Genomic DNA, 42,660 nt, shown 5'->3' on the forward strand with positions numbered 1-42,660 from the left:
CGGGGCCTGTGTGTCGGTCCGTGAGGTGCTCTGTGAGCGGAGTGCGAGCGGGCGGCTCGGGCGCGCGCCCCCCCCCCCCCCCCCCCGGGGGGCCCCCCCCCCCCCCCCCACTCGACTTGCCCCGCGATTACTCTCACGCGCGGAACTGCCCCAGGCTGGCCTTGAGCTGCGCCGCCAGGTCATCGAGCACCTTGCTGCTGGCGGTGGTTTGCAGCACCACCTCGGCAGCCCGCTCGGCCTGGGCGTGAATGGTCTGCACCCGACCACGCACGGCCTGCGCGCCATGAGCCTGCTGCTCGGCCGCACGGGTAGCCAGGCCAATCGCCGCATGCACCTGCTCAACCGATGCCTGCACCGATTGCTGCAAGCGCGCGTTGTCGCGCAGCACCAGCAGGCCTTCGCTAGCCTGGCGCCCGGCCTGGCTGATCGCCGCCACTGCCTCTTTGGCGCCCTGCTGCAATGCGCCGATGTGCGCCTGGATATCGCCGGTCGAGCTTTGGGTCTTGCTCGCCAGTGCTCGCACCTCATCGGCCACCACGGCAAAACCGCGCCCGGTTTCCCCGGCGCGCGCCGCTTCGATGGCAGCGTTGAGCGCCAGCAGGTTGGTCTGTTCGGCAATGCCGTGAATTACCGTCAGCACCACCTCGATCTGCTCACTTTGCTGGGCCAGGCGCTCGATGACCTTGGAGCCGGTCTCGACCTGCCCGGCCAGGTCTTCGATAAGCTTGGCCACCTGGGTGGAAGTGCGGCTGTTCTCGTCGGTGGCCTGGCGAATATCCACCACTTGCTGCAGGGCCGATTGCATCGCCTGGCTTTCGGCCTGGGCCTCATCGGCCATGCTCGACAGGTCGCGCAGGCTGGCGGCGACTTCATCACGCTGCAGCTCGGCAGCAGCATCGGCGCCAGCATTGCGCTGGGTCATGGCGCCGATCTCGATGCCGGTACGCTGGGCCACTTCGCCAGCCTCACGCACAATAGGCTGCAGCTTGGCGACGAACTGGTTGACCGCCGCCGCCATGTCGCCGATCTCGTCGCGACTGTCGATGGAAACACGCTTGGTCAGATCACCCTCACCCGCCGCCAGGTCGTTCAGTGCCGCAATCAGCAGGCGCAGCTTGTTGACCACGCGCCGGCCCAGCACCACGGCGACCACCAGCAGCACGCCCAGGCCGACCAGGGCCAGCCCCACGCCGATGTTCCAGCGCAGGGTCGCGGCCGCGTCCTGAACGCTTTGCGAGGTGTTGGCCTGCATACCGGCAGCACTGCCCTGCGCTGCCTCCAGGCGCGCGCGCAAAGCCTTGTTGCTGTCGGCGGCGGCACCCACCAGGCTGTCGCCGACCAACTGATCACCGCTGGCGATCAACGCCGAGAAGCGCTTGTCCAGCGCCACCAGCTCGTGGTCGACCACGGCCGTGGAAACGCCCATCAATACCTTGCCGATCTCGACCCCGTTAGGGTTGATCGAGGCCTCGACGAAGTACACCGAAGGGTCGTTGCGCGCAGCGTCCAGTACCTTGTCCAGCGCCCGCTCGCCCTGGCCCTTTTCCAGCAGCGCCTGGTTGATCGGGTTCTGCCGGTTGAGGTAGCGGGTCAAGTGCTGACCCTGGGCGTCGTCGTACACCACGAACAGCACGCTAGGGTTGCGCTGGGCCCGGCGGGAGAACTCCGACAGGGTCGGCACGTCGTTGTCCCACATGGCCCGTGGCGCCACCGAGGCGAGCAGTTCGGCCATGTCGTTGGCCGAATCCTTGAGGTTCTTTTCCAGGGTCGCGCGCAACTGCGCCTGCTCATCCTGCAAACGCGTGGACAAACCTGCGGTCAGGCGCTGGCGGGTACTGGCGGAGAGGCTGTCGAGCCCGGAGCTGACTTCGCGCCCGGCCTGCTCGAGCTCGGCGGAAAGTTGCTGGCTGTCGGCGGCCAGACGCTTGCCCAGATCGGCCTCAAGGGCTGTGACCGTGCTCCGGGTCAGCGCGACCGCGACCAGCACTTGCACCAAAAGAGCGATACCGAGGGCAACAAAGACAGGCCGCAACAGGCGGCTTCGTAACAGTGAGAGAACGGCGGACACGAAAGAACCCTCTACTTCTGGGGCCATTAAAGTGATGGCACCACTGGAGTGATTCTTACAGCAAAGGTTGTGCCGATCAGCCGACAGAAACGACAAAGGCCCCTATCAAGGGGCCTTTGTCTTTACATCAGTCGCGAATCAGGCGAACGGATGACGCAGCACGATGGTCTCGTTGCGGTCCGGGCCGGTGGAGATGATGTCGATCGGCGCGCCGACCAGCTCTTCCACACGCTTGATGTAGGCACGGGCGTTGGCCGGCAGTTCTTCCAGGGTCTTGGCACCCAGGGTCGACTCGCTCCAGCCCGGCATTTCTTCGTACACCGGCTCCAGGCCGATGTAGCTGTCGGCGTCGGTCGGGGCATCGATGACCGCACCGTTCTCGTTCTTGTAGCCAACGCAGATACGGATGGTTTCCAGGCCGTCGAGCACGTCCAGCTTGGTCAGGCACAGGCCGGAGATGCTGTTGACGTCGATGGCGCGACGCAGGATCACGGCATCGAACCAGCCGCAACGGCGGGCGCGACCGGTGGTGGCGCCGAACTCGTGACCACGCTTGGCCAGGAAGGCACCGACGTCATCGAACAGTTCGGTCGGGAACGGGCCCGAGCCAACGCGGGTGGTGTAGGCCTTGGTGATACCGAGGATGTAGTCCAGGTACATAGGGCCAACGCCCGAACCGGTAGCGATGCCGCCAGCGGTGGTGTTGGAACTGGTCACGAACGGGTAGGTACCGTGGTCGATGTCCAGCAGCGAGCCCTGGGCGCCTTCGAACATGATGTCCTTGCCGGCGCGACGCAGGTTGTGCAGCTCGGCGGTGACGTCGAGCATCATCGGCTTGAGCAGCTCGGCGTATTCCATGCACTCGTCCAGGGTCTTCTGGAAATCGATTGCAGGTTCTTTGTAGTAATTGACCAGCACGAAGTTGTGGTAGTCCAGCAGCTCGCCGAGCTTGGCAGCGAAACGCTCGCGGTGGAACAGGTCACCGATGCGCAGGCCGCGACGGGCAACCTTGTCTTCATAGGCCGGGCCGATGCCGCGACCGGTGGTGCCGATCTTCTGCTCGCCACGGGCTTTTTCACGAGCCTGGTCGAGGGCCACGTGGTAGGACAGGATCAGCGGGCAGGAAGGGCTGATGCGCAGGCGCTCGCGCACCGGTACGCCTTTCTCTTCGAGCTTGTTGATTTCACGCAGCAGGGCGTCCGGTGCTACCACCACGCCGTTGCCGATCAGGCACTGCACGCCTTCGCGCAGCACGCCCGACGGGATCAGGTGCAGCACGGTCTTCTCACCGTCGATCACCAGGGTGTGGCCTGCGTTGTGGCCACCCTGGTAGCGCACTACGGCGGCAGCATGTTCGGTCAGCAGATCAACGATCTTGCCTTTGCCCTCATCACCCCACTGGGTGCCCAGGACTACGACATTCTTACCCATAACACTTGTCCTCATTCGCGCAAACTTGGCGCCGGCTCGTGCCGGCGGGGAATCTCAAATGGCCAGCGGCAGAACCTGCCAAAGCCCGTTTTGCTGAATCAATTGCCGATCGCAATCCGCCTCTACGGCGGCAGTCAATGGCTGCCCAGGCAAGGCCTGAACCACCCGCTGACCTTCACTGCGCAATTGGCAGACCAACTGCCAGAGTGCCGCATCGCTGCTGTCGGGCATCCAGATCCCGCCAGACGGCAATACCACCTCGGCTCGCCCCAGTGTGACCAGGGTCTTCAAATCCGTGGAGAAACCGGTGGCCGGGCGTGCCCGGCCAAAGTCCGCTCCGATGTCGTCGTAACGACCGCCCTGGGCGATCGACTGACCGACACCCGGGACGAACGCGGCAAACACTACACCGGTGTGGTAGTGGTAGCCGCGCAACTCGCCCAGGTCAAAATACAGCGGCAGCCCGGGATAACGCGTGGCCAGCCGCTCGGCGATCGCCATCAGGTCATCCAGTGCCGCCAGTACCGCAGCCGGTGCACGGCCCAGGCGCACGCGCGCCTCGGCCAGCACTTCACGGCCACCGCACAGCTCGGTGAGCGAGCGCAACATAGCGGCGAGGTCCGCTGGCAGCTTGGCAGTCAGCTCGATCACTTCGTCGACGGCCTTGCGCTGCAGGGCATCGAACAACTGCTGCTCGATTGCTCCGGACAGACCGGCGGCGCGGGCCAGGCCACGGTAGATACCGACATGACCGAGGTCCATGTGCACGTCCGGCACATCGGCCAGTTGCAGCATGGCCAGCATCAGGCTGATCACTTCGACGTCGCTGACCGGGCTGGCGTCGCCGTACAGCTCGGCACCGAGCTGGATCGGGCTGCGCGACGTCGACAGCGCCCGCGGCAAGGCGTGCAGCACGCTGCCGGCATAGCACAGGCGGCTCGGGCCTTCACGACGCAGGGTATGCGCATCGATGCGCGCAACCTGTGGAGTGATGTCGGCACGGAAACCCATCTGCCGGCCCGATTGCGGGTCGATGACCTTGAAGGTCCGCAGGTCCAGGTCCTGGCCGGCACCGGTGAGCAGCGATTCCAGGTACTCGATATGTGGGGTCACGACAAAGTCATAACCCCAGCTCTGGAACAGATCCAACACCTGCCGACGCGCGATCTCGATGCGCGCCGCCTCAGGTGGCAGTACTTCTTCGATGCCATCTGGCAGCAGCCAGCGGTCTACCGTTGCCATTACGCCATTTCCCCTATGGTCCGGGCGGCTTGCCCGCGGGCGAGCCTTGAGTGAAGCAGGTATCGGCAAACAATGGCGCGCAGCACCGATTCCAGCGCTACCGCCGTGCCTATACCCTCGAATACCTTGGGCTGCTCTGTAGACCCGAACCGGGTTTGAACCGTTCGATCTTGCAGACGCAAAAAAGCCGGGAATTTCCCGGCTGCCGCATCATACACCCGTTTTCTCGCGGGATCACCCCGCCAGGCGTTTTAGCCGCCCGGCGGGGTAGATGCTTATGGCTTGGACTTGCCCATGAAGCGGAAGAAGTCGCTGCTCGGATCGAGCACCAGCACATCGCTCTTGTCGGCAAAGCTCTCGCGGTAAGCCTTGAGGCTGCGATAGAACGCGTAGAAGTCCTGGTCCTGACCGTAAGCCTTGGCGTAAATCGACGCCGCCTGGGCATCACCGTCACCGCGGGTTTCTTCCGATTCCCGGTAGGCTTCGGCCAGCAGAACCCGGCGCTGACGATCGGCGTCGGCACGAATGCCTTCAGCCAGCTCGTTACCCTTGGCGCGGTGCTCGCGGGCTTCACGCTCACGCTCGGTGCTCATACGCTCGAACACGCTGCGGTTGACTTCCTTGGGCAGGTCGATGGCCTTGACGCGAACGTCGACCACTTCAATACCCAGCTCCTTGCTGGCCATGCGGTTCAGCGAGGCAGTGATGTCAGCCATCAGCGCGTCACGTTCACCGGAGACCACTTCGTGCAGGGTGCGTTTACCGAACTGGTCACGCAGGCCGCTTTCCAGACGGCGCGACAGACGTTCGTCGGCAATCTGCTTGAGGCCCGAGGTTGCAGTGTAGAAACGCTCGGCATCCTTGACCCGCCACTTGGCGTAGGCGTCGACCATCACCGCTTTCTTTTCCAGGGTCAGGAAGCGTTGGGTCGGGGCGTCCAGGGTCATCAGGCGGGCGTCGAACTTGCGCACCTGGTTGACGTAAGGAACCTTCACATGCAGGCCGGGCTGGACATCAGCCTGGACCACACGACCAAACTGCAGGAGTACCGCACGCTCGGTCTGGGCCACGATGTAGAAGCTGTTCCAGGCCACGATCCCCAGCACCACGGCCACGATCAGGGCGATCAGCGATTTATTGCTCATCAGCGGCTCTCCCTAGTACGCAACTGTGTTTGCTGCTGTTGCAGTTCCGCCGCACGGGTGGCCGCATCAGCGTTGGCCGAAGGCGCCGCGCTGGTGGCCGGCGCATTACGCGAACCACTGTTCTGGATCATCTTGTCGAGCGGCAGGTACAGCAGATTGCTCTGACCGTCCTTGCCGGAGACCAGGACCTTGCTGGTGTTGCTGTAGACTTCCTGCATGGTGTCCAGGTACAAGCGCTGACGGGTCACTTCAGGGGCCTTGCGGTACTCGGCGACCAGTTTGGTGAAGCGGTCGGCCTCACCCTTGGCGCGCGAGACGACTTCGTCGCGGTAACCGTTGGCGTCCTCGATGATCCGCTGGGCCTGACCACGGGCTTCTGGCACCACGCCATTGGCGTAGGACTCGGCCTGGTTGCGGGCACGCTGCTCGTCTTCACGGGCACGGATCACGTCGTCGAAGGCTTCCTGCACTTCACGCGGGGCTGCCGCGCTCTGTACGTTGACCTGGGTGACGGTGATACCGGTACGGTAGGTATCGAGGAAACGCTGCAGGCGCTCCTTGATTTCCACGGCCATCTGCTCACGACCTTCGGTCAGTACCTTGTCCATCGCGGTGGAACCCACCACGTGACGCAGGGCGCTATCGGTCGCGTGCTGCAGGCTGACTTCAGGCTGATCGACGTTCAGCACGAAATCCTGCAGGTTGGTGATCTTGTACTGCACGGTCAGCGGCACCTCGACGATGTTCTCGTCTTCGGTCAGCATCTGCCCCTGCTTGGTATAGGCACGTTCGCGGGTAACGTTCTCCATGTACTTGCGATCGATCGGCGGGAAGTAGATGTTCAGGCCCGGCCCTACGGTTTCGTAGTATTTGCCGAAGCGCAGCACGACTGCCTGCTCCTGTTCGTCGACCACGTACACGGCGCTGTACAGCCAGATAGCTGCAAGCACGGCGAGACCGATGCCGAGCAGGCCGAAGCCACCGCCCTTGCCGATGCCGCCATCACCACCGCGTTTCTTGCCACTGCCGAACATGCCGTTCAGGCTGTCCTGCAGCTTGCGGAAGGCCTCGTCGAGATCCGGTGGCCCTTTCTTGTCGCCACCACGGCGCCCGCCCCACGGATCCTGATTGTTCGAGTTGCCACCCGGCTCATTCCAAGCCATAGCGCTCTCCATCTGATAAAGCAAAGACGCGCCCACGGCGCGCCGTCCAATGCTACAGAATGCCTGTCACGGCTGCCCGACCGCGTCGCCGGGCATTTATTGCAAAGTATGTTGCTCGATGAACTCCAGCGGCTGCAAACCTTCGCGGCTGACCAGGCGGTTCAACTCCACCCGCGGCAGTCGCACAGCCAGCAGGCTGCTGCCTTCATCGTCATGCTCTTCGCTCTGCACCGCGCCCAGTTCAAAGAACTGCGCGCGCAGCCGGGCAAAACGCTGCTCAAGGCGCAAGGTACCGACAAACAGGTCATCCCCCAGCAATTCGGCGACCGCCTGCCCCACCAGCTCCAACCCCCGACCATCGCGGGCCGAGACCCAGACCCGTTGCGGCTTGCCATCGGCATCGCGCTGAATCTGCGGCTCGACGCCTTCAAGCAGGTCGAGTTTGTTATAGACCTCGAGGATCGGCAAGCCTTCTGCACCGATCTCTCCCAGTACCGCCATGACCTGCTCGATCTGCGCCATGCGCTCGGGCTCATGGGCGTCGATCACGTGCAGCAGCAGGTCGGAGTTGCTCGACTCTTCGAGCGTAGCCCGAAATGCCTCGACCAGCTTGTGCGGCAGGTGACGAATGAAGCCCACGGTGTCGGCCAGCACGATCGGCCCGAGGTCGTCGAGCTCGAGCCGGCGCAGGGTCGGGTCGAGGGTCGCGAACAACTGGTCGGCGGCGTAGACGTCCGACTGGGTCAGGGCGTTGAACAGGGTCGACTTGCCGGCGTTGGTATAGCCGACCAGCGAAACCGAGGGGATATCTGCCCGTTTACGGCCACGGCGGGCCTGCTCACGCTGGCTACGGACCTTTTCCAGGCGCGCCTTGATCTGGCGCAGGCGTACCCGCAGCAGGCGGCGGTCGGTTTCCAACTGGGTTTCACCCGGGCCGCGCAGGCCGATACCGCCTTTTTGCCGCTCAAGGTGAGTCCAGCCACGCACCAGCCGCGTGCTCATGTGCTCGAGCTGGGCCAGTTCGACCTGCAGCTTGCCTTCATGGGTACGCGCCCGCTGGGCGAAGATATCGAGAATCAGACCGGTGCGATCAAGCACGCGACACTCGAAGACTCGTTCGAGGTTACGTTCCTGACTGGGGGTGAGGGTGTGATTGAAAATCACCAAATCTACCTGTTCGGCGTTGACCAGGTCGCGTAACTCTTCGACCTTGCCGCTGCCAATCAGGTATTTGGCGGTGGGCTGATGTCGCGCCACATTGGCGAACGCGACAATATCGGCCCCAGCCGACAGTGCCAGCTCCTGAAACTCCTGCGGATCTTCGCGCGCCTCAGGGTTCTGACCTTCCAAGTGAACGAGGACTGCCCGTTCACCACCACCGTGGCGCTCAAAGAACAAAGCAGACTCCTATCAGGCGTTACCTGGCTCAGCGTCGCCTTGCTCGGATTCGGTTGCGCTAGGCAGACGGATCGGACGCACAGGGACAACTGTCGAGATGGCGTGTTTGTAAACCATCTGGCTGACGGTGTTCTTCAGCAGAATCACGAACTGGTCGAAGGATTCGATCGTGCCTTGCAGCTTGATGCCGTTAACCAGATAGATCGAAACCCCAACTTTTTCTTTTCTCAAAGTATTCAAGTAAGGGTCTTGTAGCGAATGCCCTTTTGACATATGCCGCACTCCTGTAAGGATCAATAGTAAAAAAATCAAAGAAAAACTGATGGCTCAAGCCGCCCCACCCCAAGGATAGACGGCAATTGCAAGGACTCAGCTCAATATGGAGACCGATCCAAGGTATTTCAAGGTGCGAGACAGATTGTCGCAGTCCAGGCTGTCCAGCCAGTGCAGGTCAGCCCAACTACGCAACCAGGTGAACTGCCGCTTCGCCAGTTGGCGAGTGGCAATAATGCCGCGCTCCTGCATTTCAACTGAAGTCAACTTGCCATCAAGGTGATCCCAGACCTGGCGATAACCAACCGCCCGTATAGACGGCAGCCCCGCGTGCAAGTCACTTCTGGCTCGCAGCAATCGGACCTCGTCAACGAAGCCCTGTTCCAGCATTTGCCCGAATCGTAGCGCAATCCGCTCGTGCAGTATGTGCCGATCGGTTGGCGCAATGGCCAGGCTGGCGACAGTATAGGGCAATTGTCCCGCTGCGGACGCGCCTGCGGCGCTACTTTGCGCGGATTGACGCTGACGATGTTCGGTCATCGTCAGGCCGCTGACCCGGTAAACCTCCAGCGCGCGGATCAGCCGCTGCGGGTCATTGGGATGAATACGCGCCGCCGACTCCGGGTCGACCGCCGCCAGTTGCTGGTGCAGGGCGTGCAAACCCAGGCGCTGAACCTGCTCTTCGAGCTCGGCACGCACGTGCGGGTCGGCCGCTGGCATGTCCGCCAGGCCTTCGAGCAATGCCTTGTAATAAAGCATGGTGCCGCCGACCAGCAGCGGAATCTTGCCGCGCGCGGTGATCTCGGCCATGGCCTCCAGGGCATCACGACGAAAATCGGCGGCCGAATAGCTTTCGGCCGGGTCGAGGATGTCGATCAGCCGGTGCGGATGGGCGGCGAGGATCTCTTTCGACGGCTTGGCGCTGCCGATGTCCATGCCACGGTAGACCAGCGCCGAATCGACACTGATCAGCTCGCACGGCAACACCTTGGTCAGTTCGATGGCAAGGTCGGTCTTGCCCGCCGCAGTCGGGCCCATCAGGAATATCGCGGGGGGTTTGCCGCTCATGTCATCGACCGCGCAAGAACAGTTTGTCCAGATCGTCCAGGCCCATCTGGGTCCAGGTCGGTCGGCCATGGTTACATTGACCGCTACGCTCGGTGTTTTCCATATCGCGCAACAGGCCGTTCATTTCAGCGATGGCCAGGCGCCGGTTGGCGCGGATGGCGCCGTGGCAGGCCATGGTTCCGAGCAGTTCGTTCAGGTGCGCCTGAATGCGGTCGCTGGTGCCGTACTCCATCAGGTCGGCCAGTACGTCCTGGACCAGGCGATTGGCCTCGGCCTGCTTGAGCAGCGCCGGAATCTGCCGGATCGCCAGGCTTTCCGGGCCCAGGCGCTGCAACTCGAAGCCCAGGCGCTGGAACCACTCGGCGTGCTCTTCGGCGCAATCGGCTTCGCGCTGGCTCAAGGCCAGGGATTCGGGCACCAGCAGCGGCTGGCCGCTGAGGCCTTCGCTGGCCATGGCCACCTTGAGGCGCTCGTACATGATCCGCTCATGGGCAGCATGCATGTCCACCAGCACCAGGCCGACGGCGTTTTCAGCCAGGATATAGATGCCCTTGAGCTGGGCCAGGGCATAGCCCAGCGGCGGGATGTCGCCCTGGCCTTCGGGCAAGGCTGGCGGTGCTGCCTCGGCCAGCGGCGCGAAAAATTCCCGGTACACACCCTGGGCCTCGGCCGCAGGCAATGCCTGGGTCGGCCTTGGCGTGTACTGGTATTGATAACCGGCGCCACTGCCATTGCTGCCCACGGACGGGCGCAGGCCCGGTTCAGCGGGCGGCTGCTCCAGCAGATTGGCGGCCAGGCGCATCTCGCCCTGGGGGCCGAATTCACCGGCCTGAATACCGCTCGGGCGGACGGTCTCGCTGCTGGCAGCGGGCGCGGCCAGTTGGTCTTCCGGGCGTACATCGGCCAGGGCGCGGTGCAGGGTGCCGTACAGAAAGTCATGGACCATGCGCCCGTCACGAAAGCGTACTTCGTGCTTGGTCGGGTGCACGTTGACGTCGACACCGGTAGGGTCGACCTCGAAAAACAGCACGAAAGTCGGGTGCCGGCCGTTGAACAGCACATCACGGTAGGCCTGGCGCACGGCGTGGGCGACCAGCTTGTCGCGCACCGCGCGGCCGTTGACGAAGAAGTACTGCAGATCAGCCTGGCTGCGCGAGTAGGTCGGCAACCCGACCCAGCCCCACAGGTGCAGGCCGTTGCGCTCGACCTCGATCGGCAGTGCCTGCTCGAGGAAACCCGGGCCGCAGATCGCCGCGACACGGCGAGCGCGCGCGGTATCGTCATGGGCTTCATGCAGGCTGAGGATGCTCTTACCGTTGTGGCGCAGGTGAAAACCCACATCGAAACGCGCCAGCGCCAGACGGCGGATCACTTCCTGCAGGTGATCGAATTCGGTTTTCTCGGTCTTGAGGAACTTGCGCCGTGCCGGGGTATTGAAGAACAGGTCACGCACTTCCACCGAGGTACCGACCGGATGCGCCGCCGGCTGCACCCGCGGGGCCATGTCGCGGCCTTCGGTTTCCACCTGCCAGGCCTGTTCGGCGTCGCGGGTACGCGAAGTCAGGGTCAGGCGGGCGACCGAGCTGATCGAGGCCAGGGCCTCACCGCGAAAACCCAGGCTCATGACCCGCTCAAGGTCTTCCAGGTCGCGGATCTTGCTGGTGGCATGGCGGGCCAGGGCCAGCGGCAGGTCGTCGGCGGCGATACCGCCACCGTCGTCGCGAACGCGCAGCAGCTTGACGCCGCCCTGCTCGACTTCGACGTCGATGCGCTTGGCGCCGGAGTCCAGGCTGTTTTCCAGCAGCTCCTTGATCACCGAAGCCGGGCGTTCGACGACTTCACCGGCGGCAATCTGGTTGGCCAGCCGCGGGCTGAGCAGCTCGATCCGGGCACTACTGCTCATTGCTGGGCCGCCAGTGCCGTGGTCGGGATGTTCAGGTGCTGGCCGACTTTCAGTTCATCGGTCTTCAGGCTATTGGCACTGCGCAGGCTGGCGACGCTGACCTGATAACGCACGGCGATCATCGCCAGGGTCTCGCCCGGGCGCACCGAATGCTCGCGCGGGCCCTGGGCGATCTTGCCGCTGTCACGCAACCAGGCCACATAGGTGCCCGGCGGCGGGTTCTGCTGGAAGAACTGACGTACGCCACTGTGAATCGAACGCGCCAGCGACTGCTGGTGGCTTGGGGTGGCCAGCTTGGCCGCCTCGTTGGCGTTGGAGATAAAGCCGGTTTCCACCAGGATCGACGGGATGTCCGGCGATTTCAGCACCATGAACCCGGCCTGCTCGACGCGCTGCTTGTGCAGCGGGGTGATGCGGCCCATGTTGCCCAAAACCTTCTGGCCGACGTTGAGGCTGGAGCTCAACGAAGCGGTCATCGACAGATCGAGCAGCACCCCGGCGAGCATGCGGTCCTTGTCATCGAGACTGACGTTACCGGCGCCACCGATCAGGTCGGAGCGGTTTTCGCTATCGGCCAGCCAGCGTGCGGTTTCCGAGGTAGCGCCGCGATCGGACAGGGCGAACACCGAGGCACCGAAAGCGGCCTTGGACGGCGCGGCGTCGGCGTGGATCGAGATGAACAGGTCAGCGCCCTTCTTGCGGGCAATCTCGGTGCGTTTGCGCAGCGGGATGAAGTAATCGCCGGTACGGGTCAGCTCGGCGCGGAAGCCCTTCTCGGTGTTGATCTGGCGCTGCAACTCCTTGGCGATGGCCAAGACGATGTCTTTTTCATGCTGGCCGCGCGAACCGGAGGCACCCGGGTCTTCACCGCCGTGACCGGCGTCGATGGCGATGACGATGTCACGTTTGCCATTGGGCACCGGGGTCAGCTTGATCGCCGGTTGCGCCGGCGTGACCGGTACCGCAGGGGTGGTTGCCACCGGCGGTGTGGGCGGTGGCGGCGCGGCATCGGCTTCCTGGTCGAACAGGTCGACTACCAGGCGGTTACCGTACTGGGCATTGGGCGCCAGGGTGAAGCTCTTGGGCGTCACCGACTTTTTCAGGTCGACCACCACGCGCAGGTCGGTCGGCGTACGCTGGGCCGAGCGCACGCTGGTAATCGGGGTATTGGAGGTGGACACCGACAACGGCGCAGCCAGGGTCGCGCCATTGATGTCGATCACCAGGCGGTCCGGGGCGGTCAAGGTAAACACGCTGTGCTGCACAGGACCCGAGAGGTCGAAGACCAGCCGTGTGTTATCGGGCGCTCGCCATAAACGCACACTTTTGACTTGCGTGACGGCAAGAGCGTTAACGGTCACTACCGTAAGCAGCAGTCCTACGACAGAAACCAGTGCGCGAATGCGCATACCTATCCCCATTTTCTATTTGAATTCCAAGGCCAGAGCGGCACACCAGGCTTCGCCACGTGCCCCCTGCGGCGACAGGTTGAGCGAACGACCGCCCGCCTGGGGGCTTATGGTAATGGTCAGGTCGGGCTTTGGCAAAATGCCTGCCCCTTTTTGCGGCCACTCGAACAGGCACAAGGCGTCACCTTCGAAATAATCGCGGATGCCCATGAATTCCAGCTCCTCCGGATCGACCAGGCGATAAAGGTCGAAGTGGAAGGCACGAACATCACCAATCTCGTACGGTTCAACCACAGTAAAGGTAGGACTTTTTACCGCACCTTGGTGCCCAAGGCCGCGAATAATGCCCCGCGACAGGGTGGTCTTGCCGGCCCCCAGGTCCCCTTCAAGAAAAATCACGCCGTGGCCTTTGGTCACTTCGGCAATACGCTTGCCCAAATTCACCATGGCCTCTTCATCGGCCAAAAACAGGGTTATGCCAGACACGCTGAATGTTCCTCCAATAACTGACGAATTGCCGGGACCATGTCGCTGGCGGCCAGGCCACGGCCCTGCGCGCCCAGGCGCTCGCCAGCGCAGGCATGCAGCCAGACGCCCAGGCAGGCCGCGTCCCAGGCTGACATGCCCTGGGCCAGCAAAGCACCGAGCACGCCGCTGAGCACATCGCCCAGACCGGCGCCGGCCATGACCGGATGACCGCGCGAGCATAGCGCCAACTGCCCGGCCGGATCGGCGACCAGGGTGCCGGCGCCTTTGAGCACGCATACGACCGCGTATTTGCGTGCGAGTTTGCGCGCCGCCCCGGGCCGGTCGGCCTGTACCGCTTCGGTCGATACACCGAGCAGGCGCGCAGCCTCGCCCGGGTGCGGGGTAATGATGCTGCCCTTGGGCAGCGGCAAGGGTTGGCGCGCCAGCAGGTTGAGGGCATCGGCGTCCCACACTTGAGGCAGTGGGCTGCTGGCCACCGCCGACAACAGGCTGCGCCCCCACGCCGCCTGGCCCAGGCCTGGACCTGCCACCAGCACCGAGGCCCGCTCGATCGGCGCCATCAGCTGGTTGGCCGAATGCACGCCCAGGCTCATCACCTCGGGCAGGCGGGCCATGGCCGCAGGCACATGCTCAGGCCGGCTGACCAGCGATACCAGGCCGGCGCCGCAGCGCAACGCCGCTTCGGCGCTGAGCAGCACCGCGCCGCCAGTGCCGCGATCACCACCCACCACCAGCACATGGCCGAAGTCACCCTTATGGGCGTCAGCAGAACGTGGCGCCAGGGGCGCAAGGGTGACGCTGGTGAGCCGATGGGGCTCGTTTGCGGGGTGTTTGGTCTGAGGCATGGGTCAAAGGCTCTGATGTCTGGCAGAATTATACGCACCTGAGTCCGTATTGCCTTATTCCCATGTCTGCTTCTGCCCCCGATCTACCTGCGCTGGCCCAATCGATCAAGGATTGGGGCCGAGAGCTCGGTTTTGCCCATGTCGGCATCACCGGGGTGGACCTGGGCGAGCATGAAAAACATCTGGAACGCTGGCTCGAGGCCGGCTACCACGGCGAAATGGATTACATGGGCGCCCACGGCAGCAAGCGCTCGCACCCCGATGAGCTGGTGCCCGGCACCTTGCGCGTGGTGTCGCTGCGCATGGACTACCTGCCGGGCGATACGCGCATGGCCCAGCAACTGGCGCAACCAGAAAAAGCCTACATCTCCCGCTACGCCCTGGGCCGCGACTACCACAAGCTGGTGCGCAAACGCGTGCAGCACCTGGCCGAGCGCATCCAGAAAGACATCGGCCCGTTCGGCTTCAGGGCCTTTGTCGACAGCGCCCCGGTGCTGGAAAAGGCCATTGCCGAGCAGGCTGGCCTGGGCTGGATCGGCAAGAACACCCTGCTGCTCAACCGCAAGGCCGGCAGTTACTTCTTTCTTGCCGAGCTGTTTGTCGACATGCCGCTGCCGGTCGACCCGCCGCAGGCCAGCGAACACTGCGGCCGCTGCAGCGCCTGCCTGGACATCTGCCCGACCCAGGCCTTTGTCGGCCCCTATGTGCTGGATGCCCGGCGCTGTATCTCGTACCTGACCATCGAACTGAAAAGCGCGATCCCGGAAGATCTGCGACCGTTGATCGGCAATCGGGTATTTGGCTGCGATGACTGCCAGATCGTCTGCCCATGGAACCGCTTCGCCCGACCGAGCGGTGAAAACGACTTCAAGCCCCGGCACAACCTCGACAGCGCCGGGCTTGCCGAGCTGTTCATGTGGGATGAACAGACCTTCCTCGACAACACTGAAGGCTCGCCGCTGCGCCGTGCCGGCTATGAGCGCTGGTTGCGTAATTTGGCGGTAGGGCTTGGCAATGCGCCGTCGACCATCCAGGTACTGGAGGCGCTCAAGGCGCGACAGGAGTACTCGTCGGAGCTGGTACGTGAGCATGTACAGTGGGCGCTGGCGCAGCATGCCATGAAAGCAGCGGCAAGCGCCAAGCCACAAGCGTCAAGCTGATCGCCTCGACTTGCAGCTTGTGGCTTGCCACTTGCCGCTTAAGCCTTCAATGCTCGTCGTTGTAATGAAACTTGGGCATTTCCCAGTGGAAGCGAATCGCCAGCAGGCGTAGCAGGAAGCCGCCGAACAGGGTCAGCAGAATCGCCTGCTCGCCTGGCACATTGAAGTACACGCAGCCCAGGTAAAACCAGGCCGCGGCGAACGACACACTGGCATACAGCTCCCGACGGAAGATCAGCGGAATATCGTTACAGAAGATATCCCGGAGGATCCCGCCGAACACCCCGGTGATTACCCCGCTGATCGACGCCACCAGCATGCCCTGGCCCATTTCCAGCGCGGTCATGCAGCCGATCAGGGTAAAGGCCACCAGCCCCAGGGCATCGAGCACCAGGAATAGCGAGCGCAAGTGGCGCATCAAAGGCGCGATAAAGATCGTCATCAGCGCTGCGAAACTGGTCAGCACCAGGTATTCCGGGTGCTTGACCCAGGTCAGCGGGTAATGCCCCAGCAGCACGTCGCGCACCGAACCACCGCCCAGGGCGGTGATGCAGGCGATCAGCACCACGCCGAACCAGTCCATGCCGCGGCGCCCGGCAGACAGCGCGCCAGTCATGGCTTCGGCAGTGATAGCAATGAGGTAGAGCATCAACAACATGGCGCAGATCCGTGCAAAGGGGCGCGCAGTCTAACCAGTTGCCACAGGCACCAAAAGGGGGCGCCGCGCGGATTGTCTGTACAAGCCGGCGGCGTTGCGATCAGAACTTGATGAAGTGCTGGCGATAGTGGCGCAGTTCGTTGATCGACTCGCGGATATCGTCCAGCGCCAGGTGGGTGCCGCCCTTCTTGAAGCTGTCACGCACTTCAGGGGCCCAGCGTGCTGCCAGCTCCTTGAGGGTCGAAACGTCGAGGTTGCGGTAGTGGAAGTAGTTTTCCAGGCTGCGCATGTGGCGATAGAGGAAGCGGCGGTCCTGGCAGATGCTGTTGCCGCAGATCGGCGACTTGCCCTTTGGCACCCACTGTTCCAGGAAGGCGATGGTCTGCGCCTCGGCTTCGGCCATGCTGACGCGGCTGTCCTTGACCCGCTGGGTCAGGCCGGAGGCGCCGTGGGTGCGGGTGTTCCACTCGTCCATGCGCGCCAGCACCTCGTCACTGTGGTGAATGGCGATCACCGGGCCTTCGGCCAGGGTATTGAGGTCGCTGTCGGTGACGATGGTGGCCATTTCGATAATGACGTCTTGATCCGGATCCAGACCGGTCATTTCCAGGTCGATCCAGATCAGGTTCTGTGGGTTCTGCATGATTCTGCTCCTCGGTAGGTGCGCAGTTTAGCCTAGTGGAGCGTGCTAAACTCCCCGCGGTTAAATATTGCCTCCCGAACACGGAACCTTCATGGCCAAACGCCAGCTCAATCGACGCCAGAACTGGCGCATCGAAAAAATCCAGGGTGAACGCGCTGCCCGCGCCGCCAAACGCGAACAACAGACCCTGAAGGAGCTCGAAGGCGGTGACCTCGGCCCGGAGCAAATGGGCCTGGTCATCGCTCACTTTGGCGTGCAGGTCGAAGTCGAAGCCCAGGACGGCGACGTTGCCGGCCAGGTGTTCCGTTGCCACCTGCGGGCCAACCTGCCGGCGCTGGTCACCGGCGACAAGGTAGTCTGGCGCGCCGGCAACCAGGGCATTGGCGTGATTGTCGCGCAGATGCCGCGCCATACCGAGCTGTGCCGCCCGGACAGCCGTGGCCAGCTCAAACCGGTAGCGGCCAACGTCGACCTGATCGTGATCGTCTTCGCCCCGGCGCCAGAACCCCATGCCAACCTGATCGACCGCTACCTGGTCGCGGCCGAGCATGCCGGCATCCGCCCCTTGCTGCTGCTGAACAAGGCCGACCTGATCGACGAGCAGAACGCTCCGGCGCTCAATGCATTGCTGGCAGTTTACCGCCAGCTTGGCTACCCGTTGCTGGAAGTGTCGGCGCACCACGGCAACGGCATGGAGCAACTGCAGGCCCAGCTTGACGGCCATATCAGCGTGTTCGTCGGTCAGTCCGGGGTTGGCAAGTCGTCGCTGGTCAACAGCCTGCTGCCCGAGGTTCAGACCCGCGTCGGCGATCTGTCGGAATGGTCCGGCCAGGGTACTCACACCACCACCACCGCCCGTCTTTACCACTTCCCCGGTGGTGGCGAGCTTATCGACTCCCCGGGCATCCGCGAATTTGGCCTGGGCCACGTCAGCCGCGCCGATGTCGAAGCCGGCTTTATCGAGTTCACCGACCTGCTCGGCACCTGCCGCTTTCGCGACTGCAAGCACGACCGCGAGCCGGGTTGTGCACTGCTCAAGGCCCTCGAAGACGGCCGCGTGCAGCAGCAACGGATGAACAGCTACCGCTCGATCATCGCCAGCCTGCCTCAAGACACTTACTGAAACATCTGAGGCCCGGAAAGGGGCCTCAAACGGTTCAAAGTAAGACGCATCCGTAGGATTTATTACCCAGTAAAGCAGGAAGCATCTGCTTTGCTGGTCGTACCTTGCTGTGCGAAAGACTTTCGCTGATTGTCACCTTTCAAGATTCGCCGCCATGAAGCGAATCGACCCCATGCCCTGCGTATGAAAGGAATCAACCATGACAATTCAGCTTTTGCGCATCAATGCCACTCCCTCCAGCGTGGGAGGGCACTTCTGATGCCAGTCTTTATCAGTTATCGCCACAGCGAACGCCTGGACGCCTTCATCATCAATGAACGGCTCAAGCTTGAAGGCATCAATACCCAGCTGGACCTGTTCGACAGTGAGGCCCAGCAGACCACCGACGACATCAGCGGCATCATCCGCCGCAACATCAGCCAGTGCACCCACCTGATTGCCGTGCTCGCACCGGAAACCGCCGAGGCCTGGTGGGTGCCCTTCCAGCTTGGCGCCGCCACCCTGGTCAATCGCCGGGTAGCCTTTTACCAGTGCGGCGAGGCCACGCTGCCGGGGTATCTGGAGAAGTGGCCAACCATGACCAACCGCGAACACATCGACCTCTACGTGCGCGCCTACCATGACGAGCAGACCTTCAAGCGCTCGATCGACAGCGAAGCCTGCGAGGCCAATGCCACCAACCGCTCCAACGCCGACTTCTTCCATGCCGACCTCAAGGCCAAGATCCGCCGCGGCTTTTAGCCTGTAGCGCCAAACAAAACGCCCGTGGGCATCGCTGCGCACGGGCGTTTTTTTCAGCTATCAGGCTTACTGCTTGTTTTCGTCCATCTTCAATACACCGTCTTCGAAGATGTTCAGCTTCTGGCGCAACTCCCGTGGCTGCATCGGCTCGGGCTCGGCCGCCGGGGCTGGCTCCGGGGTCGCCCCTGGAACCGGAGTCGCGGCGCCTGGCTGGCCGGCTTCGGGGGCGGCAGGCTGGGTCTGCTCGCCTTCGATGGTGCGCTGGGCCTTCTTGGTCAGGACGATGATGTCGATCCGACGGTTGACCGGGTTTAGCGGGTTTTGCCGGTCGAACAGCGACGACGAGGCATAGCCGACCACCCGCGCCACCTGGGTATCCGGGTAGCCACCGGCGACCAGCGCGCGGCGTGCGGCATTGGCGCGGTTGGCCGACAGTTCCCAGTTGCCGAAGTCGCCGGTGCCGGCGTATGGCTTGGCATCGGTATGGCCACTGATGCTGATCTTGTTCGGCACCGCCTTGATGGTGTCGGCCATGGCCAGCAGGATGTCCTCGAAGTACGGCTGCAGGCGCGCGCTGCCAAGGTCGAACATTGGCCGGTTCTCGGCATCCATGATCTGGATGCGCAGCCCGTCCTGGGTGATCTCAAAGAGGATCTGGTCCTTGAACTTCTGCAGTTGCGGGTTCTCTTCAACCTTGTTCTGCAGTTCCTGCAGGAGCAACTCGAGGCGCTCGCGCTCAACCTGCTCGGCCATGTTCTCGACCGTATTCTGGTCGATCGGGATGCTGGACTCAGGCGTTGGCTCGGACTTTTCTTCCGGGTTGATGGTTTTTTCCGGGGCGAGCTGGGGCGAACCGCCCAGGTCGATGATGTACGGCGTGCCGCTTTCGGAAAAACCGATCGGGTCCTTGAAGTAGCCGGCAATGGCGATCTTCTGCTCCGGTGTGGCCGTCGACAGCAGCCACAGCACCAGGAAGAACGCCATCATCGCCGTAGCGAAGTCGGCGAAGGCAATCTTCCAGGCGCCACCGTGGTGGCCGTCGCCAAAGCGCTTGATGCGCTTGACGATAATGGGCTGATTGTTCTCCATGGCTTAGCGACCGCGAACTGCTTGTTCCAGCTCGGCGAAGCTCGGGCGGTGGGCCGGGAACAGCACCTTGCGCCCGAATTCCACGGCCAGCGATGGCGGCATGCCCGAGGCCGAAGCCACCAGCGAGGCCTTGATCGCCTCGTAGACGTTCAGCTCTTCCTTGGCGTCATGGCGCAGCGAGGTGGCCAGCGGGCCGAAGAAGCCGTAGGCGGCGAGAATACCGAAGAAGGTACCGACCAACGCCGCACCGACGTGCAGGCCGATCGACTTCTGGTCGCCATCGCCCAGCGAGGCCATGGTCACTACGATACCCAGTACCGCGGCAACGATACCGAAGCCGGGCATGCCGTCGGCGATGCCGGTCACGGCATGGGACGGGTGCTCGAGCTCTTCCTTCATGCTCAGCAGTTCCATGTCGAACAGGCCCTCAAGCTCGTGCGGGGCCATGTTGCCGGTGGACATGATGCGCAGGTAGTCACAGATGAACGCGGTCATGCGCTCATCACCCAGTACCGCCGGGTACTTGGCGAAAATCGGGCTGGCAGCGGCGTCTTCGATATCGGCTTCGATCGCCATCATGCCTTCGCGACGGGATTTGTTGAGAATCTCGTAGACCAGGCCCAGCACCTCGATATAGAAGGTGTGGGTAAAGCGCGTGCCGAACATCTTCAGCGACTTCTTGATTACATGCATGGTCATGTAACCAGGGTTGGCCTGGAGGAACGCACCGAAAGCAGCACCACCGATGATCAGCACTTCGAAAGGCTGGATCAGGGCCGCAATCTTGCCGTGGGAAAGTACATATCCGCCGAGCACACTCGCGAATACGACGATGATGCCGATAATTTTAGCCATAGATAGAAAGCACTTACTGTCGTGGTCAGGGTCGTGAGCGGAAGTTAAAAAAACTCTTCTTCTACTTATCGGCAGAACTGCGCCAGACTATAGTCAGTCAAGGCGAAAAGCCAGTTCGGCCTACCTCCAGCATGCCTATTGAAACCATCGTGCCAAGTCAAACACCAAAAACACTCGATGCCTGGGTCAAGCTCCTCGATAGCGTGCGCCTGCCGGTTCCGCTGGCCAGCTACGAACGGGTCAAAGCCGCCATTGGCGACAGCCGCCGCTCGTTGCGCGACATCGCCGAACTGATGCAGGACAGCCCGGCGCTGGTGCTCAGCGTCATGCGCGAGGCCAACCACCACAGCAATACCGGCCTGGGCGAACCGGCCGAGAGCCTGGAGATCGCCCTCAACCGCCTGGGGCTGGCGCGTACCGCAGAGCTGCTGGAGCGCCTGCCGGCGCTGCCCGAAGCCGAAATTGCCCCGACCCTGCGTCAGCTGCAGCTGGTCAGCCAGCACGCCAGCCAGCAGGCCAACGGCCTGTTCGCCAGCCGCCTGGCGCGGCTGTGGCAGGAAATCCATTGGGGCAGCCTGCTGTTTCTGTCACCGCTTTGGCCTCTGGCGCTGACCCACCCCAAGCTCCTCGATGAGTGGGAGCTGCGTGTGGTGCACAAAGGCGAATCGGCACTGCGGGTGGAACAAGAGCTGTTCGGCGTGCGGGTCATGAGCCTGTGCAAGGCCCTGGCCGAACACTGGCGCCTGCCGGACTGGGTAACGCGCGGTTACCATTTACTTCAAGAGGAGCGCCGGCTACTGGCCCAGGCGATCCTCATCGCCCGTGACCAGGACAGCCTGCACCAGCAGCAGCGCCTGGACGATCAACCAAGCCTGCGCCGCTGGTTCAACCAGCCGGCCAATACCGTGCTGCTGGCCAACGGCCTGGCCCTGGCCTCGCAGGTTGGCTGGACCAATGCCCATGTGCAGCGCTGGCAACTGCTCACCAGCCTTTACCTGCAAACGCCGCTGGACGATGTCCAGCAACTGGTGCACCAGCAAGCGGCAATCAGCGCCCGTCATCACGCCTGCCCTGGCCTGTTCCACCCGGCCGAGGCGCTGCTGTGGCCATGGCACCAGCAACGCCTGCATCAGGGCCAGATCGCCCCGCCAACGCCTTCAGCCCAGGCCCTGGGTACCTGGCGCAAACTCTGCGGGGAGCTGCTGACCGAGCCCAGCCCGTTCAGCAATGCTATCCACCTGACGACGTTGGCTCGCGACGCGCTGGTCGCCTGCGGCCTGCAGCGGGTGATGCTGCTGATGACCGACAAGACCCTGAGCCAGCTGCGCGTCCACCAGATTGCCGGCCTGCCGGCGGAAGCCGCCAGCCTGGTGCTGCCGATTGAACAAAGCAAACTGCTGCAACGGTTGCTGAGCAAAGCGGCGCAACTGCGCCTGACCCCGGAAAACCACGCGCAGTTCTCAGCCCTGCTGCCGCCCAGCCTGCGCGCCCTGTTTCGCAGCGAACACGTGCTGCTGCGCTCGCTGTCGAGCAATGGCCGGGTGGTGATGCTGCTGGTCGCCGACCAGGGCGGCAAGCCGTTGGCGGACGTCAGCGTGCAAGCCTTCGGCAAAACCGCGCAATGCATCGAGCGGGCCCTGACCGCCTTCAGCAACCGCAGCGCCTGAGCCATGCGCTACAATCGCCCCCTCTGTTCCGCCCTGGAGACTCTGGATGACTGACTTTTCTGGCCTGCCCCTGGTTATCGAGCCGGCAGACCTGCTAACCCGCCTGGATGCGCCAGAGTTGATCCTGGTCGACCTGACCAGCCCCAACCGCTATGCCAGTGGGCATATTCCGGGGGCGCGCTTCGTCGACTTCAAGCGCACCCAGCTAGGCCAGCCTCCTGCGCCGGGCCTGTTGCCGGCCAAGGCCGACCTGGAAAAACTCTTCGCCGAGCTCGGCCATAACGCCAATGCGGTCTATGTGGTCTATGACGACGAGGGCGGCGGCTGGGCCGGGCGTTTCATCTGGTTGCTGGATGTAATCGGTCACTCCCGTTACCACTACCTCAACGGCGGTGTCCACGCGTGGCCAGCGAGCAACCTCAGCACTGAAGTACCAGACGCTGCCAGCGGCACGGTCAACCTGACCCTGCACGAAGAGCCTACGGCCACCCGCGAATACCTGCAAAGCCGCCTCGGCGCCGCCGACCTGGCGATCTGGGACGCGCGCAGCCCGGCCGAATACCGCGGCGAGAAAGTTCTCGCAGCCAAGGGCGGGCACATTCCCGGCGCAGTCAATTTCGAATGGACCGCCGGCATGGACCTGAACGATCACCAGCGCATCCGCAAGGACATGCCCGAGATCCTCGAGCAGCTGGGCATCAGCAAAGACAAGGAAGTGGTCACCCACTGCCAGACCCACCACCGATCCGGCTTTACCTACCTGGTGGCCAAGCATCTGGGCTACCCTCGGGTCAAAGCCTACGCCGGATCCTGGGGCGAATGGGGCAACCACCCCGACACCCCTGTCGAAGTTTAAGGAAACCCAATGAAATCCCGCTTGTTTATCATCAGCCAGTACCTGCTGCCCCACCACCTGCTCTCGCGCCTGGCCGGCTGCGTTGCCGAATGCCGCGTGCGCTGGTTCAAGAACGCCTTCACCAGCTGGTTCGCCAAGCGCTACCAGGTGGACATGTCCCAGGCCCTGGTCGAAGACGTTACCGCCTACGAGCACTTCAACGCCTTCTTCACCCGCGCCCTCAAGCCCGGTGCACGTCCGCTGGATGAAACCCCGGGGGCAATCCTCTGCCCGGCCGACGGTGCCGTCAGCCAGCTCGGCCCGATCGAGCACGGCCGCATCTTCCAGGCCAAGGGCCACAGCTTCAGCGCCCTCGAGCTGCTGGGTGGCGATCCGGCCAATGCCGCGCCGTTCATGGGTGGCCAGTTCGCGACCATTTACCTGTCGCCCAAGGACTACCACCGCGTGCACATGCCGCTGGCCGGCACCTTGCGCGAGATGATCTACGTACCGGGCCGGTTGTTCTCGGTCAACCAGACCACTGCCGAAAACGTTCCGGAGCTGTTCGCCCGCAACGAGCGCGTTGTCTGCCTGTTCGACACCGAGCGCGGGCCGATGGCCGTGGTACTGGTGGGTGCGATGATCGTCGCCTCGATCGAAACCGTCTGGGCCGGCCTGGTAACGCCACCCAAGCGTGAACTGAAGACGGTGCGCTACGACGAAGCCAGCCGCGCGCCGATCCACCTGGAAAAAGGCGCGGAGCTGGGCCGTTTCAAACTCGGTTCGACGGCCGTGGTGCTGTTCGGGCCAGAGCAGGTGAAATGGGCCGAAGAGCTCGGCGCCGGCTCTGCGGTGAGCATGGGCGAGCGCCTGGCACTGCCGGCACAGGCCTGAAACTGAAAAAGCCCGCAGCGATGCGGGCTTTTTTGTACTTGTGGAAGCCAGGTCCGTCAGGCGCGAGCGTCGCGATCGCGAAAACCCAGCAGGTAAAGCACACCATCGAGACCCAGGGTCGAGATCGCCTGTTTGGCCGACTGCTTGACCAGCGGCTTGGCCCGGAACGCCACGCCCAGGCCGGCGATCGCCAGCATCGGCAAGTCGTTGGCGCCATCGCCGACGGCAATGGTCTGCTCCATCTGCAGGCCTTCTTTGCGCGCCAGCTCACCCAGCAGGTCAGCCTTGCGCTGGGCGTCGACGATCGGCTCGACCGCCACGCCAGTCACCTTGCCATCGACCACTTCCAGCTCGTTGGCGAACACGTAGTCGATGCCCAGCTTGGCTTGCAGCTGCTTGGCAAAGTAGGTGAAGCCACCGGAGAGGATGGCGGTCTTGTAACCCAGGCGCTTGAGTTCGGCGAACAGCGTTTCGGCGCCTTCGGTCAGGCGCAGCGACGCACCGATCTGGTCCAGCACGCCAACGTCCAGGCCCTTGAGCAGCGCCAGGCGCTCCTTGAAGCTGGCACGGAAATCCAGCTCGCCACGCATGGCCCGCTCGGTGATTTCCGATACCTGCTCACCGACCCCGGCAGCCTTGGCCAGCTCGTCGATCACTTCGGCTTCGATCAGCGTCGAGTCCATGTCGAACACCGCCAGGCGGCGGTTGCGACGGAACAGCGAATCCTGCTGGAAGGCGATGTCGACGTTCAGCTCCTGGGCGACGCTGAGGAACTCGGCGCGCAGGGCTTGCGGATCAGCCGGCTCGCCTCGTACCGAGAACTCGATGCAGCCCTTGCTCTGCTCGGCCGGGGTGTCCAGCGCGACACGACCCGAGAGGCGATCGATATGGTCGATGTTCAGCCCGTACTTGGCGGTGATCGAGCTGACCCGCTGCAGTTGCTCGGCAGTCACCCGCCGGGTCAGCAGGGTGACGATGTGCCGGGCTTTGCCCTGGCCTTCGACCCAATTCTGGTAGTCGGCTTCGGAAACCGGGGTAAACCGCACCTGCTGGTCGAGTTCGTTACCCGCAAACTGGATGTTCTTGAGCACCGACGAGGCCTTCTCGGTATCCGGAATTTCGACCAGGATGCCAAAGGACAGGGTGTCGTGAATCACCGCCTGACCGATGTCGAGGATGTTCACTCCACCCTGGGCCAGGACGCCGGTGATGGCGGCGGTAAGACCCGGGCGGTCTTCACCGGTGATGTTAATCAGAACGATTTCGCGCAAGACGGGCTCCGACTCGTTGAAAAAAAGCGCATTCTACCGATTTTCGCTGACCATCGGGCGCAGTCGATACTTTGCCCGCCCCTGAGCGCTCGCTATACTGCGCAGCAACTTCTCCGACATAAAGAGCCGCGCTCTGTGAACCGGCCCACGCCCGTTAAGACCGACAACTTCTTCCTGCTGATCTTCCACGCCCTGCGCCAACGCCGAATACCGCTGGCGCTGCGTATCGCCTGCCATAACGTGTTTCTGGTGGCACTGGCGCTGGTGATCTACGCCTGCGTGATGGGCCTGCAGTTCAAGGAAGCCATGCATGAGCAGGCCGATGCCCTGGGGCAGAGCCTGACCACCCAGACCGCCACCTCGGCCACCGAGCTGCTGGTGTCCAACGACATCCTCAGCCTCAACGTGCTGCTGGGCAACCTGGTGAAGAACCCGCTGGTGGCCCATGCGGCGATCTACAGCGTCGACAACCGGATCCTCGCCGAAGCCGGCCAGCGCCCGAAAAACGGCCTGCTGGGTGAAGCCGAAGGCCTGTACCAGACCAAGATCACCTTCCAGGACGTGACCGCCGGGCAACTGCGCATCAGCCTGGACATGAGCCAGTTCCAGCAGCCGCTGACCATCAGCCTGCAGAGCATGGGCATCCTTGCCGGTATCCTGCTGGCCCTGGCGCTAGCCATGAGCCTGCGCCTGGGCCGCTACATCTCCACGCCGCTGTTGCAGCTGCGGGTCTGGCTGCGCGACATCAACGAGTTCACCCCGGCCATCGAACGCCAGGATGAAATCGGCGACCTGGCGCGTCAGCTGCACACCCGCCTGGCCCCGCCACCACGGGAAATCGAGCCGGAAGAAGAAGAGTCCTTCGATGAGGATGAGGATGAGCCGGAGTTCGAAGTGCGCAACCTGCGCGACCCGAGCTTCGACGAACAACCGGCTGTGGCCAAGGCCGCCAAACCGGTCAAGCCTGTAACCGACGACGACAGCGATGACGCCTTCGCCGACCTGCTCGACGAGGACCACAGCCCCGCCCCTGCCCCGGCAGCCCCGGTCAACCGCGAGCCACAGGCCAGCGCCGTGCTGGCGGTGCAACTGGGCTCCCAGGAGCAACTGCGACGCCTGCCGCGCACGCGCCTGACCGAGCTGCTGGAACGCTACCGCGACTGCCTCGACCAGGCAGCTTCACTGTATGAAAGCGAAGTGCATACCCTCAACGACGGCAGCACCCTGCTGTTGTTCCACAGCCAGGACAGCGGCGAGGACTACCTCACCAATGCCATCTGCTGTGGCGAGCTGCTGCGTGCCCTGGGCCATGAGCTGCAAATCGAAGTGGCCGACAGCGGCATCACCCTGCAACTGCAGCTGGGCCTGGCCCTGGGTGAAGACCTGCACGGCCTGAGCCAGATCGACCTGCTGCTGACCGAAAAAGCCCAGGACGCCCTGGCCCTGTCGCAGCACAGCCGCAACCTGCTGCTGGTCGAGCGCAAGATCAGCGACGACGCCCTGGTTCGTCAGCGTGCGCGGATTCGCCCGATCGCCAGCCCCGAAGGCGCTTGCTGTGTCGAGCGTCTGATGGAGCCGTACCCATCGATGCTGGAGCGGCAACTGGCGCGGATGCATGAGCGCCGGGTCAAGAGCTGACCCCTTGGCAGAGCAAAAGCCCGCAGTGATGCGGGCTTTTTTATTGCTGACCTGTGGGAGCTGGCTTGCCAGCGATGAGGACAGACCGGTGCTGGCTGACTTACGACCGCTTCACGGCCGATCGCTGGCAAGCCAGCTCCCACAGGCAGGATCAGCGGGCACAAAAAAGCCCGCATCGCTGCGGGCTTCTTGTAAGTCCTCGACTTAGAAGCGGAACACTTCCAGGTCGGTACGAATCGGCGTAGCCAACGGGATCTTCGGCTTTTCCGGCTCTTTGCGCACTTGTACCGGTGCAGCTTTCTTCGGTTGTTGTTCTTCCACCACTGCCGGCTGGTTGGCCAGCGGCTTCAAGGCAATGCTCAACTGCTCGGCGAGCTTTTGCAGCAACTGGCCCTGGGCTTGTACCTGGGCGCTCTCGCTACCCTGGTGCTGCTGCTCCAGGTGCACGATGCGGTTGTCACGGACCTGGCCACGGCGATCGAGCAGGCGCCACTGGGCGTCGAGAATCGCTGGCTGGTTGGTGCCGGAGTCCAGCCGGGTAATCGACAGCAGCACTTGTACATCCGGGGTGAAACCGGTGCTGGCCGGGGCCAGGACCACACGTTGACTGTCCAGACGCCAGGCCAGCTGACGGACCAGCAACTGGTCGATGTCGGCCGACAGGCTACCGGCCCAGCGGCCATCGGTGGCTGCCGTCAGGCTGCCATCGGCCTGGCGTTGCAGCAGGGTCTCGCGTTGCAGGTAGTCGGCAATCGACACAGGGCCGAGAACCACTGCCATACCCGCGCTTTGCTTGGGTTGGCCAGGCTCACCGCTGTCGAGCTGATACAGGGATACCGGTTGGTGCATGCTGCAACCAGCCAGTCCGAGCACGCCACACAGCAGAACCAACGGAAGGCGCAGAAATTTCATCATCCCATCCAGGCGGTCGCCACAAGGCAAACCGCAGTGATACTCATATAGATTCGTTCGGATACACAGCCACGCTGGTACCGCAAGGGGCCTATCATCCGCGAAATAGCGGCTCGACTCCAGTGTTTCAACCGCGAACGGGCACGAAAATACCCGTTCAGGCTGTCTAACCCGGCTTATCCGGGAATTTCGACCAACAGCGCGTCAACCCGCTGGAAGCCACGGGGCAATTTGTTGCCCCGGCGCCCACGTTCGCCCTTGTAATGCTCAAGGTCGTCGGCCTTCAGAGACAGGGTACGCTTGCCGGCCTGCAATACAAGGGTCGCGCCGTCGGGAATGACCGCCAGATCAGTGACAAATTCTTCACGCGAGGCCACCCGGTCGCCCGGGATGCCGATGATCTTGTTGCCCTTGCCCTTGCCCAGTTGCGGCAGGTCGCTGACCTTGAAGATCAGCAGGCGGCCTTCGGTGGTCACCGCCGCCAGCCAGTTGTGCTCGCGATCGGCGACCGGGCGCGGGGCAATGACCTTGGCACCGTTGGGCAGGCTGAGCAGGGCTTTACCGGCCTTGTTCTTGGCCTGCAGGTCCTCGCCCTTGACCACGAAGCCGTAACCGGCGTCGGAGGCGATCACATACAGGGCGTCATCTTCGGGCAGCAGCACGCAGTCGAAGCTTGCGCCCGGTGGCGGCGTCAGACGGCCGGTCAACGGCTCGCCCTGGCCCCGGGCCGACGGCAAGGTATGGGCGGCCAGCGAGTAGCTGCGGCCGGTGGAGTCGATCAGCACGGCAAACTGGTTCGAGCGCCCGGCAGCGGCGGCCTTGAAGCCATCGCCAGCCTTGTAGGAAAGGCCCGTGGCGTCGATATCGTGGCCCTTGGCGCAACGCACCCAGCCCTTCTCCGAGAGCACCACGGTGACCGGTTCGGTCGGCATCAGCTCGTTTTCCGACAGGGCCTTGGCTTCGGCACGGGCGACGATTGGCGAGCGGCGGTCGTCGCCGTAGGTTTCGGCGTCCTTGATCAGCTCGGCACGCACCAGCTTGCGCAGCTTGGTTTCGCTGCCCAGCAGGGCAATCAGCTTGGCTTGTTCCTTGGCCAGTTCGTCCTGCTCGTTGCGGATCTTCATCTCTTCCAGGCGCGCCAGTTGGCGCAGGCGGGTCTCGAGGATGTACTCGGCCTGGGTTTCAGTAAGGTCGAAGCGGGCAATCAGCGCAGCTTTCGGCTGGTCCTCGGTGCGGATGATGTGGATAACTTCATCCAGGTTGAGGAAGGCTACCAACAGGCCTTCGAGCAGGTGCAGGCGGCGCTCGACCTTGTCGAGGCGGAACTTCAGCCGGCGGCGCACCGTCTGCACGCGGAATTCCAGCCATTCGACCAGCAGCGCCCGCAGGTTTTTCAGCTGCGGGCGGCCGTCCAGGCCGATGATGTTGACGTTGACCCGGTAGCTGGACTCAAGATCGGTGGTAGCGAACAGGTGCTGCATCAGCTCGTCGAGGTCAACCCGGTTGGAGCGGGCGATGATGACGATGCGGCACGGGTTCTCGTGGTCCGACTCGTCGCGCAGGTCGGCGACCATCGGCAGCTTCTTGGCCTGCATCTGCGCGGCGATCTGCTCCAGCACCTTGGCCCCGGAGACCTGGTGCGGCAGCGCGGTAACGACGATATCGCCGTCCTCAATGCGGTAAACCGCGCGCATGCGCACCGAACCACGGCCACTTTCGTAGATTTTCAGCAGTTCGGCACGCGGGGTGATGATCTCGGCTTCGGTCGGGTAGTCCGGGCCCTGGATGTGCTCGCAAAGCTGCTCGACCGTGGCCTTGGGCTCATCGAGCAGGCGTACGCAGGCCGAGGCGACTTCGCGCAGGTTGTGTGGCGGCACGTCGGTGGCCATGCCCACGGCGATACCGGTGGTGCCGTTGAGCAGGATGTTCGGCAGGCGCGCCGGCAGCACCGCAGGCTCATCGAGGGTGCCGTCGAAGTTCGGCACCCAGTCCGCAGTGCCCTGGCCCAGCTCACTGAGCAGTACTTCGGAGTAGCGCGACAGGCGCGCCTCGGTGTAGCGCATGGCGGCGAAGGACTTCGGATCGTCCGGCGCACCCCAGTTGCCCTGGCCATCGACCAGGGTGTAGCGGTAGCTGAACGGCTGCGCCATCAGCACCATGGCTTCATAGCAGGCCGAGTCGCCATGGGGGTGGAACTTGCCGAGCACGTCACCGACGGTACGCGCCGACTTCTTGTGCTTGGAGTCGGCGTCCAGGCCCAGTTCGCTCATGGCATAGACGATGCGCCGTTGCACCGGCTTCAGGCCGTCGCCGATATGCGGCAAGGCGCGGTCCATGATCACGTACATGGAGTAGTTGAGGTAGGCCTGTTCGGTGAAGTCAGCCAGTGACCGGCGCTCTACGCCATCGAGGCTGAGATCAAGGGAGTCGCTCATGCGGGCCTCATCATTTCAGGTTCTGGCGCAGCAGCAAGGTGCCGCCACGCTGGGTAAATTCGAGTTGTTTCAGGGCACTCATGCCCAGTAAAACCTGTTCGCCATCGAGCCCCGGCACCACCAGCGCGCGCACATTGCGCAGGAGGATATCGCCCAGCTGCAGCTGGTCCAGGCGCGTGCGGTAGCCCTGGGTGCGGCCATTGGCGGTGCTCAACATCACCGGCGCACCGCGCTCCAGGCCTAGCTTGCCAGCCAGGGCTTCGGGGATCGCCACATCGGTCGCCCCGGTATCGAGCAGAAAATGTACCGTCTGGCCGTTGATCCGGCCATCGGCGACGAAATGCCCCTGGCCGTTGCCGGCCAGTTGCACTTCGATGTAACCCTCGCCGTGTTGCGAGGTGACCACGGCATTGGGGTTGGCCTGACGCTGCTCCCACTCGCCGAAAAAGCGCGTGGCCAGGAACAATCCGGCCGCCCAGGCCAGAATCAGCAGTACCCGGCCAGCACGCTTGCCCGGCGGCTGGCTCACGATTTGCCACTCCAGCCGCCGGCCGGCGCGGCAAAGCGCCAGACAATCGGTCGCGATTCGCCGTCCTGGCGGGTCGCACCGTTGTTGTCCAGGCCAATCCAGGCGCCCTTGTCATCGATCACCAGCGCCTCGGCCAGGCCGAATGGCTGCGAGTAACGCCGGGGTTCGGCCAAGGCATCGGCGGCAAACGACCAGCAGCGCTCGACCTTGGCTGTCTGCGCATCACGCCGGCAAATGCGATAGGCGTTGCGCTCCAGGGTAAAGAGCTTGTCGTTGAACAGGGCCAGGTCGGCAAAGTCGCGCGACACCGGGCGCGGCCTGGGCATCTGCGGCGGCTGCATCTCGACCCCGGCTTCGCTGAGCAGCACGCAACCGTTGCCGCAGTTCCAGGTGGTCTGCTGGCGGTTGATCAGCAGCAGGCCGCGGCGCTCGCGCTCGGCCGCCAGCCAGATACGGTCACCGGCCGGGCTTACCGCCAGGCCTTCGAACAACGCATTGAAGTGCAGCAGCATGCCGCTGGCGCGCGCCTGGCGGACCATGCTCGGGTCGATTTTCAGCCAGTTGGGCGCGCCTTCCATTGGTACCTGCAGCACGGCCGCATGGGCTTCACTGACCAGGTAATGGTTGCCGGCGGCATCACAGCTGATGCCTTCGAAGTCCAGCTCGCCGCCGCGCACCTGCGCGGCAGCCCAGGTGCGCGAGCGCAAGCCCCAGGGCAAACCGCTGTCCGGTACCGGCGGTACCTCCATGTGCAGCGCTTCGGCTTGCCAGACGGCAGCCGAGGTATCCAGGCGGTAAAGCAGCTCGTCATCGCGGTCGGAAACCGCCCACAACCCGCCTCGGCATTCGCTCAGGCCAGACAGATTGCCGCCACGCATGCCCTCGACCGGGTGTTCGGCGACCAGCTTGAGCTCCGGCCACGGCGCGGCCAGTGCCGGAAGCGTCAACAGCGCCAGAGCCGCAGTCAGGGCCACACGTATCAAGCCAGGACCTCGGCCAGGTTGCCTTTGGATTCCAGCCAGCTCTTGCGATCGCCGGCGCGCTTCTTGGCCAGCAGCATGTCCATGATTTCGCGGGTGCCGTCCAGGTCGTCGAGGGTCAGCTGGACCAGGCGTCGGGTATTCGGGTCCATGGTGGTTTCCCGCAGTTGCGGCGGGTTCATCTCACCCAGGCCCTTGAATCGGGTGACCTGCGGCTTGCCGCGCTTCTTCTCGGCCACCAGGCGGTCGAGGATGCCGTCGCGTTCGGCTTCGTCGAGGGCGTAGTAGATTTCCTTGCCCAGGTCGATGCGATACAGCGGTGGCATGGCCACATAGACGTGGCCGGCTTCGACCAGCGGGCGGAAGTGTTGGACGAACAGCGCGCAGAGCAAGGTGGCGATGTGCAGGCCGTCGGAGTCGGCGTCGGCAAGGATGCAGATCTTGCCGTAGCGCAACTGGCTCATGTCGGCAGCGCCGGGATCGACGCCAATGGCCACGGCAATGTTATGCACTTCCTGGCTGGCCAGGACTTCGCCGCCATCGACTTCCCAAGTGTTGAGGATCTTGCCGCGCAGCGGCAGGATGGCCTGGAACTCTTTGTCCCGCGCCTGCTTGGCCGAACCGCCGGCCGAGTCACCCTCGACCAGGAACAGCTCGGCGCGCATCGGGTCCTGGCCGGCGCAGTCGGCCAGCTTGCCCGGCAGTGCCGGCCCCTGGGTGACGCGCTTGCGCTCGACCTTCTTGCTCGCCTTCAGGCGCCGGCCGGCGTTGTTGATCGCCAGCTCCGCCAGCTGCATGCCCACCTCCGGGTGAGCGTTGAGCCACAGGCTGAAGGCATCCTTGACCACGCCAGAAACGAACGCGGCAGCCTCGCGCGAGGACAGACGCTCTTTGGTCTGCCCGGAGAACTGCGGCTCCTGCATTTTCATCGAAAGCACGAAGCTGATGCGCTCCCAGACGTCTTCCGGCGCCAGCTTGACGCCGCGCGGCAGCAGGTTGCGGAACTCGCAGAACTCGCGCATGGCATCGAGCAGGCCCTGGCGCAGACCGTTGACGTGGGTACCGCCCTGGGCCGTGGGGATCAGGTTGACGTAGCTTTCCTGGACACTGTCGCCGCCTTCGGGCAGCCACAGCAGGGCCCAGTCGACCGCCTCCTTGTTACCGGCCAGGCTGCCGCAGAATGGCTCGTCGGGCAGGCGCAGGAACTCGCTGACCGAATCGACCAGATAGGAGCGCAGGCCGTCTTCGTAGTGCCACTCGACCTTCTCGCCGGTGCCTTTGTCTTCGAAGCTGACCAGCAGCCCCGGGCACAATACGGCCTTGGCCTTGAGCACGTGCTTGAGGCGGCTGATGGAGAATTTCGGCGAATCGAAATACTTGGGGTCCGGGGCGAAGTACACGCTGGTGCCGGTGTTGCGCTTGCCAACGCTGCCGACTACTTCAAGCTCGGTGGCCTTGTAGCCATCGGCGAAGGTCATCTGGTACTCGTTGCCGTCGCGCTTGACCTTGACCCGCACCTGGCTGGACAAGGCGTTGACCACCGAAATACCCACCCCGTGCAGGCCGCCGGAGAACTGGTAGTTCTTGTTCGAGAACTTGCCACCCGCGTGCAGCTTGGTGAGGATCAGCTCGACCCCGGACACGCCCTCTTCAGGGTGGATGTCCACCGGCATGCCGCGACCATCGTCGGACACTTCCAGGGAATGGTCGGCGTGGAGGATCACCTGCACCGACTTGGCGTGCCCGGCCAGGGCTTCGTCGACACTGTTGTCGATCACTTCCTGGGCCAGGTGGTTCGGCCGGCTGGTGTCGGTGTACATGCCCGGGCGCTTGCGCACCGGGTCAAGGCCGGAGAGGACTTCGATGGCGTCTGCGTTATAGGCACTAGCGCTGGGAATGGCCATGGGTTCTCGTCGTCAGTCGTGGGTGAAAATAGGTTATCAAAATACAGAAAAATCGAGTGTTTGATACTGCTGCGGGGCAATGCCGGCAAAGCTCAGCAGGGCTGGCAGGCGTTCGGCAAAGCCCTGGAAGCTGTGATCGCCACCGGCCTGGATGCGCAATGCACAGGCACGGTAGAACTGCTCGGCCTGGCGGTAGTCCAGGGTTTCATCGGCGGTCTGCAGCCACACTTGAAAGCGCCCGGCATCGGTCGGCGCCGGCACTTCCAGCTCGGCCAGAGCCTGCACGTGGTCCAGGGTCAGTTCCCAGGTTTCGCCGGTATAGAGGTTCTGCTGCGGCCCCAGGTAGCCGTCGAACAGCCGGTGCGGGTTGATCGCCGGGTTGACCAGCAGGGCCTTGAGCCCGTGGCGCTCGGCCAGATGGGTGGCATAGTAGCCGCCGAGCGAGCTGCCGACCAGTAATGGCGATTCGAGCTCGGCAATCGCCGCCTCAAGCTGGGCGATGGCCTGGCGCGGGTGATGATGCAGGGCCGGCACGCGCAGGCGCTCGGCCAGCCCCAGCTGGGCCATGACCGCTACCAGCTGGCTGGCCTTCTTCGACGACGGCGCGCTGTTGAACCCGTGAATATAGAGAATCGAACCCGACATGCCGCCCCCGATGCGCCTTGAATGCCTGGATCGCCAGGCAGGAAAGCGCGCATTTTAGCCTGTTAGACGGCAGATGCAGCAGTTTCAGCGATTTGGCAACACTTAATAGCCGTCGCCTTCGTAGTCGACGGTGAATTCGAAGTCGCTGACCCGCGACACGCCGGTGTCGATCGAGCCGTCCGCCTGCAGGCGCAGCCAGCGGTAGCCGGGGGCCTGCTCGCCGACTTTGAAGTCTTCGCTGCGCGGCTCGAACTGGATGCAGGTCGAGGGTGAGGCCAATAGCCGCACGCCGTCGCGAACCTGGTCCCACTCCTGGTGAATATGGCCCCAGAGCAAGGCCCGCACCTGTGGATAACCTTGCAGCACAGCAAACAGTGCGTCGGCGTTGCGCAAGCCGATCGGCGCCATCCAGGCGCAGTCGATAGATACCGGTTGGTGATGGAAACAGATCAGGTGATGGCGCTCGGGCGCTTCGTCCAAGGCGCTCTTTAGCAACCTGAGCTGGCCGTCATCGAGCAAGCCCGGCACCGAACCGGCCACCGCCGAGTTGAGCATGAGGATTCGCCAATTGCCGATATCCACCTGCGGATCAAGCAAATCAGTGCCCTGCGCCGCCTGTTCCATTGGCAACGGCTCGTCATGGTTGCCGGCGAGCCAGCGCGCGGGGGCCTCAAGGCTCGCGGTCAGGTCACGAAAACAGCGGTAGGACTCGACCGAACCATCCTGGGACAAATCGCCGGTGGCCAGCAGCAGGTCGATCCGCGGCTGCTCGTCGCGTACCCGCTCGATCACCCGCTGCAGGCTGTCGCGGGTATTCATACCCAGCAGCGTGCCTTGCGCGTCGGCAAACAAATGACTGTCGGTCAGTTGCACCAGGTACACCGGCGCGTCGCTAGGGGGGATCGATGGTTGCGGCAAGGGCCGACTCCTTGAACGGATTCAGCGCGATTATGGCGGCTGGCGGGCGTTGAGCAAATACTCGAAAACGACCGTCATCACATTTCAGCGAACGACGGCCAACTCATGGCCACAGGCCAGGCAATGGCTCAGCCATTCACCGAGGAACAGATTCAGCTGGGCCTTTTCGTCCGGCTGGTGCATGGCCGCATTGGGGTACGGATAGATACTGCGAAAACGCCGGGCGTGCTCGGCGCTGACCACTTCGGCCATGCGCGCGTCGTGGTAGACCTGCACCTCCAGCTGCGGCACCGGCAGCCAGGGCAGGCTGTGCTCCTGGCGCACGCGCAAGGTGGTGGTGTAGGGACAGGCGAGCACTACATCGAGGACCAGCACGCCAAGCATCTGGTCGCCCTGGGTCATGCCGATCCGGCGCGAGCTCTGGGTGCTGCGCATGTCGGGCAGCAGGCGCATCAGGCGCGCATAGTTGGCCTCGCAGGCAGCCTGCAACCCGACCAGATCTACCCGGTAGCGCTCGCGCAGCAGATTCACGACCATAGCCCCCTGACTTCAGCGCGGTTCAAGGCCAGCCATTGCAAGGCAATGATGGTTGCCGCGTTGGCAATTTTGCCGTCGCGCACGGCCTGCAGCGCATCCTCGAACGCCCAGACCTTCACGCGAATATCCTCGCCTTCTTCTTCCAGCCCGTGCAGGCCACCGGCCCCAACGCTGCTGCAACGGCCCAGGTAAAGATGCACAAACTCGTCGCTGCCGCCCGGTGACGGGAAATACCGGGTCATCGGCCACAGCGTACTGAACACCAGCCCAGCTTCCTCCTCGGCCTCACGGTGTGCAACTTCTTCCGGTTGTTCGTCCTTGTCGATCAGACCGGCGACCAGTTCGATCAGCCAGGGGTTGTCGACCTTGCCGATGGCGCCGACGCGAAACTGCTCGATCAGCACCACTTCGTCGCGCTGGGCATCGTAAGGCAGCACACACACCGCATCATGGCGCACGAACAGCTCGCGGCTGATCTCGCGCCCCATGCCACCGGCGAACAGCTCGTGGCGCAGGCGCACCTTGTCGAGGCGGTAGAAGCCCTTGTAGCAAGTGGCCCGATCGACGATCTCGACCTGGCCGGGCACAGCGTTGTTGAACGTGTCAGACATGGGAATCCTCATTACCTCATTTACCGCATCGCGCCATCCTAACCTGCGTACCGCTGCGTTTCACCTCTTTAAAGATACCGTCCAGGCTGCGAGGATAGGCACCCCGCTGGTCTATTCAGCTTAGTGGCGAACTGACGGCCTTGCCGACGGTCCAAGTCCGATCACCTTTGCCTTACAAGGATCATCATGACGCTTGTGAAACTGACTTCCGTGGCCGTGCTGGCCCTGGCCCTTGGCGCTTGTCAGAGCCTGTTCCAGCCCAATATGCGCACACCGCTGGAGGTCAAGCGCGACCGTTGGGAGCACATCAAGCCCGGTTGCAGCAATGCCGATTGCCCGCTGGTCAACATCGACACCATCCACTTCCCGGCCAACCCCAAGCTGGACGGGATCGTCGAGAAACGCCTGCTGCAACTGACCCAGGACAACGAGCGCAGCGCCCTGCCCAGCTCGCTCAAAGCCTACGAAGAGCAGTTCATGGCCAGCGCGCAAAGCCGCAACAGCAGCTACCTGCAAGCCAAGGTACGCGAGCAGCATGACGGACTGGTGATCATCGAACTGTCCAGCTACCTGGACACCGGCGGCGCCCACGGCATGCCCGGACGCGGCTTCATCAACTATTCGCGCCAGCAGGACAAGGTACTGAGCCTGCAGGACATGCTGGTGCCGGGCCAGGAAGCGACCTTCTGGAAGACCGCCGAAGAAGCCCACAAAGGCTGGCTGATCAGCACCGGCATGGACAAGGACGCCGAGTTCGTCAAGACCTGGCCGTTCCGCCAGACCCCGCACATCGCCCTGACCTACGGCGCGGTGGTGCTGAAGTACGAGGTCTATGCCATCGCCCCGTACTCCATGGGCCATATCGAGCTGAAAATCCCCTACCCGCGCCTGAACGGCGTGATCAGGCCGGAGTTGTTTCCCGGTCGCGGCTGACTGCCGGCGCGGCGGCCCAATAGACCACCCCTGCCAGCAGCAAGGCCGGCAGGGTCGAGCCGACGTTCGGCGCGTAGTGCGCCAGCAAATGGTAAGCCGCTACGCCAATCGCCCAGGCCAGCAATGCCGGCCAGTGCAGGCTGTGGATCGGGCTTGAGTCGCTGCGCCGGCGGCGGACGATGAAGTGATCGACCAGCACCACGCCGAACAGCGGCGCGAACACCGAGCCGATCAGCAACAGGAAGTTCTGGTACTGCGCCAGCGGCGCCAAGCTGGCGATCAGGGTGCACAGCACGCCAATGGCCAAGGCCAGGTGCTCGACCTTCAAGCGCAGCAGAAAACCTGTGGAGACCGCCGCCGAGTGAATATCGGCAAAAGCTTTTTCCGACTCATCGAGCAGGATCAGCAGCAACGGAATGCCCAGGCCGGCGCCAGCCAGGGCCAGCAGCAAGGTATTGACCTCGCCCGCCGGAGCAAAGGCCAGGGTGTAGGCCACGCCCAGGCTCATCATCCACACGTTGCCGATGAAATAGCCCAGCGCCGTGCCGGCAAACACCCGGCTGGCGCGCTGGCTGAAGCGTGAGTAGTCGGCAATCAATGGCAGCCACGACAGCGGCATGGCAATGGCGATATCTATGCCAATCGCCAGCGGCATCGAACCATCACCGGCGCGCGCCCACAGCGCAGCCAGGTCGGCCTTGGCAAACAGGTTCCAGGTCAGCCACAGGCAGGCGCCGATCAGCAGCCAGATGCCCCACTTGCGCAAAATCTTGCGCACGAAGGTCAACGGCCCGCTGACCGCCAGCAAGGTGGCCAGCGCGCCGAAGCACAAGGTCCACAGCAACGGATTGGTCAGCACGCTGCCTTCGCCGAAGGCGCGCTCGCCAAGCAGGCTGGCGGCATCGCGCATGACGATGATTTCGAACGAGCCCCAGCCGATCAGTTGCAGGAGGTTGAGCATGGCTGGCAGACGCGCGCCATTGCTGCCCAGGCTGCGGCGCAGGGCGGCCATCGACGACAGGCCGGTATCACTGCCGATGACCGCGACCGCGGCGAGCAGCAGCACGCCGACGCTGGTGCCGACGATGATCGCCAGCACAGCATTGGCCAGGCCCAGGCCGGGGCCGAGCAAAGCACCGGTCTGCAGCACCATCAGGCCGATGCCGAGGGAAAACCACAAGGAACAGAGGTCGCGGCCGCTGAGCACGCGTTGCTCGGCGCTGACCGGGTGATCGGGGGAAAACTGGCTGGGTGTGCTCACGAGTGTGGTCTCGACAGGAGGTAATTTGTTGTTCTTCAGGGCCCTATCGCTGGCAAGCCAGCTCCCACCGGTACCTTGTGGGAGCTGGCTTGCCAGCGATGCGGTGTGCACCAGCACACCGCCTGAACAGCCCGATCAGACCTTCTTGTACAACTGGCTGCCTTCCTGGCGGAACCGCTCGGCCTGCTCGCGCATGCCATCCTCGAGCGCCACGTCCACCGCTTCGATGCGCTGGTTGGCAGCGTATTCACGCACTTCCTGGGTGATCTTCATCGAGCAGAACTTCGGCCCGCACATCGAGCAGAAGTGCGCGACCTTGGCCGAATCCTTGGGCAGGGTTTCGTCATGGAAGCTGCGTGCGGTGTCCGGGTCCAGGCCGAGGTTGAACTGGTCTTCCCAGCGGAACTCGAAGCGCGCCTTGGACAGCGCGTTGTCGCGGATCTGCGCGCCGGGATGGCCCTTGGCGAGGTCGGCGGCATGGGCGGCGATCTTGTAGGTGATGATGCCGGTCTTGACGTCATCCTTGTTCGGCAGGCCCAGGTGTTCCTTGGGCGTCACGTAGCAGAGCATGGCGCAACCGAACCAGCCGATCATTGCCGCACCGATGCCCGAGGTAATGTGATCGTAGCCCGGGGCAATGTCGGTGGTCAGCGGGCCAAGGGTGTAGAACGGTGCTTCGTCGCAGCATTCGAGCTGCTTGTCCATGTTCTCCTTGATCAGTTGCATCGGCACGTGGCCCGGGCCTTCGATCATGCACTGGACGTCATGCTTCCAGGCGATCTTGGTCAGCTCGCCGAGGGTTTCCAGCTCGCCGAACTGCGCTTCGTCGTTGGCGTCGGCAATCGAGCCCGGACGCAGGCCATCGCCGAGCGAGAAGCTGACGTCGTAGGCCTTCATGATTTCGCAGATTTCGTCGAAGTGGGTGTAGAGGAAGTTCTCTTTGTGGTGCGCCAGGCACCACTTGGCCATGATCGAGCCACCGCGGCTGACGATGCCGGTGACGCGCTTGGCGGTCAGCGGCACATAGCGCAGCAGTACGCCGGCGTGGATGGTGAAGTAGTCAACGCCTTGCTCGGCCTGTTCGATCAGGGTGTCGCGAAACAGCTCCCAGGTCAGGTCTTCGGCCACGCCATTGACCTTCTCAAGGGCCTGGTAGATCGGTACGGTACCGATTGGCACTGGCGAGTTGCGGATGATCCACTCGCGGGTTTCGTGGATGTGCTTGCCGGTGGACAGGTCCATCACCGTGTCCGAGCCCCAGCGGATGCCCCAGGTCAGCTTGGCCACTTCTTCTTCGATGGACGAGCCCAGGGCGCTGTTACCGATGTTGCCGTTGATCTTCACCAGGAAGTTGCGGCCGATGATCATCGGCTCCAGCTCCACGTGGTTGATGTTGGCCGGGATGATCGCGCGGCCGCGGGCGATTTCTTCGCGGACGAATTCGGCGGTGATTTCTTTCGGGATGCTCGCGCCGAAGCTGTGCCCGGCATGCTGTTGGTCAAGCAGGCCGGCGGCACGGGCTTCTTGCAGCTTCATGTTTTCGCGGATGGCAACGTATTCCATCTCGGCGGTGATGATGCCCTGGCGGGCGTAGTGCATCTGGCTGACGTTGGCGCCGGCCTTGGCCCGGCGCGGATTGCGCACGTGGGCAAAACGCAGCTTGGTCAGCTCGGCATCGGCCAGGCGCTGCTGGCCGAAGTCCGACGACAGGCCGGCCAGGCGCTCGGTATCGCCACGGGCGTCGATCCAGGCCGAGCGTACGTCGCCCAGGCCCTTGCGCACGTCGATGATAACGCTAGGGTCGGTGTAGGGGCCGGAAGTGTCGTAGACCAGTACCGGGGCGTTGGCTTCGCCGCCGAAGTCGGTCGGGGTGTCGTCGAGGCTGATTTCACGCATGGGCACGCGGATGTCCGGGCGCGAGCCTTCGACATAGATTTTGCGCGAGCGGGTGAATGGCTGTACGGATTGTTGATCGACCCGGGCCGATTCACTCAGATTGGTATATTTTTCTTGTTTACTCATCACAGGCTCTCCAGACGGCTTCCTAGCAGTGGAATGTCGGGGAGAACCTGAAAGGCACGGACGCACCATGGGTGGTGCTGTGCCAAATGCGCGGTGATGCCTGCAGCTGTGGTGGCTGACTCGACATTCCCGGACCTGGCACAAGAGACTCGCCGGGAAAGCGAGAAATCTTGTTCCCTACGCAGGCGCTAACCTGATCAGGTTCAACGGGATCCGGATTATCCGATCTCAGCCTCAACACAAGGCACCCCGACAAGAACGCAGCCAGTCTAAGCTGGAGTGGCATACAAAGCCAAGCACCTGGACATGGACACGATAAATGGCGCAAATAGCGGATTGTTGCAAAATGGCTGCGCAACTACACTCACCAGTTCAGAAATTCTCACCGTTCAAGGATTGCCCTATGCTGCGCAAACTTTCACTGGCCCTTGCCGTGTCTTGTGCTACCAACGGAATGGCCTGGGCAGCGGACGTGCCCCTGTCGGCGAAGACCGACCTGGTCAGTGTCTATCAGGAAGCCGTGAACAATAACGCCGACCTGGCGGCTGCCCGCGCCAACTACGGCGCCCAGAAGGAAGTGGTGCCCCAGGCCCGCGCCGGCCTGCTGCCGAACCTTTCGGCCGGCGCCGAAATGATGAACAACCGCACCAAGATCGACAGCCCTTCGATTACCGCCAACCGCAGCGGCAACTCCTGGTCCGCGACCCTGGCCCAGCCGGTCTTTCGCGCTGATCGCTGGTTCCAGTTGCAGGCGGCCGAAGCGGTCAACGAACAGGCGGCACTGGAGCTGTCGGCCACCGAGCAGAACCTGATCCTGCAAAGCGCCGAAAACTATTTCGCCGTGCTGCGCGCCCAGGACACCCTGGCCTCGACCAAGGCCGAGGAAGCAGCGTTCAAGCGCCAGCTCGACCAGTCCAACGAACGTTTTGACGTTGGCCTGTCGGACAAGACCGACGTGCTGCAGTCCCAGGCCAGCTACGACACCGCCCGGGCCAACCGCATCGTTGCCCAGCGCCAGGTCGACGACGCCTTCGAGGCGCTGATCACCCTGACCAACCGCGACTACAACTCGGTGCAGGGCATCGTCCACACCTTGCCGGTGCAACTGCCGGTGCCGAACGACGCCAAAGCCTGGGTCGAGACTGCCGGCAAGCAGAACCTCAACCTGCTGGCCACCAACTACGCGGTGAGCGCCGCCGAAGAGACCCTGCGCCAGCGCAAGGCCGGGCACGCGCCGACCGTCGATGCGGTAGCGCGCTACCAGAAGGGCGACAACGACAGCCTGGGCTTTTCCAACCCCAACCTCACCGGGCAGAACTACAGCGGCGATGTCGAGCAGACCAGCATCGGCCTGCAGTTGAACATTCCGATCTACAGTGGCGGCCTGACCAGCTCGCAGGTACGCGAGGCTTACCAGCGCCTGAGCCAGAGCGAACAGCAGCGCGAAAGCCTGCGCCGCCAGGTGGTGGAAAACACCCGTAACCTGCACCGTGCAGTAAACACCGACGTCGAACAGGTGCAGGCGCGCAAGCAGTCGATCATCTCCAACCAGAGCGCCCTGGAAGCCACCGAAATCGGCTACCAGGTCGGTACCCGCAACATCGTCGACGTGCTCGATGCCCAACGCCAGCTGTACACCTCGGTGCGTGACTACAACAACACCCGCTACGACTACATCCTCGACAACCTGCGCCTGAAGCAAGCCGCCGGCACCTTGAGCCCGCAGGACCTGAGCGATTTGAGCCGCTACCTGAAACCGGACTACAACCCGGACAAGGACTTCCTGCCGCCAGACCTGGCAGCAGCGGCCAAGGCCAACTTCGAAGCCCGGCCCTGAAAAGCATCGCGGGTCAAGTCGAGGGGGGGGGGGGGGGGGGGGGGCGGGGGGGGGGGGGGGGGGGGGGCGGGGGGGGGGGGGGGGGGGGGGGGGGGGGGGGGGGGGGGGGGGGGGGGGGGGGGGTAGGT

At 63.6% G+C, this 42,660-nt stretch carries 37 protein-coding genes and 1 riboswitch; of the genes, 9 read left to right on the plus strand and 28 right to left on the minus strand.

Annotation, left to right across the window (positions count from 1 at the left end):
* Window positions 1-133 precede the first annotated feature (133 nt).
* The 12 genes from ACIOVF_RS07020 to ACIOVF_RS07075 all read right to left on the minus strand — a co-directional run bounded on the left by ACIOVF_RS07020 (window position 134) and on the right by ACIOVF_RS07075 (window position 14,434).
* Window positions 134-2,068, minus strand: coding sequence for a methyl-accepting chemotaxis protein (locus tag ACIOVF_RS07020; RefSeq protein WP_195885553.1), 1,935 nt, complete (start codon window positions 2,066-2,068; stop codon window positions 134-136).
* Window positions 2,069-2,206: 138 nt separating this feature from the next.
* Window positions 2,207-3,499: an adenylosuccinate synthase gene (locus tag ACIOVF_RS07025; protein WP_010221599.1), complete on the minus strand. Its 1,293-nt coding sequence runs from the start codon at window positions 3,497-3,499 to the stop codon at window positions 2,207-2,209.
* A 54-nt stretch (window positions 3,500-3,553) separates the two neighbouring features.
* Window positions 3,554-4,741, minus strand: coding sequence for an ATP phosphoribosyltransferase regulatory subunit (locus ACIOVF_RS07030; RefSeq protein WP_045193730.1), 1,188 nt, complete (start codon window positions 4,739-4,741; stop codon window positions 3,554-3,556).
* 275 nt (window positions 4,742-5,016) lie between these two features.
* Window positions 5,017-5,886, minus strand: coding sequence for a protease modulator HflC (gene hflC / locus ACIOVF_RS07035; protein ID WP_045193732.1), 870 nt, complete (start codon window positions 5,884-5,886; stop codon window positions 5,017-5,019).
* Window positions 5,886-7,049, minus strand: a complete 1,164-nt coding sequence (gene hflK, locus ACIOVF_RS07040; protein ID WP_401288438.1) for an FtsH protease activity modulator HflK — start codon at window positions 7,047-7,049, stop codon at window positions 5,886-5,888. The genes hflC and hflK overlap by 1 nt, the downstream gene beginning before the upstream one ends.
* A 96-nt stretch (window positions 7,050-7,145) precedes the next feature.
* Entirely contained in the window at window positions 7,146-8,447 is a 1,302-nt protein-coding gene (gene hflX / locus ACIOVF_RS07045) for a ribosome rescue GTPase HflX (RefSeq protein WP_045193735.1), read from the minus strand.
* Between the two features lie 12 nt (window positions 8,448-8,459).
* A complete protein-coding gene (hfq, locus tag ACIOVF_RS07050; RefSeq protein ID WP_010221594.1) occupies window positions 8,460-8,720 on the minus strand; it encodes an RNA chaperone Hfq in 261 nt (86 codons plus the stop codon).
* Window positions 8,721-8,816: 96 nt separating this feature from the next.
* Window positions 8,817-9,788 carry a tRNA (adenosine(37)-N6)-dimethylallyltransferase MiaA gene (gene miaA, locus ACIOVF_RS07055; protein WP_045193736.1) on the minus strand — a complete coding sequence of 324 codons (972 nt, stop codon included), beginning with the start codon at window positions 9,786-9,788 and terminating at the stop codon, window positions 8,817-8,819.
* 1 nt (window position 9,789) lies between these two features.
* Window positions 9,790-11,691, minus strand: a complete 1,902-nt coding sequence (mutL, locus tag ACIOVF_RS07060; protein WP_401288443.1) for a DNA mismatch repair endonuclease MutL — start codon at window positions 11,689-11,691, stop codon at window positions 9,790-9,792.
* Window positions 11,688-13,112 carry an N-acetylmuramoyl-L-alanine amidase gene (locus tag ACIOVF_RS07065; RefSeq protein WP_213602626.1) on the minus strand — a complete coding sequence of 475 codons (1,425 nt, stop codon included), beginning with the start codon at window positions 13,110-13,112 and terminating at the stop codon, window positions 11,688-11,690. Before ACIOVF_RS07065 ends, mutL begins: the two co-directional genes overlap by 4 nt.
* A 3-nt stretch (window positions 13,113-13,115) precedes the next feature.
* On the minus strand, window positions 13,116-13,586 hold the full coding sequence (gene tsaE / locus ACIOVF_RS07070) for a tRNA (adenosine(37)-N6)-threonylcarbamoyltransferase complex ATPase subunit type 1 TsaE (RefSeq protein WP_045193739.1): 471 nt from the start codon (window positions 13,584-13,586) through the stop codon (window positions 13,116-13,118).
* Window positions 13,574-14,434 carry an NAD(P)H-hydrate dehydratase gene (locus ACIOVF_RS07075; protein WP_195885550.1) on the minus strand — a complete coding sequence of 287 codons (861 nt, stop codon included), beginning with the start codon at window positions 14,432-14,434 and terminating at the stop codon, window positions 13,574-13,576. Before ACIOVF_RS07075 ends, tsaE begins: the two co-directional genes overlap by 13 nt.
* A gap of 62 nt (window positions 14,435-14,496) precedes the next feature.
* Here ACIOVF_RS07075 and queG point away from each other — a divergent pair, with 62 nt between their 5' ends.
* Complete coding sequence (gene queG, locus ACIOVF_RS07080) at window positions 14,497-15,594, plus strand: tRNA epoxyqueuosine(34) reductase QueG (protein WP_401288448.1); 1,098 nt, start codon at window positions 14,497-14,499, stop codon at window positions 15,592-15,594.
* Between the two features lie 46 nt (window positions 15,595-15,640).
* Here the strand turns inward: queG and ACIOVF_RS07085 are convergent, their stop codons facing one another.
* A complete protein-coding gene (locus ACIOVF_RS07085) occupies window positions 15,641-16,252 on the minus strand; it encodes a trimeric intracellular cation channel family protein (protein WP_038997454.1) in 612 nt (203 codons plus the stop codon).
* Between the two features lie 100 nt (window positions 16,253-16,352).
* A complete protein-coding gene (gene orn / locus ACIOVF_RS07090) occupies window positions 16,353-16,895 on the minus strand; it encodes an oligoribonuclease (protein WP_045193742.1) in 543 nt (180 codons plus the stop codon).
* Between the two features lie 91 nt (window positions 16,896-16,986).
* On the opposite strand from orn, the gene rsgA reads away from it, so the two are divergent.
* Both rsgA and ACIOVF_RS07100 read left to right on the plus strand, forming a co-directional pair.
* Window positions 16,987-18,018: a small ribosomal subunit biogenesis GTPase RsgA gene (rsgA, locus tag ACIOVF_RS07095; RefSeq protein WP_093376733.1), complete on the plus strand. Its 1,032-nt coding sequence runs from the start codon at window positions 16,987-16,989 to the stop codon at window positions 18,016-18,018.
* A gap of 258 nt (window positions 18,019-18,276) precedes the next feature.
* Window positions 18,277-18,759: a TIR domain-containing protein gene (locus ACIOVF_RS07100; RefSeq protein ID WP_045193744.1), complete on the plus strand. Its 483-nt coding sequence runs from the start codon at window positions 18,277-18,279 to the stop codon at window positions 18,757-18,759.
* Between the two features lie 66 nt (window positions 18,760-18,825).
* Here the strand turns inward: ACIOVF_RS07100 and motB are convergent, their stop codons facing one another.
* The gene (motB, locus tag ACIOVF_RS07105; protein ID WP_401288453.1) at window positions 18,826-19,848 is read right to left on the minus strand and encodes a flagellar motor protein MotB; all 1,023 of its coding nucleotides are present in this window, start codon (window positions 19,846-19,848) and stop codon (window positions 18,826-18,828) included.
* A 3-nt stretch (window positions 19,849-19,851) separates the two neighbouring features.
* A complete protein-coding gene (gene motA, locus ACIOVF_RS07110; RefSeq protein WP_038997459.1) occupies window positions 19,852-20,703 on the minus strand; it encodes a flagellar motor stator protein MotA in 852 nt (283 codons plus the stop codon).
* Between the two features lie 131 nt (window positions 20,704-20,834).
* On the opposite strand from motA, the gene ACIOVF_RS07115 reads away from it, so the two are divergent.
* Genes ACIOVF_RS07115 through asd form a run of 3 tightly spaced genes read left to right on the plus strand, consistent with a single transcriptional unit; the run spans window position 20,835 to window position 24,099 of the window.
* Window positions 20,835-22,370, plus strand: coding sequence for an HDOD domain-containing protein (locus tag ACIOVF_RS07115; protein WP_401288456.1), 1,536 nt, complete (start codon window positions 20,835-20,837; stop codon window positions 22,368-22,370).
* Window positions 22,371-22,416: 46 nt separating this feature from the next.
* Complete coding sequence (locus ACIOVF_RS07120) at window positions 22,417-23,226, plus strand: rhodanese-like domain-containing protein (RefSeq protein WP_045193748.1); 810 nt, start codon at window positions 22,417-22,419, stop codon at window positions 23,224-23,226.
* A 9-nt stretch (window positions 23,227-23,235) separates the two neighbouring features.
* Window positions 23,236-24,099, plus strand: coding sequence for an archaetidylserine decarboxylase (gene asd, locus ACIOVF_RS07125; protein WP_045193749.1), 864 nt, complete (start codon window positions 23,236-23,238; stop codon window positions 24,097-24,099).
* A gap of 56 nt (window positions 24,100-24,155) precedes the next feature.
* Here asd and serB read toward each other — a convergent pair whose 3' ends face one another.
* Window positions 24,156-25,370 (minus strand): phosphoserine phosphatase SerB, encoded by a 1,215-nt coding sequence (gene serB / locus ACIOVF_RS07130; protein ID WP_045193750.1) that lies wholly within the window; start codon window positions 25,368-25,370, stop codon window positions 24,156-24,158.
* Between the two features lie 135 nt (window positions 25,371-25,505).
* Here serB and ACIOVF_RS07135 point away from each other — a divergent pair, with 135 nt between their 5' ends.
* Window positions 25,506-27,008 (plus strand): HAMP domain-containing protein, encoded by a 1,503-nt coding sequence (locus ACIOVF_RS07135; protein ID WP_045193751.1) that lies wholly within the window; start codon window positions 25,506-25,508, stop codon window positions 27,006-27,008.
* Between the two features lie 204 nt (window positions 27,009-27,212).
* Here ACIOVF_RS07135 and ACIOVF_RS07140 read toward each other — a convergent pair whose 3' ends face one another.
* The 9 genes from ACIOVF_RS07140 to ACIOVF_RS07180 all read right to left on the minus strand — a co-directional run bounded on the left by ACIOVF_RS07140 (window position 27,213) and on the right by ACIOVF_RS07180 (window position 36,479).
* Entirely contained in the window at window positions 27,213-27,920 is a 708-nt protein-coding gene (locus tag ACIOVF_RS07140) for a membrane integrity-associated transporter subunit PqiC (RefSeq protein WP_045193753.1), read from the minus strand.
* A 176-nt stretch (window positions 27,921-28,096) separates the two neighbouring features.
* Entirely contained in the window at window positions 28,097-30,355 is a 2,259-nt protein-coding gene (gene parC, locus ACIOVF_RS07145; RefSeq protein WP_045193754.1) for a DNA topoisomerase IV subunit A, read from the minus strand.
* A gap of 10 nt (window positions 30,356-30,365) precedes the next feature.
* Complete coding sequence (locus tag ACIOVF_RS07150; RefSeq protein ID WP_045193755.1) at window positions 30,366-30,884, minus strand: TIGR02281 family clan AA aspartic protease; 519 nt, start codon at window positions 30,882-30,884, stop codon at window positions 30,366-30,368.
* Window positions 30,881-31,867, minus strand: coding sequence for an esterase-like activity of phytase family protein (locus ACIOVF_RS07155; protein ID WP_045193756.1), 987 nt, complete (start codon window positions 31,865-31,867; stop codon window positions 30,881-30,883). The genes ACIOVF_RS07150 and ACIOVF_RS07155 overlap by 4 nt, the downstream gene beginning before the upstream one ends.
* A complete protein-coding gene (gene parE / locus ACIOVF_RS07160) occupies window positions 31,864-33,768 on the minus strand; it encodes a DNA topoisomerase IV subunit B (RefSeq protein ID WP_045193757.1) in 1,905 nt (634 codons plus the stop codon). Before parE ends, ACIOVF_RS07155 begins: the two co-directional genes overlap by 4 nt.
* A gap of 36 nt (window positions 33,769-33,804) precedes the next feature.
* Window positions 33,805-34,413: a YqiA/YcfP family alpha/beta fold hydrolase gene (locus tag ACIOVF_RS07165; protein ID WP_045193759.1), complete on the minus strand. Its 609-nt coding sequence runs from the start codon at window positions 34,411-34,413 to the stop codon at window positions 33,805-33,807.
* A gap of 102 nt (window positions 34,414-34,515) precedes the next feature.
* Window positions 34,516-35,331, minus strand: coding sequence for a 3',5'-cyclic-AMP phosphodiesterase (cpdA, locus tag ACIOVF_RS07170; RefSeq protein ID WP_093376759.1), 816 nt, complete (start codon window positions 35,329-35,331; stop codon window positions 34,516-34,518).
* Between the two features lie 84 nt (window positions 35,332-35,415).
* A complete protein-coding gene (locus tag ACIOVF_RS07175) occupies window positions 35,416-35,868 on the minus strand; it encodes a DUF1249 domain-containing protein (RefSeq protein ID WP_045193762.1) in 453 nt (150 codons plus the stop codon).
* Window positions 35,859-36,479, minus strand: a complete 621-nt coding sequence (locus ACIOVF_RS07180; RefSeq protein ID WP_045193763.1) for an NUDIX domain-containing protein — start codon at window positions 36,477-36,479, stop codon at window positions 35,859-35,861. Before ACIOVF_RS07180 ends, ACIOVF_RS07175 begins: the two co-directional genes overlap by 10 nt.
* Before the next feature lie 186 nt (window positions 36,480-36,665).
* Between ACIOVF_RS07180 and ACIOVF_RS07185 the strand changes: the two genes are divergently transcribed.
* Window positions 36,666-37,412: an RsiV family protein gene (locus ACIOVF_RS07185; protein WP_093376769.1), complete on the plus strand. Its 747-nt coding sequence runs from the start codon at window positions 36,666-36,668 to the stop codon at window positions 37,410-37,412.
* Here ACIOVF_RS07185 and cytX read toward each other — a convergent pair.
* Window positions 37,381-38,673, minus strand: a complete 1,293-nt coding sequence (cytX, locus tag ACIOVF_RS07190; protein WP_195885542.1) for a putative hydroxymethylpyrimidine transporter CytX — start codon at window positions 38,671-38,673, stop codon at window positions 37,381-37,383. The two genes, ACIOVF_RS07185 and cytX, sit on opposite strands and share 32 nt — an antisense overlap.
* Window positions 38,674-38,808: 135 nt before the next feature.
* Window positions 38,809-40,695 carry a phosphomethylpyrimidine synthase ThiC gene (thiC, locus tag ACIOVF_RS07195; protein ID WP_213602633.1) on the minus strand — a complete coding sequence of 629 codons (1,887 nt, stop codon included), beginning with the start codon at window positions 40,693-40,695 and terminating at the stop codon, window positions 38,809-38,811.
* Window positions 40,696-40,852: 157 nt separating this feature from the next.
* Window positions 40,853-40,957, minus strand: a riboswitch (TPP riboswitch).
* 141 nt (window positions 40,958-41,098) lie between these two features.
* Between thiC and ACIOVF_RS07200 the strand changes: the two genes are divergently transcribed.
* Window positions 41,099-42,532: a TolC family outer membrane protein gene (locus ACIOVF_RS07200; RefSeq protein ID WP_045193767.1), complete on the plus strand. Its 1,434-nt coding sequence runs from the start codon at window positions 41,099-41,101 to the stop codon at window positions 42,530-42,532.
* Window positions 42,533-42,660 lie beyond the last annotated feature (128 nt).

This window comes from Pseudomonas sp. NPDC087612 (assembly GCF_044743505.1).
GTDB lineage: Bacteria > Pseudomonadota > Gammaproteobacteria > Pseudomonadales > Pseudomonadaceae > Aquipseudomonas.

What these genes read in the sequence shown, in the direction of transcription:
- ACIOVF_RS07025 (WP_010221599.1), bottom strand. Translation starts at nt 3,499, where the DNA reads ATGGGTAAGAATGTCGTAGTCCTGGGCACCCAGTGGGGTGATGAGGGC.
- ACIOVF_RS07030 (WP_045193730.1), bottom strand. Translation starts at nt 4,741, where the DNA reads ATGGCAACGGTAGACCGCTGGCTGCTGCCAGATGGCATCGAAGAAGTA.
- hflC (WP_045193732.1), bottom strand. Translation starts at nt 5,886, where the DNA reads ATGAGCAATAAATCGCTGATCGCCCTGATCGTGGCCGTGGTGCTGGGG.
- hflK (WP_401288438.1), bottom strand. Translation starts at nt 7,049, where the DNA reads ATGGCTTGGAATGAGCCGGGTGGCAACTCGAACAATCAGGATCCGTGG.
- hfq (WP_010221594.1), bottom strand. Translation starts at nt 8,720, where the DNA reads ATGTCAAAAGGGCATTCGCTACAAGACCCTTACTTGAATACTTTGAGA.
- miaA (WP_045193736.1), bottom strand. Translation starts at nt 9,788, where the DNA reads ATGAGCGGCAAACCCCCCGCGATATTCCTGATGGGCCCGACTGCGGCG.
- mutL (WP_401288443.1), bottom strand. Translation starts at nt 11,691, where the DNA reads ATGAGCAGTAGTGCCCGGATCGAGCTGCTCAGCCCGCGGCTGGCCAAC.
- ACIOVF_RS07065 (WP_213602626.1), bottom strand. Translation starts at nt 13,112, where the DNA reads ATGGGGATAGGTATGCGCATTCGCGCACTGGTTTCTGTCGTAGGACTG.
- ACIOVF_RS07075 (WP_195885550.1), bottom strand. Translation starts at nt 14,434, where the DNA reads ATGCCTCAGACCAAACACCCCGCAAACGAGCCCCATCGGCTCACCAGC.
- queG (WP_401288448.1), top strand. Translation starts at nt 14,497, where the DNA reads ATGTCTGCTTCTGCCCCCGATCTACCTGCGCTGGCCCAATCGATCAAG.
- ACIOVF_RS07085 (WP_038997454.1), bottom strand. Translation starts at nt 16,252, where the DNA reads ATGTTGTTGATGCTCTACCTCATTGCTATCACTGCCGAAGCCATGACT.
- orn (WP_045193742.1), bottom strand. Translation starts at nt 16,895, where the DNA reads ATGCAGAACCCACAGAACCTGATCTGGATCGACCTGGAAATGACCGGT.
- rsgA (WP_093376733.1), top strand. Translation starts at nt 16,987, where the DNA reads ATGGCCAAACGCCAGCTCAATCGACGCCAGAACTGGCGCATCGAAAAA.
- ACIOVF_RS07100 (WP_045193744.1), top strand. Translation starts at nt 18,277, where the DNA reads ATGCCAGTCTTTATCAGTTATCGCCACAGCGAACGCCTGGACGCCTTC.
- motB (WP_401288453.1), bottom strand. Translation starts at nt 19,848, where the DNA reads ATGGAGAACAATCAGCCCATTATCGTCAAGCGCATCAAGCGCTTTGGC.
- motA (WP_038997459.1), bottom strand. Translation starts at nt 20,703, where the DNA reads ATGGCTAAAATTATCGGCATCATCGTCGTATTCGCGAGTGTGCTCGGC.
- ACIOVF_RS07115 (WP_401288456.1), top strand. Translation starts at nt 20,835, where the DNA reads ATGCCTATTGAAACCATCGTGCCAAGTCAAACACCAAAAACACTCGAT.
- ACIOVF_RS07120 (WP_045193748.1), top strand. Translation starts at nt 22,417, where the DNA reads ATGACTGACTTTTCTGGCCTGCCCCTGGTTATCGAGCCGGCAGACCTG.
- asd (WP_045193749.1), top strand. Translation starts at nt 23,236, where the DNA reads ATGAAATCCCGCTTGTTTATCATCAGCCAGTACCTGCTGCCCCACCAC.
- ACIOVF_RS07140 (WP_045193753.1), bottom strand. Translation starts at nt 27,920, where the DNA reads ATGAAATTTCTGCGCCTTCCGTTGGTTCTGCTGTGTGGCGTGCTCGGA.
- parC (WP_045193754.1), bottom strand. Translation starts at nt 30,355, where the DNA reads ATGAGCGACTCCCTTGATCTCAGCCTCGATGGCGTAGAGCGCCGGTCA.
- parE (WP_045193757.1), bottom strand. Translation starts at nt 33,768, where the DNA reads ATGGCCATTCCCAGCGCTAGTGCCTATAACGCAGACGCCATCGAAGTC.
- ACIOVF_RS07165 (WP_045193759.1), bottom strand. Translation starts at nt 34,413, where the DNA reads ATGTCGGGTTCGATTCTCTATATTCACGGGTTCAACAGCGCGCCGTCG.
- ACIOVF_RS07175 (WP_045193762.1), bottom strand. Translation starts at nt 35,868, where the DNA reads ATGGTCGTGAATCTGCTGCGCGAGCGCTACCGGGTAGATCTGGTCGGG.
- ACIOVF_RS07180 (WP_045193763.1), bottom strand. Translation starts at nt 36,479, where the DNA reads ATGTCTGACACGTTCAACAACGCTGTGCCCGGCCAGGTCGAGATCGTC.
- ACIOVF_RS07185 (WP_093376769.1), top strand. Translation starts at nt 36,666, where the DNA reads ATGACGCTTGTGAAACTGACTTCCGTGGCCGTGCTGGCCCTGGCCCTT.
- thiC (WP_213602633.1), bottom strand. Translation starts at nt 40,695, where the DNA reads ATGAGTAAACAAGAAAAATATACCAATCTGAGTGAATCGGCCCGGGTC.
- ACIOVF_RS07200 (WP_045193767.1), top strand. Translation starts at nt 41,099, where the DNA reads ATGCTGCGCAAACTTTCACTGGCCCTTGCCGTGTCTTGTGCTACCAAC.